The sequence below is a fragment of the Chryseobacterium sp. CP-77 genome, from assembly GCF_036362765.1.
Lineage (GTDB): Bacteria > Bacteroidota > Bacteroidia > Flavobacteriales > Weeksellaceae > Chryseobacterium > Chryseobacterium cupriresistens.
Window position 1 is genome coordinate 1,614,802 of sequence record NZ_CP143637.1, and the last position, 57,671, is coordinate 1,672,472.

The window sequence follows — 57,671 nt, forward strand, 5'->3', positions numbered from 1 at the left end:
ATATGAAAAACACTCTGATTCAGTTTCTTCAGCACCGTTCTTATTTCAAGAGGACTTAAAGGATCTTCACCAATATTAATGATCTCAAAAGGCACTCCGTTTTCGTCAAGATACTCCAGTACAGCATTTGACTTTGAACAGTTTCCGTTATGTAAAACTTTAACTACCATGATACATTATTCAAAAATTAAACTTGATCTTAACAAATTTAAAAAGATTTACCCTGAGTGTGTCTTAATGTTCTGATAAAAATATGTTAAAACAATCCGTGTAGCTCTGCTTCAATCTTCTCCAGAATAAACCCGAAATCTTCAGGTTTTTCAACGAAATCAAGATCATCCACTTCAACAATCAGAAGTTTTCCTTCTGTATAGTTGGAGATCCATTTTTCATATTTCTGATTCAGTTTGGAAAGGTATTCAATACTGATGGATGCTTCATATTCACGACCTCTTTTATAGATTTTTTTAACCAGGTTAGGAACATCAGATTTCAAATAGATTAAAAGATCCGGAGCAGATACGAAAGACTTCATCAGATCAAATACTGATGAGTAGTTATTAAAATCTCTGTCTGAAAGAAGATTCATATCATTCAGGTTTTCTGCAAAAATATGAGCATCTTCATAGATCGTACGATCCTGAATAATGTTTTTCCCGCTTTCTCTGATCTCCTTTACCTGACGGAATCGGCTCCCTAGAAAATACACCTGCAGTGCGAAACTCCACTTGCTCATGTCTGAATAAAAATCTTCCAGATAAGGATTATGATCTACATCTTCAAATTGTGCATCCCATCCGTAATGCTTGGAAAGCATCGTTGTCAAAGTTGTTTTTCCGGCTCCGATGTTTCCTGTAACTGCAATATGCATAATATTCTTTTTCCTTGTATTTACGAATTAGTTGATAAGTTTTTCGACAGCCTCAGTCTGAACCTGAGAAATATCTTCAATCAATTTCTGTAAAGTATTGTCTGAAGGTTTCTCTACTGTATTCTCATCTGGCTTTTCTTCCGTCTTTTCTACTGGTTTCTCTGTAGATGATGGAGGAGATTCCGGCTGAGCTTCGAGCTGTTTTTGCTGTTGGGCTTTCTTTACTTTTTCAAGGCTGTAAAGATAGAGTTTGTTCCCTTTGATTGCAAAATAAGAGAGGATGTTTTTATCCACAATTTGTGCATCCTGGTCTTCGAAAATAGTGATCATCCCTTTTTCAGGGACGTATTGTGAAATGAAATTACCGGCAACTACCAGGATCATATCATTCTCCCTTCGAAAACGTTTTCCGTTTTCCAAAGGAGCTTCGAAAAGCTTTTCGAATTTAAGGCTGTAAATCCTGATGTGTTTTCTCGTTAAAATATAGACCTTATTTTCATAGACCAGCATGTCCATTAAATCTTCAAAACTGATATCAAAAGGATATGAATTGATGGTTGTATCGTTCCTGAAATTATACTGTATCAAGCGTTTTGTACTGTCGTCCAAAAGCCAGAGCTGCTGCAGATCTTCGGCATAAGCCATTCTGATAAAACCAAATTTCTGTTTAAAATCCAATCGTTGAATCTCATTCATATTCTGGTCTATAAATTTCATTTCCTGGGCATTTTCAGAAAACAATGGCACATTCAGAGGATTTTGTACGGTCTGTACTTTGTACGGAACCGTGAGCATCATTTTTCCGATCTGTTTTCCAAGGGAATCATATTTGGTAAAACTAAAATCTTTGTTTTTATAGATATACAGATTTCCGTAGTCATCGGCAAGCATATCTTTTGCCTCCTTCAGTTTTAAAGTATCTAAAGGAAGTACATCCTGCGCAGAAACTGAGCAGAAAACTAAAAGTAGTATCAGATATAATAATCTCAAATTCTTTTTACTAAGATAGCGCTCCTGAGGGAACGCTACCAATTTACATACTTTATTTTATTCAGACAGAAATTGTTATTAAACTTTTCTTATTTAATGACAACTTCATAAATCTTCGACCAGTTTTTTCCTGTCACCAGCATATTATCTCCTTTGAAGGCAATTCCGTTCAGTACATCATCACTTCCTTTGGTATTCTGTTTTGCGATTTCAGTAAAGTCAAAAGTTCCCACCACTTCTCCATTGGCTGGATTGATCTTTAAAATGATCGGCTTCTGCCATACGTTGGCATAAATAAATCCGTTGTGGTATTCCAGTTCGTTCAACTGGTCGTATGCCTGAGAACTTCCTGCAACGGCAATATATTTAATCAGTTTTGAAGGATCGTTGACATCAAGGAAATATAAAAGTTTACTTCCGTCAGAAGCAATAAGGCTTTTTCCGTCATACGTTAATCCCCAACCTTCACCTAATACATTTGGATATGCAAATTCTGAAAGCAGCTTTAAAGAACTTTTATCATAAACATATCCTTTTTTACTCTGCCATGTCAACTGATAAACTTTATCACCAACAATCGTGCTTCCTTCAGAAAAATCTTCCTGAGCCTGTTTCGTAGAAGCCAGCGGAGTGGTTGTTCCCAGCGTATATTTTAAAATCTGTGAAGATCCGTTCTGCCCGTCACTTTCATAAATCGTGTTTCCTTCAATCTGGAAGCCTTGTACAAAGTTTTTAGGATCGTGAGGATATTCCGCTACAATCTGATAAGGAATATTTTTTTCAGGATTTTTTGCAAATACATTGATGGTTGCATCCTGGTTCAGAACTTCACCTCCCTTAGTTTTAATATTGAATGTAACGGCATTATCACCTAATGTGAAAAATTTAGGATCAATTGTTAAATCTGTTGTTTCTTTATCTCCAAAGCTGATTGTTACGCTTTCTGCATTTTCCGTTACCTCTTTCGGAAGCTCAAGCTTATCTCCGAAATGATATCCCTTCGCCTCCATTGAAGTATTATAAGTGTTTAATGTATTAAGAATTTCTTTATCCTTATTACAAGACGCCAATAATAAAATCGCTGCGAAACCCGCTATTATACTTTTTTTCATTGAATTTCTAAATATTTCTCCAAAAATAGCAAATTTTATTCCGTATTGCCAATATTATCTGCGGGTTCACCAAATTGTAATATGTATCCATTGTTGTCATATATTGCAAATTCTCTCATTCCCCACTCAAAAGTTTCGATTTCATAGCAGACTTTGGCTTTGGTTTTAAGGTCTTCCCAAAGATCATCCACTTTATTTACATTGAAATAAAATGACCCGGAAAAACCAATGGAAGTATTTTTTTCATGTTCGTTAGGCTGAGACAGCATGATGTATATTTCATCTTTACGAAGGGAAGCCCATTGCCATTCGTTATTCCTGTCCATAAGGCTAAACCCAAGAACGCGCATATAGAATCCTATGGTTTCATCAAGATTTTCAGTCCATAAAACAGGGCGAAGTGCGGTGAATTGTGTCATGATTCCTGTAATTCGAAAGTACTTTTATTGATTTTCATATTCAGTGAAACCCATGTTTCCTGATCAATCTTTGCTTCGCTTTTAACGTATGGGTCAAAAGCAAAACCTACTTTTCTGTAACATTCAATAGCTCCGGTATTCCAGTCGTAGACATTCAGCTCTGCTGTTTCTTTATCAAAATGACTGAAGCCATATTTCAAAAGCTCCTGCATCACCTTCTTTCCATAACCTTTTCCTCTGTTATTTTCATCCCAGATCAAAATTCTTCCCAACAGGAATGTTTTTTCTTTCAGAAATATCTGGGCATGCCCGATTGTACTTCCTGTCTCATCTGTAATTTTAAAAAGAGTTCTGTTTTCATTGAACAGATCAGTTTCCAGCTGTTCTTCTGTGAGAGGAAAACGATATGCCGGGCCGGCAAACTGAAGAAGCATTCTTTCGTCTTTTATCTTTGAAATCAGTTGTGGAGCATCTTCTATCGTAAAAGGGTGTAATGTGATCATGATTTATTTTTCTAGAAATTCTTTTAAGCTTTGTCCCAAAATCGTATTCCAGCCCTTTACAAAATTCTCTCTTGAAAAGCCTTCTCCTAAGTCTTTAAAGTTTTCAATATCTTCATGGGTCAGCTTTACTAAAGTTTGACTGTCTTCTGGCAGCAGTTCCCAGGTTACCATGGTCTTCAGGGTTGAAAAATCAGGATAAGACCATGTATGCTTTAATTTTTCATTGGGTATTATTTCTAAAATCTGTGCGTGGTGATGGTATTTATTCTCATCTCCCGGTTCATAGAAGTTGAATTCCTTACCTGTTTCCAAAACAAAATCCTGGATATCAAAATACCAGGATTTCATCTCATTTTTATCGGTTAATGCCTTCCAGACTTTTTCAGCCGGAGCAGTGATGGTGTACTGAACAGTGATGGGTGTGCTCATATGATAGGTTTAATATGTTTAAATGTACACATTTTACCTATAATCTTTAACCACAAAAGTCACAAAGTTTTATCTACTAAATTATTTAAGTTTAAATTTCTACTCATGAGAAGTATACGTAAGCCTTTAAAATTTCAGAATTTTCCTTTTGTGAACTTTTTATTCCTGCAAGTTCATTTTAACTTTTATCTTTTGTGACTTTTGTGGTGTATTTTGTAATTATCCATGTGAAAAACCTGTGATCTTGGCTTCGTCAAAATCCAGCTGCATTTCAATGGTTCTCATCACATGATCATCAAATATCTTTTCTCTTTTCATTCTGTGCAATTCGTTTCTCTGTGCCTGAATGATCTGGCGTAAGACATCTTTATTTTGATTGATAGCGGTTACATAATCTCCTGTGGAAGCCATGCACTGGGCTTTGTCTGCCATCAGCATCATTTCATTTTCCAGTTTATGCTTTTGATGACGTACGAGGCTGTTCGTTACGGCTAATTCAGAAAAATCGTTATCCAATTTGTGCAATGCTGTTTCCTTCAGTTTACGCATAAGGATTACCTCCTGTTTTTCTTCCGGCAATTCGCTTCCGGCATCCTGAATATTTAATAATTTCAAGATGGGCGCCAACAATAAACCCTGCCCTACCAGGGTGATCAATATGATCACGAATGTTACAAATAAAATAATATTTCTATGCGGAAATGCTTCTCCGTTGGGTAAAAAAGCAGGAATTGACAAGGCTGCAGCCAGTGAAACCACTCCTCTCATTGCTGCAAAACTGATGATAAAAGGCTCTCTCCAATCGGGTTTGGGAACTTTTAATCTTAGTTCTTTAGAGCAGATTCTTGGGAAATACATCAATGCGTAACTATAGAGAATTCTTGTTCCGATAATCGCTCCGCCAATCACTACACTGTAGAAAATACCTTCTGAAATGGTATATTCTTTCATCCCTTCCACTACAATAGGAAGCTCAAGACCAATCAGGATAAAGATGATGGTATTCATCAGAAATATCAGAACACTCCATACATTCCCGGACTGAATCCTTGAGGTATGGCTTAAATAGCAATGTGAATTATAAGACATCAATAAACCTCCGGCAACTACAGCCAATACTCCCGAAAAATGGAAATGTTCTGCTCCCACATACATAATATAAGGTACGATCAGGGTAATAATGGTATCGATATTGGAATTGGTCGGGATAACTTTTAATAAAGCACCAAACAGGAAGCCTACTGCTACTCCCACAGCAATTCCACCGATCGCCATTGTGAAGAAATCCTGAACGGCATCTCTCCAGATAAACTGTCCTGAAATAACGGCGGCCAGTGCAAATTTAAATACAATTAAACTGGAAGCATCATTGATCAAACTTTCTCCTTCCAGAATATTGGTAATTTTCTTAGGAATTTTCATATGCTTCAGAACCGAAGTCGCAGCTACCGCATCCGGCGGTGAATTGACGCCTCCCAACAAGAAGCCCATTGCCACTGTAAGTCCGGGAATGATAGAAGATGAAAGATAAGCAACGACTATGGAGGTTAAGAATACCAATCCAAAGGCCATTGAAAAAATCTGTTTTCTCCATTTATGAAAATCCTGCCATGAGGTAAACCAGGCTGCCTCAAACAAAATTGGCGGCAGGAAAATAAGAAAAACAAGATCGGGTTCTATTTCAATGCGTGGCATTCCCGGCACAAAGCTTATCAGTAATCCTGCAATGACAAGAAAAATCGGGTAAGCTACTTTTAATTTCTGGCCGATCATTACCAATATCATCACAGATAGCAGGACTGCAATGGATATTATAACATAGCTGTGAATCATTTTTAAATAAGTTTTTTTAAGTTTAAGTGTTATTTTTTATGGGATATCAAATATTTATTATTACCCAAACCTGATAGGTTTCTGAAACCTATCAGGTTCAGATATATTCGAAGTCTGTCATTAATCAATATCTGAGATCATAAAAAGATCAATCTAAAGCACGATATTATTCTTCGGAGTAATGGCTGGCGGAAGATCAGATTCATCCAGCATATCTCTCATATCGATTTCAATCGTACGGCTGATCTGGGTGATGGGAACGTCATTGGGACTTCCTTCAAAAGGGTTTACCGAAGCCTCTCCTACGCTGTCCAATGTATGGAAACACCAGGTTACCAATAAAGAAAACGGAATATTAAACCATAGTGTCAACCCTTCTACCGATGTTCCTTCACCTAATTTATCAAACTCCTTCAATAATCCGAAAGGCACAAAAACAATGAATAAAAGCAAAAGATACGTTGTAATTGAAGAGAAATTTCTCGGATAGGGAAAGTTTTTAATTCTTTCAGCTTTTCCCTGATTATCGGTAAACTTCACCAATTGCTGGTTGATCTGTGTCCATTGAAAATCATTGATTCCTCCTTTTTCGTAAACTTCGGATAAAGCTTTACTCTGGCTGGCGATCAGTTGAGTCGCTCTGTTTTTTTTGCTTAGAATATACTGAAGTTCAGATTCTGAAAGATATTTTTTCAATTCTTCATCCAGTTTGGACTGTCTCTCCGGAATGTCATATTTTTTAGCATATTCATCAAACTGATCTGTTCCCATGTTTTCCCATGCTCGCGGTTCACGAAGCTGAAATCTCAATGCAGTAAGCCATGCATAATGACGAAGGAACATTTCTTTTACTTTACCGGAGTCTTTGGAAAGAAGTGCATCTCTCAGGATATATCCAAAGCTGCGGCTGTCATTAATAATGGCTCCATAGATCTGTCTTGCTTCCCAGAGTCTGCTGTAGCTGGCATTGTTTTTAAATCCAACAATAAAAGCAACCGCTGTTCCCATGATCGCAATCGGCTGCCATGGAACGGAAAGAAACTTCCAGCCCAAAAAATACAGGACTGTAGGAATAGCTGATAATATAACCAAAGCGTAAATGCTCCGTCTGGTCCAGATAATGAACTCCCGGGCTCCGAATCTTTTTCCTGAATGCATAAGTGTTTATTTTATAGTGTTTATTATAATCTATTTCAAATAAGGGTTTTCCTCACAGCATTCAGAATAATTTTATTAGTTCTTAGTGAACGGGATATTATTATAAAAACCAATCTGAATTTGTCCGCGGTTTCTGTTCTCCTGAATCTGATTCATATAACCAGCTTCAATCCTCATATTTTTATTGATGACATATCCTAACGCCCCATACACTCTGTTTCTGTCGAAAACCGGATTGTCAAAATGCAGAAATATTTCGTTATATACTGATGCGTAAAGGGTTTTCGGAAGTAATTCTTTTTGAGTAATCGGAATATTGACTCCCAGCATATAACGGAATCTCATTCTGAAATCATCCTGAAGAAAACGTTCTTCCAAACGATAGCGGTGCTGAAGATAAAAACGTCCGAATTTCTGTTTGGTAATATACTGCTGGAAAATTCGGTGCTCAATATTTTCTTTTTTTTCACCGTTTACGTAAGGTTGGCTGAGAATGAAACCGTACCCCAATAAAACATTGTTATTGTTCTCTGTAAGATCATATCCGATCCCTGTACGGATCAGTAGCTGTTCCAGGTCTCCAAGCGCATCGAAATTACGGTACTGAATTTCATTATGCCAGTTCAGCTTCTTGCTGATCTTATTATTTCCAAAATACATATACCATGCTCCCAGATCGTTTTTTTGAGCAAATGTCAAAATGGATCCCAAACCTAAAACTGTGAACGCCAACTTCGTAAAAACCTTTCTCATATTTACCAATTACTATTATCTATCGTTTTAAACAAAATTAATATTTTAAATCAATAATAGCAAACAATATTTTATAAGTTAGTGTAAAGAAGTACGGATGCAATGTTCTGCATCCGTTTTTTTTGTAAAAGATTATCCCGGAACCTGTTCGGTAAGAACATCTGTTTCATTCTGGTCAAAATAAGTACAGGTCATTGCATGAAGATCCATTGTCCAGCCATTGATTCCGTTTTCTGCACAGTCTTTACAGAAAGTTATATAATCTGTTCCTCCCTGCTGGTGAAGTTTAAGCCTTATTTTAAAATTTTCAAGATTTAAAATATCGGAAATGGGAAGAGCCTCATATTTTTTTCCAGTCTGCACAGATTGGTTGTGAGTATTAAAGTACTCAGTATTTCCGTCTGAAACGTATGCTTTGTAGTGAGAGACACCTAATGCTTTTATAGCCTGAATATATTGCGGAAAATCAGCTCCGCTTTTTACTTTCTGGTGCTCTGCTTTGATGTTTTCAATTGTAAATTTCATTCTTTTGTATTTTCTGTTTTTAACTATAAATTATTGTTTCTCACAAGCAAACCATTGGACTCTGCTTTTCAAAACAAAGGCTAATTTAATCAGAAAATATAAATCTCATTTAATTTTTAATAAAAACAGTTGTAGGGATAGTTATTCGAACCTGTCTTTTAAATAGTTCATATCTGCAATTTTACTTTCTATGGCATATACCACTAAACCGGCAGTATTTTTGGCTCCGGTTTTCAATAGAAGGCTGTTACGGTGACCTTCAACGGTTCTGGAGCTTATAAAAAGCTGATCCGCAATCTCAGAAGTGTTGTATTGTTTGCAGATGAGTTCCAATACCTCTTTTTCCCTTTTGGAAATATGATTGGCATCAAAAATACTGGAAACCTTTTTCTTAGGTTCTGTAAGGTTTTGATGTAAAGCTTCCATTACCTCGTTATTATAAAAGAAACCTTTGCTGTACACTTCCCGGATTGCCGTGAGCAATTCTGCAGGGCTTGAATTTTTTTTAAGAAAGGAGCAGGCCCCGGACTGTATCATATTGACAATAAATGCTTTCGTGTTATAGCTCGTTAAGGCAATAATTTTAATCTGGGGATATTTGATATGGATCTGTTTGGTAGCTTCTACTCCGTTAATTTCCGGCATATTGAGGTCCATCAGGATTATATCAGGCAGTTTTTCCAGGGTTACAAGCTCATCCAGCAGCTCTTTACCGTTGCTGAAATCACTTACCAGTTCAATATCTTTTTCTCTCTGTATCAACAATGAAATTCCCTGACGAAAGAGTGCTTCATCGTCTACAATTATGACACGAATTATATCCTTTTCCATTTTATAATGATTTAAAATGTAAATTCTACGGTAATTCCTTTATTGTTTTCACTTTCAATTTTCAGTGTTCCATTGATCAGTTCTACCCGGCTTCTGATATTTCTTAAGCCTAATCCACCTTTCAATGTATTTTCATTAAGATCAAATCCTTTCCCATCATCTTTATAGATACAGGTATTTTTTCCGTCTTTTCCCAAAAATTCTATATCAATATGCGTGCTTTCTCCGTGTTTTATGGAATTGTTTATGAGCTCCTGTAGTATTCTAAAGATATGCAAATTTTTTTCTTCTTCCGCTTTTGCAAAGTATAAGCTGTTGGAATAAGTAACCTGCAGGGTTTTGGACAGGTTGATTTCTGAGCACAATGCATCTATGGCAGCGTGGAGCCCAAATTTTTCTAAAATCGGAGGAAGGAGATCGTGTGAAATCTGCCTTGCACTTTCTGCTGTTTTATTAACCAGATGTATGATTTTATTTTTCAGATCGTTGTATTCTTCTCTGGCCAAATTATCAAAATCCAGGAGATGGATATTTAAAGAAACCACACTGAGTTTTGAACTGATGTCATCATGCAGATCCTGGGCAATTCTCAGTCTTTCTTTTTCCTGGGCGCTGATAATGGCGTGGGTAAGCTCTTTCTCGTATCTAACCTCAAGCTCCTTTTTCTGAATAAGGTTTCTTGTTATCTTCTTATTAGAAAAATAATAAAATATAATCAGGGTAACGGCCAGTAAGGTAAATGCCAGAAAGGTATAAACGATAGTGGAAATAATTGTATTCTCATTCATTTTGTAAAATCATAACAGTGATTACACATTTTTTTTGCGGGAAGACAGATAGTCTGTCAGAATAAAAATCTGATACACAATAAACATAACAACATTGAAAACCCATATCTCTTTATGCAGTTTTCTGTTCATCACCGTATACAGGTTTCCTGACAAAAATATTACGGTACTGCTTATCAGATAAAGTAAAAGTCCCAGGCTTATATAATTGTATTTCTTTTGGGTATCCAGTATATTATATAAATGAAATAATGCCAGAATTATGATTGAATAAGACGTGACAAAAATTTCAAAAAGATTAAAAACATAATACTTTTCGGGGTATATGATATACTGTATAACAAGAACAACAGGAATGATAATTAAAAGTGTACGTGCTGTTTTTTTCTGGTATTTTTCCGTTACAATTTCATGGAAGAATAACCCCAGTAACAAAAACTGACCTATAAGATAATAATGTGAGAAAAACAGATTATTAATCTTCTGTGAGTTTAATACGTAAAAAACAATTTCACACAGTAATATCCAGGCCAGATAACCGATGAAGAATGTATAGGCTCTTCCGGAACCGTAAAAGCCTATACCGTATACTGCCAGATTAATCAGCAGAATGCCTTTTCCAATTAATGACAATATTTCAATCCAATGATCCAAGATCTCCGGTTTTCAGGTTACAGATTCCACCATTTCTCGGCAGAACATACGCTTGGACAGGGTGTGGTCATGTCATATACATAAAATCCGTCTTCATAATTGACAATATCATTCCCATAAGCATCCACACCTACCATTAAAAATTTAAACTCTCCCTGATCTGTGATCGCATTATATCCGCGATATTGCTCAAAGCCTTTATCCTTGTTGAAAATATCATTTACATCTTGTACAGGAATAATATGTGCTCTTATTGACATCCCGTCAATATCATTTCTATTCTGCCAATTGCTGATCCATTTTTTAGCATCATCTAATAAGACTGCATGTTTAGGTAATTCCATAGTTTTTCTCGTTTTAAATTATATAATAGGTTTAGAATAAGTTACTTCAGCTACACATTACAAGTTATGAAAAAAAACTAACCATACTGTGAAATACATTCATTTTAATTAACATAATATCCTTTTTTCAAAATTATAATAATAAAAACCAGCAAAATTGCGTATTTCTACCTGTTTTTCAATTCGGTTTTTAATACGCTGTTGTCCCTTGATATTTCTCGCTTGCTTTGTGGTATCCTTTTACGGGAAAAATCCGTGAACCTATAAACAGTCCCGGAAGCTTATGATCTAATGCTAACATTAAAAACCTGTATCATGAAAACAATTATCTTTTTTGTAATCTTTACTTTCTTAAGTAATATTGCATCAATCAATGCACAGACAACTACTGTAACTTTTGAAACTTCATCTGGCGGAAGCACAAGCTTTACCAGCAACGGATATACTTTCAATATCGTATCACAGGCCGGAACTTTCAGAATTCAGGGCAATTATCCAAACACCGGCTGGAACGGAACAGCTAATGATAACGTCTATATTGACAACACAGGAACAACCAATATCAGCTCTCCCTCTTTCAGTGTTAAAAGCAATTCTGCATTCACGGTGTCAAAGTTTTGGGTATTCTTAAGCAATATTGCTTTAAACCAGTCTGCTTCATCAGGAACACTTATTATTACGGGAAAATTAGGAGGAGTTACAAAGTTCACCACCACAAAAACATCCGGATTTAATACTACATTTAATGCAACTACGGGAACGACAGGTATCAACAACGGATTTACCCTGATTGATCTTGCTACTTTAAATAATCAGAATAACAGCAACACTACCATTGATGAAATCCAGCTGCAATCCACCGGAGGGTATGTTTATATGTGCCTGGATGCATTTACATGGACAAAAATTTCCACATTGGCCACCTCAGAAAATGACCTCAAAGGCAAAGTGAATATTTATCCTAATCCAACTTCCGGTATCTTCTATATGGATGACCTGAAGAAAAATGAAAATGTTTCTTTATATGATCAGTCCGGAAAACTTATGAAATCTGCAACAGCTGAAAAAGATAAAAATAAGTTTGATATAAGTGAGTTCCCTGATGGTATCTACCTCATCACAACAGCATCAGGAAGCTACAAAATCATTAAAAAGAAATAATAGCTCAGCAACTTATCAGTAAAAAAACCGACAGGCTCCTGTCGGTTTTTGGGTATTTTGAATTCAAATATATATATCTTATGAATGTTGCTGCATTTTAGCTGGATCGTCATAGTTTACCATCCAGTTGATTCCGAATTTATCGCTAAACATTCCGAAATAAGCTCCCCAGAAAGTATCAGCCATTGGCATTGTTACCTGCCCGCCTGCAGAAAGGCCACTAAATAATTTGTCTGCTTCTTCTTTAGATTCAGCGTTCACAGAAATGGAGAAGTTGTTTCCTGCTTTGAAGTTGGAAGACCACTCTCCTCCTGTATCGCTTCCCATCAAAATCGTTTCTTTAGAGATCGGAAGAGAAACGTGCATGATTTTGTTTTTGTCTTCTTCAGAGGTTTCTTTTCCTTCCATTGGAGGCATTTCGCCAAATGTTCCGATATAAGGATATTCTCCTCCGAAAACAGATTTATAAAAATCGAATGCTTCTCTGCAGTTTCCGTTGAATGTGAGGTAAACGTTTACTGTTGCCATAATTGTTTTGTTTTTTTAAGTTGAGTTCGTTTTTTTATTGAGGTTTTTCAGACAGTGCTTTTAATCGTGAAAGCCCTTTCTGATAATCTTTTCCGATAGCATTCTCCATATTCATAAACAACTTCATCAGGGTAAAAGGATAAGGAATCTCAGAAGTAAATCCCCATGTTGCCTTGCTTCCGTTCCCTTCCGGAACTACTGTTACGTAAGCATTTGCTTCACTTTCATAAGGGGTAAGAAATTTGATTGCCGTATCTATTCTTTTCCCAGCTTCATCTACTTTTTCCAATTCCTGGCAGCCTTTTCCTGCCTGTTTATTTTTACTGTCCCAGCAAACTTTTTCTCCGTGCTGCCCGGTTGTTCCCGTCCATTCTTTTTTCATACCCGGATCAAGATCATTCCATGGACTCCATTGATCCATTGCTTTGAGGGTATTGGTATTCTGCCATACTTTTTCCACAGGTGCATTAATAGAAATCGACTTTTCATATTGACAGTCACCTGGAATAAAAGCAGCCCAAATCAGCAAAATGATTAGTAATGTGGCTAATAGTAAAAAAATACGTTTAAATGTTTTCATCATCAATGTGTTTTTAATTATTATCTGTGTTGATCTATAAGAATCATATTTCCATCCGGATCTTTCAGATAGATATGTTCTGGCCCGGAGGTGGTTTCATCGGCTTCTCTACCGATTTCTACTCCGCTTTCTTTTAATTTTTTCTGAATTTCACGCACATCATCAAAAGATTCCAGATTCTGTGCATTTTCGTCCCATCCCGGATTGAAAGTAAGCATATTTCCATCAAACATCGCCTGAAAAAGGCCTATCAGCGTAGAACCGTTTTTCATGATCAGATAGTTTTGTGCTTCTGTTCCTGCCATAGTGGTGAACCCAAGCTTCTCATAAAAGTCTTTGGATTTCTGAAGATCTTTTACGCTTAAGCTGATTGAAAATGCGCCTAGTTTCATAATGTTTGTAAGTTTTTAAAGTAAGACCCGAGGTCTGGGGTATAGTTAAGTTCGATATAAGATAATGAGGTTTTTTTTACTGATTTTTAAGATGGGTCTTAAATTCAATGGTTCCGTCATAACTTTTCCAATCGCCTGTAAGTTCGATGTTCTGCTCTTCAATTTTCTCTGTCTTTCTATTCCATTTGAAATTGTAGACAAACTTCCCTTTGAAAAGTCCGGAATGTTTTCCTTTATTCTCTTCCGCCAGCTCATACTCCCCGTATACGGTTCCCTGTTTTTTGGAATCCTTATATTTTAAAATGGTAATTTTGCCTTCAAATTTCGTGTAATTGGTATCCACAAGAGAATATCCTGAAACAAAATATTCCTGATCATTTTTTTTATTCTGCTCAGAGATATTGATCTTCAGTTTCAGTTCCTGACCTTTATTTCCGATAGTTCCTGTATAAGGTTTACTGTTATTCAGCCATGTATTGGAAATATCCGGCATCTGACCCCATGCAAAATTGGCAGCCAGAATGAAAAGTAATAAAAGTTTTTTCATACAAAGTGTGTTTAAACGCCAAATTGTGCCAGGTGATGGTTCAGGTGCTTGGCAAACATGTTGTTCCATTCCTGCGAATTCAGTTTACCGAAAGAAAAAGATTCTTTACCATCGAAAGCATCTGCTCCCAGCTGTTGTGTCTTTTGAATAAACCCGATCAGCCTTGTTTTTTCTTCATGAAAATTCTTTCTGGTAGTAATCAAAAACTGTGGAGCGGTAGGTGAATCTCTTGGATATGCTTTTTCTCCCACTACTTTAGGTTTTACAAAAGTTTTTAATATAAATTTTGCAATCGCTCCCGGCTTTTTGTGTTTTTCCGGTTCATATACCATTTCATAGGTAATACAGCAGTGTGCCAGCATCTGGTCTACCGTCATTTTCCCCCACAGACCGTGTGTATCTTCCACCAACTTATTTATTCTATCAATATAGTTTTGAGCATCTTTTGCATCAAATACATTTTTCATATAATTTCTATTTTACTATGGACAAATATATCAGTTTTTTTGTTTGATTTTATCGTTGGCTGAAAAAATTGAGGGGTGCTTGTTATGGGATACGAGTTACGGGTACGGGATTCGAGTTCGAAAGTTTTTCGGCTATTTTTAGGGTTATTTTTTACGTACTTTTCCCTGCCAGCCCAAATACTATCAAAAGTAACCAGCAAACCAGCATCCTATCAACCTCTAACATAAAAACCAGCAACAAATTAACCAAAAACTACTCTATCTCTTCCCGAGAAGTGTCCTCAATTGTAATTTCCTGTGGTGCAGATTTTTTGAAAATAAACCATAGTTTGATCTTTAAAGCAATCCAGCCTATGATCGCATATATTACTAAAAGAATGCTTAAATGTTTCAGGTATGGGAAAGTAAGCTCTACCGAACCTTTTTGAATCAATAAGATTTTAAAAGCCTGTAAAAAGGGAGTTAACGGAATAATATTCGCGATAAACTGTACAAAAGCAGGCATTGCATTCAAAGGCCACGTAAAACCGCTGATAATGAAAGCCGGCGAAGCAATGACCATAAGAATCTGTGTCGCCTTCAAAGCATCCGGAATCAGAATACTGATGAATACTCCCAGAAACGAAACCGATCCTACAAAAACCGCTGTGAGGAGAATAAAATTAAAAATTCCTTCCGGCATCGGAACATGAAAAATCATATGCATAAAGTAGTAAATACCTACAATGAGAACAGAAAACACCCAGATCGGAATGACTTTTATCAACATGGTCGGGAAGGCCCATTTTTTCATTTTCAGATATTCTTTCACAAAAGATCCTCTTTCGAATTCTGCAGCAAAACTTACCGCCATTGCTAATAAAATAACCTGCTGTAACACTACTGCCAGCATTGCAGGCCACATAAAGATCAGATAATTTCCTGTAGTATTGAAAAGGGTTATATAATTGGCTTTGAAAGGCTCATATTGTGTTGCAGCCTTTGCAGCAGGCATTCCTGCTTTCTGAAGGGCTTTGATGGAAGCTCCGGCAGAAAATGTTCCTATGGTCAGCTGAAGTGCTTTGGAAGCAAAATTGGCCGTTAAAACATTTCCTGTATTGATATACACATTGAGTTCAGGATATTTTTTCTGCAGCATATCCCCTTCAAATCTTGAGGGAATAATAACGACAGCTGCTGCCTCATGCCTGATCACCTCATCTTTGATGCTTAAAGGTTCCTGCAGATATCTGATAATTTTGATGCTTTTGTTATCATCCAACATTTCCGTCAATTGATTGGATAACGGTGTATTGTCTCTATCAACAACCAAAACAGGAGTATTTTCAACTTTCCCGCTTTTGTAGACAAACCCCAGCAAGGTGGCATAGAAAACCGGTGCCAAAAAGAACACCGTCCTTAAGGTAGAATTGCCGATAAAAAGTTTGAACTCACGTTTCAAAAGACGGAAAAATTCTTTCATCTGTATATTTTTATAAGTGGAGAACGAAATGAAATTCAGGAAACTTCATCAGTTCTTTTCAATTTATTTCAGGATTACGTTGGCATTGACTAAAATATTTTTAGCCTTATTCATGTCTTTGGGTTTTACTTTGATCTCATAAATCGCGTCCTGTAACTGATAGTCCGGGTAAGCCGTGGTGATATCTGCATACTTTGTCAGCTGTTTGATATACACAATAGTTCCTGTCAGGTTTTCTTTGTTATAGACTACCTGCATGGTGACCTCCTGCCCTTTTTTGTACTTTGAAATAGCACTTTCAGGAATGGTAAATCTGAAATACGTACTCTCCGGAATATATCCGTTGAACAGAGCAAAACCAGCAGTTGCCAGTTCCCCCGTATTTAAGCTGATGGTCTCAATTTCCATATCGTTGGTGGCAATAATATACCTTTCGGAATAGGCTACATTCGCTTCCTGTAAAGCGCCTTTAGCCTGTGATGCCTGTCCGGCCGCCATTTCTACTTTTTCGAAACGGGTTCCTCTTTTCACATCATCCAGTTCCGCCACTACAGCATCATATTGTGCCTTTGCGCCCTGTAATTTTGCGTAGATTTCGTCATGGGCCTGTGGAGACATTAAACTGTCGCGGAACATATTATTGGCTCTTCTGTATGATTTCTGAGCAAATTCATATTGTTCCTTCAATCCTTTATATTTGGCCTGAAGCTGTCTCATCTGATCGGCTGTCGCTCCGTTTTTTGCCATCTGCTCCTGAGCCGTAGCCGCACTTACTGCTCCTTGCGCCTGTGCAATTTTTGCAGAAACTTCCGGTACATCAAGTTGTGCCAGCGTATCTCCTTTTTTCACAGTCTGACCTTCAGAAACATATATTTTCAGAATCCTTCCGGTAACTTTAGGGGCAAAAGAGATCACATCCTTTTTGGTTTTTCCTTCCGGATCTTTGATTTTCTCGTTTTTTTTGTCACAGCTCCCCAATAAAAACAGAGCAGCGAAGAGTATAGATATATTTTTATGCATCATTTAAATTTTTAAGGGATTAAATAAAATTTGGTGATATCCAGTTCCTGGGTAGACCTCATCAGTTCTATTCCCGCTCTTCTCTGGTTGAAAATGGCATTCTGGTATTCGAGTTCCGCAACTTCAAGATCATTTTCGGCATCAATAAGCTGCGAAGATTTGCTCATTCCGTACCTGAATTCTTTTTCTGCCTGTACGAGTGCATTTTTTGCAAGCTCTTTTTCTTTGGCTTTCAGGGTAATCTGTGCAGAAGCAATATCATAATTGGTCTGGTTATTGGCAAGATTCAATGTCAGTTTTTTCAAAGCGTCTTCTTTCTGATTCTGCAATACCTCTTTCCCGACTTTGGCAGTTTCTTCCGCATGTTTTCCTTCTTTTCCATCAAAGATTTCCCATTTAAAACCAACCCCTGCAGTAATCAATGGAAATACGTTGATGTTATTCGGTCTCCAATCCAGCTTTTTCCCTTCATATCCAAGAATTGGCACAGCAGGAATGACATTTTCGGATGACTTTATTCTGTTTCCGTACAATCCGATATAATAGGCGGAAGCCATCAGCTGTACTTTGGGAATCATCCACGTTCTTTCTGCTTTTATTTTATAATCTGCAGCGCTGATTCCATGTTCCAGAGCTCTGATTTCAGCTCTCTGCTCTATTCCCTTTTCTGCAGCCAGCAGTTCTACAGGAGATAGTACAGGATCAATCATTCTGAGCCTTTCTCTGTTGATTCCTGTTAAAATATAAAGCTGAGTTAGAAGAAGTTCTTTTTTCCCTTCATATTCTACCATTTTAGCATCCAGAGTAGCCTGGGCAAGTTCAATTTTCTTATGGTCATAAGGCGTTATCAAACCATAACCAAGTGCTTTATCTGCTGTTTTCCGGTTGATATCCAGTCTTTTTTTACTTTCATCCAGAACCTTTTTAGACTGATGAATGAGAGCAAGCTGGTCATATGCTTTAGAAATAGTAGCAATCACCTCATCTTTTGTTTTTTCCAGAAGGATATCTTCAGACTTTTTCTTTTCTTCCACCGCTTTTTTCATGTACTTCACCTTTCCTCCGGAGTACAACAGCATTTTGGCATCTGCCTTGGCAATACCTGAAAAACCTGATACGTTGAAATTATTATTGAAAGTCCCTTCAGGAATGTTGATAAAGGGAGCGAGATTGAATTCCGGTGACGTCAGTCTTGCTGTTCCGTTGAGATAGCCTGCTTTACCACTTAGTTCCAGGGTTGGAAGAAAGATATCTTTCAGTTTGTGCTCGTCAAGATCGGTAAGTTTGTTTTGGGTAATCTGCATTTTGAGGTTCGAATCGCGAACCATAGCACTATCCAGAAGTTCTTTAAAATCCGGTGCAGACTGTGCCCAGCCAAAAGCGGGGAACGCAAAAAAACTAAACGTAAAAATCAATAAATTGTTTTTCATGGTTTATGTTTATAACAAATATAATGCAAAAATTGTTAAAATCCTTAAAGATAATTCTACAAGACGGTGAATTTAAATTAAGTTTAAAATATGTTTAATTTTAAAGCCCTGCAAAATAAAGTTTTGAACAAAGCGTTTAAATGTTAATTAAAAGCTAAAAAACTTTGAAAAAATATTTAACTCTAATTTTTATCGCACAACTTTCAAAGCATTTTCATAAGGAAACAAAGGAATAACAGAGCATTCGACCTGAAAAAGCAACAGTACATTTTCTATCCTGAATAGTAAAATTTGAAATCTTCGGAATAACGAAATATGAAATAATTTTTTAAAATAAAACAGTATTTCATCTTAAATCACAATAATCTATTTAGCAAAAAAATTATATTTTGAAACAAATTCTCAGTGCATTCTTCTTTTTACTCTCCATTTTTTCCATGGCACAAGATCAGGAGATCTGCAAGTGTGACGCTTTAAAAAAGGCCAAAGATAGTTTAAATAACGCATATTCTTATAATTATAAAATAACCAGAAAACAAGCTCTTACTCCTCCTTTTAAATTCATATCTATCCAATATTTAAAAAGTTTTTCAAAATCTGAAGATATCATAGATTCTTTAGAAACGAAAATGGCTTCTGCAGAAAGTAACGCAGCCCCGGATAGCCTCTTAGGACATTATAAACTAAGAGACTCTATTAGAGATATGGAATTTGCTAAACAATATGGAAATATTCCTTGGCCTTTAATTATTAAAACGGGTCGGTTCAATAACATCATTGCTATACTTTATCAGAATGATTCTTCTTTTAACGCGAAATACTATCTGAGAATTTCAGTGGACAATGGAAAAACCTGGAAGAATTATTATACCGGAATGGAAAAGAATAATAATTATTTTTTTAAAAACAATTCTCAATTTCCATTGTGGAAAGACAGCCATCATTTACAGATTGAAGCAGACGTTATGAGAATGACAAGACCACTCACTTTTCCACATGGTGAAGCTGAATATGAGGTATTAAAAAGGAATGCACTGGTTATTATTAATATTAATGAGATCATGAAGGATTCTGATAATGATGGGCTTAATGATTTTGAAGAAGAAATGGAACTTTTTACCGATCCTTTATCAAAAGATACCGATAACGATGGAGTTCCCGACTCTGAGGACAATAATCCAAAATACCAAACGATAGACAATGATTTTACAAAAGTATTATTAGCCGCTTTATATGGAGAATACGATCTCATTGATAATCCTGATCCATTAACCATTGAGTTTATTATGAATTTAAAAACATTTAAAGAAGACTTTGCTTCACAGATGGAAAGGTATAATTCTACTTCAAATAATAATAAAAAGAGCTTCATTGATATGCTACAATATAATGTTATTGTAACAAATGACGAAAATCTAAGAAGAACAGATACTTTAGGTAAAAGAATAATTTTTCTTACTTCAAAAGAGTTTTCCAAATACATCCAACAAAGCTTTAACAATATATATGTTCATTTTTATAGCAAACTTTTCAAATGTGATGATAAAAAAGATACTTACATTTTAATCCATAATGGTGTTTCTAGAGGTGAAACTTATCTTATAACAAGAATTCATGATGGCTGGAATATTAAAGTAATTAATCATTGGATGACATGACAAATCTTTTTTATCATATTATCTCTATCCTACTTTTGGAAGCTGGATTCCTACTGAATAACAAACTGGATGGATAGGCTTGGAAAATGAATAATCTGCTCAATCAGCAAAATCTGCGAGAGATCATATTCAATAGGAACGGACTTTAGTCCGTTTGAAAAAAAATTAAATTTCAATTGGCTTTAGCCGAAACCTAAAGTATAACGCAGTGTTCGCAAAACATTGTTGATAGCTTTGAATTCGTTCGCAAGGGCGTTTCACTTAGCAAAGACATGACGAATTATTTTATCGTGAAAAAAACGAAAACGCCCCACATTGCTGTGAGGAGTTTTCTTTATAATTATAATAAGCTGATTTATTTTTGAACTGCTTTTTTCATCGCAGCATCAGGGCGCAAAATTCTGTAACGGACTTCGATATCTTTCGGTACATAGAATACCAATGGAAGTTTACTGTTGTATCTTACAATTTCAGGCTTTAGTGTCACGAATTTTTTAGTCAGTTTTTTATCCAGACAAGCCATCAATGTTCCTGCTGTTTCTCCTTTGGATTCTACTTCATAATAGTTGTATCCCCATCCCTGAAGATCCTGGGTTTTCATTTCTCCCATTAAGAAATAATTGTTACAATCTAACATTTTTTCAGCACCTACAAAAAGTTCAACTTTTAAATCGTTTTCGTTTTTTGCTACGGGAAGCTGAATATATACTTGTTTATAACCTTCTTTTGCTTTCGGGAACATTTCAATCTGTAGTTTTTCAAACTTTTCTGCTTTCTTTTGTGCAAAAGCATTTACTCCGGCCATCAATACCAATCCTGTAATTAAAGTTTTAGAAAATTTCATCTTTTAATAATTTTTTTAATTGATATTACCTTAATTCCAAAAACCATTCCAAATTAAACAATTGTTTGATTTTTCGATTTTATTCTATTTTGCTTAAAATTATAAACAAAAAACTGCAGTAATTGTTACTGCAGTTTTTTATAAATTATTCTGAAATCGCCACATCAGTTCCTTTTGTATGGGCATTCATCTGTGGTGCGTAATAATTCTGCATGGTGGTAATTCCATTGGAGAATTTACCGGATGCATTGGCTACTACATCATATTCAAATACATATTTTCCTTTCGGCATATACTGAATATAGAAATTGGTAGAAGCATCTTTGGTTGACTGATAGTAGCCCAGATTATTCTTCCACTGATATCCGGATAATACATCTACAGGTTCGAATCCTGCTGCACGCATATCTTTAATATGAATAAATTCCATGGCTCTGTCTGTATTCAGAATCATCCTTACGGTTACTTTATCTCCCACTTTCAATGGGGTTTCTGTTGAAATTTTCTGAAGCTCTTCTCCGTTTACCGTTTTCACTTTTTTATAAAGCTCTTTCGTTACAGAAATATAATTTTCAGAAGATTTAATTTTATCAAGATCTTCGTAATACTGCCAGAACAATCCTCCCTGCACAATTCCGGGACCAGGTTTTGTAACCGTTACGGTGGCTAAATTTTTATCTATAGCTTCCGGTTTAATGGTTGATTTTACATAACCAGTTGCCTGTGTCTGAGGAGTCAGTTCTTTTCCTCCCCAAATAATTGTTGCTTTATCACTTTCAGCCCCAGTCCATGATTTCCCTGAATTCAAAATGGTAAAGATCACCTCAGCTGTTCCTCTTGAGCTTCCCCACGAGTTGACTTCTTTTTGGGTTACCAGCCAGATCTTCATATCTTCAATAAAAGATTGATCATTAGCTTTCAATTTGTTGAAAGCTTCCACTGCTCCGGCATGGTTAACTACTTTTGAACCAAACCATCCCCAATCATTCAGGTTTTGTTTCCAATACACTCCTTGTGTTTTGGTATCTGTGGAAGTTTCTTTAAGGTAAGTCATTAACTTATCTGACACTTCTTTCAGACCATAATCGTTCATTAATAATGCCGCGCGGTGAAGCCCGAAGAATGTAAAGTCGGTGATTTTCGCTGTTTTTGCTTTTTGTTTCACCAATGTTTTTAAGGTAGCACCTTTTCCTTTTAAAGGATATTGCTGCTCCCAATAGTTTCTGGTATCAAGATAATCGATCGCCCAGTTGTTCCAGACATTGTCTTTTTTCACATCATAATATTTGGCAACTTCATTGTCTACATACTGAATCAATTTTGCTACAAGAACTTTCTGATCAGCACTTTGATAGTCTTTCACGTTATCTTTTAACCAGGCATTGATTTTTCCTAAGTTTTTAAGGATATACAATGACGTTCCGTAAGAACTTGGGTAGCCGGGATACCATGAGAAGCCACCATCAGGATTCTGTAGTTTTTTGAAATCATCCCAATCCTGATTGATAGAATTCTTCATTGTATTAACGTCAAATAGCAACGCTAATTTCTGCATCTGCTCACCCTCATTTTTACTTTCCAGCACCCACGGAGTTTCTTCAAGCAGCAACTGTTTCAACTCCTGATTTTTTTCCAGATTTGATTGTAATAATCCTTTGTTCTGATATTCTTCAAAAACCGTTTTCATTTTCGGATTGGCTTTGAAAATTTCTGAGGCCAGCACATCCGCAAACCATTTATTAAAGATAACATCCGCAGAATTGTTCTGATCATTTTTCAGACTTGGAAGCGCAAACATGATCTCCCAGATCGGATTCGTCGTCAGTTCCAACGTATTGGAAACATTGGAAGCCGTTGTGGACGTATTATTTTTAAGATTATCTAATACAAATGTTTTGGTTTCGCCTTCTTTCACAAAAACCGGAACAGCATCCGTCACAAGCATTCTGTTAGGCAATACAGCAATGGCTTGCTGTTCTCCGTCAGAATAGGCTCCTGCTTTAGCCACCACTTTGAAGATAATTGAGGAAACATTGTCCGGAACTTTCAATTTCCATGTTAATGCACTGCTTCCGTTTTCATTCAGACTAAAGTTTTGTACTCCTGAAGTGATTCCGAATTTCGAAGAAATATTTTCATTGGTAAAGGCATCTAAAATCTGTAATTCCGCAGAACCGTTTAGTTTTTTATCGGTAAGATTGGATAGTTTCGATTGTAAATTCAGCTCATCACCTTCTCTTAAAAATCTTGGATAATTTGGCGTTACTGAGAATTCTTTCTGCGTTACCACTTCTTTTTCCAGGGTAGCAGCTCTTGCATCTTTGGTGTGGGCAAGGAACATCAGCTTCCATTTTGTCAGTGCTTCGGGAGAAGTGAACTCGAAGTTGACATTTCCTTCGGCATCGGTTTTCAGATCCGGATAGAAGAAGGCAGTTTCATTAAGATTTTGACGAACGGCTACTTTTTCCAGCTCTTTTACAGCATCATCCTGATCTAAAACACCGTCTGCATTAGATCCCATTGCTTCTTCTTTCGCTATGGGAGAAGCCGGTAAAGCCATCTGAGCATTCATTTTTCTATAACTAGTAACTTCTCTGGCTAATACATTCTTAGGTTTAGGACAACCGGAATATTCAAACATTCCTGGAACAGTAGGACAAGCATCTTTGTTATCGCTGACGCCGTCACCATCAGTATCATTTCCCACTCCCCATTTTCCATCCAACCAATTGAACTGAGGAACTGCTATAAATCTGTCCTGCAAATATCTCAATCTCTTCTGATAGCTTCGCTGTTCCAGATAATTTCTGATTCCATAAGAAGTTACCATTACAAATGGAGTATATAATTTTCTCCAGCTGTAACTGTTTGCAGCAAACTGATCCAAAGACATATCATACATATTCGCTAATACCTCAGCATTGATCTTTTCCTTGTCATTTCCGGTAACTTTTACCGTCCATTTTTCTTTAACGTTAGGTTCAAGCTTATCTCTGAAGGTTACTGTTTCAATTTTCAAAGCTTTTTCTGTGTCTTTTATTTTTAAGGAAACAGATTGTGTATTCACATCATTAAATGCTACCAGCTGAAACTGAAGGTTAAGATCCGAAACACTTTTATCTTTAGGAATTTCAGCGGTATATTCTAATATTCCGTTTTTCAACTGATGAAATTCTGAAACCGTCTTCCCGGATCCATCCTGCACAAAAACATTCACCAGTGCATCAGGAACTGCTGAGTAAACATACACTTTTGTTTTTTCTCCTCTTGATAATTCTTCTTTGGGAGCGATAACCGTAAGGAAAGTTTTTTGATTGGGTTTTAAAACTGTTTTATCCCAGACACTGAAATACTGTGAAGTTTTGATGGTATCTTTTCCTTCAATATTGAAAAGTTCAAGTTGATAATCTCCTGCTTCCAGTTTTCCTAACTCAAGACTGGCTGCTGCCTGAGAATTATCAGCGGATGGCTGCTGCTGTCTTTCAATCAATACTTTTTCGGTTTTCCAGTTTTTGATCTCATCATTTTTATCAAAAAGATCATGTGGAAATTTGCTGATGAACTCTTCTTTTGAATATTTCGGAAGGTTCTGAACATCAGATTTGAAATTTTCTCTGAAAATCCTGTCAGGAGCGGTCAGTTTTAATAGCTTAACCTGATAGGGCTTTTTAAGATTCTGATCGTTATAATTTTTGGTTTCCACCTTTACTTTTACATTTTCGTCTGTAAAAATATTGCTGATATTTTCTGCCTGAATGTAATGAGAAACTGATGCTACTTTCAATTGGGTATCGGCCGTCTGTGTTTCTCCATTGATATCTGTAACAGATGCATTGATGGCATAATTATCAATCTGTATTCCTTCCAGTTTTTCATCTTTTTTAAGTTCTAAATGAATGATAAACTCTCCTTTTTCATTGGTTTTTGCTTCGCCTAAAATTGAATTTTCATTATCATCATTCTGTGGATACCAGCTGAAATATCTCCATCGGATATTCTGTTTTTTGATTTCATAATTCACTGTAGTATTGCTCAGCGGAACACCCGAGAACATCACAGCTTTTCCTTTCAAATCAATTGTTTGGCCATACTTATACTCTTCTTTTACAGGATCAAAGGTGACTTCAAATTTTGGTCTTTTGTATTCTTCTACCCTGAAATTTTTATATCCAGCACTTTCCCCTTCTATTCTCAAGTAAAAATTACCATTCAGTTTTCCTTTTGGAAGGATGAAGCTTCCGTGATAAGAACCGAATTCATTGGTGGTAAATTCCTGGGAAGAAACCTCTTCACTATTGGTATTCAATAAAGTGATTTTTTGTTTTAGTCCTGAAAGAACTGCTTCAACTTCCTTATTCATTCTGGTGTTGATCACCTTGAAATAAACAGTCTGTCCGGGACGATAGATCCCTCTGTCGATAAAAATCTGAGCCGTTGAACGCGTTTGTTTATTTGGATTATAATCATCAGCATATCCTCTGTTTCCGTACACCTGCATGATCTGAAAATCATTGGTTTTAGGCTGCTGGATCAGGAAAGTTCTGTAATATTCTTTGCTGTCTGTGGAAGGAAACTTAAATACCCCGTTGGCATTGGTTGTTCCTTCAATCTTATTTAATGTTTCACCGGAAACAAATTCATAAAACCGAAGACTTTCATTAGCCAAAGGCTTACCATTCCCACTATTAACCAGTTTCAATTCATCCGAAAGAGGGTTTCTGTCTGTTTTCGATTGATAAATAATTCTGTTTCCGGAAACCAGAAAATATAAATTCTGTCTGGAATCTGTATCTTTCATATCTGCTCCCGCCACCGTAAATTCTGCTACATATATTCCTGATGGAAGAGGTTTTACTTCGAGTGAAGTGGTATGATTCTGATAATCTTTAGGATCCGGAAGCTGGAATGTTTCTTTTCTTACCAGATTCTTTTTCAGATCTCCGAAAGTATTGGAATAAGAATTCTGAACGTATTGAAGGAATGATGTAAAATCATCCTTTACTTCATAAATATTCAGGGTAAATTCTGATACATTCTTATACTGCGCAACAAAATGAACAGACAGATTATTCTGGGTCTGGGATTCATATTTTAAAGTCAGATAAGGATTGACGATCTGGGCCTCTTTACTTTTAATATTCTCCAGGAAAACAGATTTCGGATATTCATTTTTAGCCTGTGCAGCTAATGCAAGAGCTTCTTTAGGCTTCTTCCCCACAAGCTCATCCATGATATCTCCCATGATAACCACTTTATAATCTCCCTCCACATGGGATTTCAAAAGATTCTGAAGCTGCTGAAGTTTATCCTTGCAATGATTGAAATTACAGTTTTCCGTAATTTTTTCTTTCATGAAATACAACTTTGGATTTCCCGTATTCTGTTCAATCAGTTCATCATACATTGCATTGATTACTGTACGGTTGGCTGTCAGCTCATTTTTGGTAAAAATGTTGTTTTCAGATAGAAACGTTATTTTTTTAACAGCATACCAATCCGCCAATGTCGGAAAATAGGCAAAGTCTCCTGTCTCTGAAAAGATATTCTTATACTTTTCCAAAGAGATCTTTTTCATTTCAGATTTTTCTTTATCAAGTTCCTGGAAGTTTTTAGTCAGGTAATTTTTAAAATCAAGTTTACTCCAGGTTTCAATCTGCGAAACATCCTGAGAGTTGATGTTGGCTCTTCCGTTTATTTTCCATGAATTCTGTTGATAATAATCCATAAAAAAGCCATTCAGCAGAACTTTATACACCAGTTTACCTTCTCCGTTTATTTTTCCTTCTGCCTCTTTAAGTTTTTTAAAAAACTGAGAAGCAGCATCATTCTGATCATCGTCAACAGTTTGGTTTACAATACTGAATTCCGCTTTCAGAGAACGGATCAGCTCGAAGGCATTATTTTCTTTCATGGCTTGTTTTTGTATGTCTAAAATAATGGGAAGATTAGATTTATAAGCTCCTTTTGAACTATTTTCAGCCACTTTTTTCCATTGGGTATCGTAATATTTCTGTGCGGATACCATTGAAAAGCTCAGCATTACAAGCAAAAGCAGAAAAATCTTGGAAAATCTTTTCATATATATTAATTTTGATAAATGAACATCTTAAAAATACTGAAAAAAACCGTTATAGACAGCCAGATTTATGTCTCTCTTATGGGAACTCTTTTTGCAGTATTTTTCATGAAAGAGCAAAACACATTCCGTTTCCCTACCTTTGCACTTATTTTTATTACTTATTTCAGTGGTTATCTGTATACTAAATACCAATATACCAGGCACTTTCTAAAAATACTTGTTCTCAATGCAGCAGCAGGAATTGTCTGTGCTTTTTTAATCATTCATAATCACAATGAAATAAGGCTTCTGAAGTGGTTTATCATTGTCATATTGGGATTGCTTTACAATAGTTTTTTTCTTGATGTTTATATCCGGAAAATCCCTTTACTGAAAGTTTTCTACGTAGGATTAGTATGGGCATTGGTTAATTGCTGGCTTACCCTTCCGGAATTTAGTATTCCTATTTTTCTGATCAGCTTTTTCTTTATCACCGCACTTGTTCTTCCTTTTGATATCCGCGATATGAACAGCGATACCGTAAAAACCTTTCCTATGCTGATTGGGGTACAAAATACCAAGTACATTGCTTATGGACTTGTTTTCATCAGCAGTATCATTTCTGTTTTTTATCTTGATTTGGAATATGCGCTTGCTTTTTTTATAACAAGTATCATAACTTATATTCTTATCTATTTCTCTGAAAATAAAAGAGATGACGCTTACTATTCGTTCGGGGTGGAAACTTGTTCGGCACTTCCCTTTTTATTTTTACTAATAATGAAGTATTTTTGACGAATGATTATCAAAAAGCTTTCCCTCTATAATTTCAAAAACCACTCTGAGAAAAAATTTGAATTCTCCCCGCAAATCAACTGTTTTGTGGGTAATAACGGCGTTGGGAAAACTAATATTCTGGATGCTTTGCATTATTTATCCGTAGGAAAAAGCTTTTTAGGAAATACAGACCTTAACAATATTAAGCAAGAGGAAGACTTTTTTACCATTGATGCGGAAATTCAGAATGAAGACAGCGAAGATATCATCAGAATCACCCAGCCTAAGGAAGCTAAAAAGGTCATCAAAAAAAATGATAAAAGCTACGACCGGCTTGCTGATCATATCGGCTATCTTCCAAGTGTAATGATCTCGCCTTATGATTCTAATCTCATTTCCGATTCCGGGGAAAGCAGACGCAAGTTTCTGGATGCGATGATCTCTCAGACGGATTCAGAATATCTTTTTGATCTTATTCAGTATCAGAAGACCATTCAGCAGCGAAATGCGTTACTGAAATATTTTGCCAAAAACAGAACCTGGGACAAAGATTCTCTGGAAATCTATGATGATCCAATCACCAGATCCGGAACAAAAATTTTTAGGAAAAGAAAAGAATTTGTAGAACAGCTCAATCCAATTGTTCAGAATTTCTATCAGATCATTTCAGGTGGAAAGGAAACAGTATCAGTAATTTATGAATCTCATTTGCTGGAAGATTCTTTTGAAAATCTTTTAAAAGAAAGCCTTGAGAGAGACCGAATGCTTACTTACACGTCAAAAGGAATTCATAAAGATGATCTTCTTTTTGAAATGGATGATGTATTAATCAAGAAAATCGGATCTCAGGGACAGCAGAAATCGTTCCTGATCTCTTTAAAGCTGGCCCAGATGAGTCTTGTAAAGGAACTCACCAAAAAGACTCCTATCCTGTTGCTTGATGATATTTTCGATAAGCTTGATGATATTAGAGTTTCGCAATTGATTGAACTTGTCAACAAGGAAAGTTTCGGACAGATTTTCATTACAGATACTCACAGAGAGCGTACGGAAAGTGTGGTAAAGAAAATTAACGAGGAAAGTATCATTTTTGAGGTTTAGTAAGAGGTTCGGGATGCGAGTTACGAGGTATTAAATGCAGGTAAATATGTGTGGACGTAGATATGAAGTAAAAGACTAATATTCTTTATCATCAAACCGTTTTTTGTCTTAACTTAAGATCCTAAAACACAAATGATATGAGTTATAGAAATCTGGATATTTATAAAATAGCTTTCGACTTATTTTTAAAAACCCATAAAGCCTCCCTGCTTCTGCCTAAATATGAACTGTTTGAATTAGGCAGCCAATTAAGAAGATCTTCAGATTCAGTCATTACTAATATTGTTGAAGGCTATGGTAGATCAACTTATAGGAATGACTATATTCGCTTCCTGATTTACAGCCATGCGAGTAATGATGAAACAATTAACCATCTGGAAAAAATCATGATATTATATCCTAATTTTTCCTTAGAATTTGAGACATTGAGAAATGAATACAACACATTAGGCGGAAAAATCAACATTTATAAAAAATGGGTCATAGAAAATTGGAATAAAAATAATCTACAGTAAAAAATAAACCCCGCAACCCAAAACCCCGAATCACCCCATCCCGAACCCCGAACCCCAACTATGAAGAAGAAAAAACGTGAATATCAATCCTCTGAACTGGTAAAATCTTTTGCCAGGATTTATGGTTTTGAACATAAACTAGTTGCTTTTGACATTAAAGATTTCCTTGAAGAGTATCTTGATGAAAGTCTTTTCAATGAAATCAGAAGTGTGAATATTGAAAATGAATGTATTATTATTAAAATTGATTCTCCCTTACTGAAACACGATTTTAAAATGCGTAAAAGCTTTTATCTTAAAAAGTTCCAGGACAAATTTGGGACAGACAAGTTCAATGACCTTCAGATAATGTAAAATTAAATTTATGATTATAAAAAAATGCTACTGTCGGGTAGCATTTTTTGTGTGTATTAATGTTCTTCTGATTTATTAGAAATGGTACTGCTCATCAGATCATCTGCTTTTTTATCCAGTCCGGATCGTAATGGCAGGAAGAATTTCAGCGGATGTTTTGTAAAATATCTGAAAATCTCTTTATAGATTTCACTTACCTGTCCAAAGTTCATCTTTCTTGATCTGAAGGCCAGAAACATGGACAAACTAAAACTTACCAGGAAGTTGAAAAATCCGATTAAAAAGACGGTAAAAAAGGATATCCAGAATGTATAGGAATCTACTGAAAAATCTTTTCCATACAGTCCTAATGCAAAGTTTCCTGCGGCAAAGGTAATGTGCCTGATATCGAGATCCAGCCCGAAAAACATTCCGACAGGCGCAGTCGCTCCAAGGAAAACTCCAAACCAGAAATTGGAAATAATTCCCGGCCAGTTTTTAGCATAATATTTTGAAAGTCCTTTGGCGAATTTCTTTCCGAAAAAGCTTCTGATTGAAAGGTTTTTGGCAATTCTTTCCGGGATCTGATAAAATACCGAGTTGTTCCCGATATTTCCCGAAATAATTCCGGAAATAAAGAGATAAAATCCGGCAATACTTGCGTGCAGGATGGCTTTTGATTTAAAAGGATCGAGGTCTTTTAACAATTTATCAGAACGTTCAACGGCAAGATTTTGTGAGAAAAACACATCCAATCCGTAAATAATGGCAAGCGCTACCGGAAAAGCAAGCAACACATTCCCTACAAAGGCAATGAACTGACTTCTGAATAATTTAGATACCAAATGGGCAAATTCTGTATTATTTCTTTGGGCATTTCCTTCTTCAGATAATACTTTTGTCATCGTTGCGGCAGTCATGGCCGGCTGTTTTGTAGCAAGTGTAAAACCCATCAGATAGATCATCACGAATCCCATTGCATAGTTCATGGAGTACAGGAAAGCGTGTGAAAAATCACTTCCGGGAATATATCCATACAGCATTTTCAGAACACAGAGCGCTCCTACAATTATTCCACCGCCGCTTGCCTTGTAGAACATGGTCATATACTCTTTCCGGTTAGAAGTTATATAGTGAGTTCCGGCTTCTGCAGTATGGTTGGTAATAAGATGGGAGATCAGCCTTGTACTGTCGTTGATAAGATCTGAAATGTTATTTTTATGGGATTTATAGCTCAGGATATTAAAGATCAGCTGTTTTGATTTGATCTGAACATCTTCTTCGGAATCAATAATCAGTAATTGTACAATCTCATAAATTCTTTCTGTCTGCTGGCGGATTTTTAACAGGGACTGATTAATCTTTCCTGAAATACCATATTTGGCGGAATTTTTAAAAGCAATATTCACAAACTCCTGGCATTGTTCTGCATAGATTTTAATCTGCTTATATCTGCTGTCTTTTGAATGCAGCTGTACTTCCGGGTCTTTCACGAGATCGTCCGCCAATGCCTCCAGCTCATTTTGCAGAGCCAGAAACGGATTGTCTAAATTTCTGTATTGAGGTGCCATTCTCACCACTTCCACTTCCATTGCCATTCCGGTTACCCTCCAGGAAAGGATGTTCATAGAGAAGATAAGTTCTTTTTTCACATTAGGACGGATAATAAAATCCGATGCTCCTAATAAATGTAAAAATTCATTGATCTCATTTTCAGGAAGATTATGGAGATATTTCAAATCCTTTTTCGGCCACATACTGACATTATCGATCATATACCAAACCGTATTTTCGTTTTCAACGGGTGGCAGAACCTTGTTCAGTATTCTTTTTTTAAGCTCCGGGAAAAAGGCATTTTCCGAAAGAATATTCGCTTCTGTCAGAGAAAGGTTGAAAGGTCTTCCTCTAAAAATATTATGAATGTAATATTTAAAGTTTTGAGCAAAATCAGGATTGCTTCTGAAGAAATTAAGCACATCTGTGAAGTCCGCCTCTTTTATGGTCTCCAGAAACTCCGCAAAAGGTTCTAAAGAAAGGGTTTCGTTCTTAAAAGAAAAATATTTTTTAAGAACGGCCTCAAAATTTGTGCTGGAATTAAAGAATTTCATTAGTACAAAGATACTATTTCAAACTCACATTCCTCATCTGTCTCATAATCCAATTATGTTTCTTTCTCAGATACGGGGACGGATTTTTAGGATCATACTTCTTTGGATTAGGCAGTACAGCAGCAATCCAGGCTGCATCTGAGACACTTAAATCTTTGGATGATTTGCCAAAATAATATTGTGCTGCAGCTTCCACTCCAAATACTCCCTGTCCCATTTCTATGGAATTCAGGTATCTTTCAAGGATAATATCTTTAGTCCATACTTTTTCGATAATGAAAGTATAAACGGCTTCCAGTCCTTTTCTAAACCAGCTTCTGCCCTGCCAGAGAAATACATTCTTTGCTGTCTGCTGGGAAATGGTGCTTCCTCCTCTTATTTTTTTGCCTTTCTCATTATACTTCATAGCCTTTTCAATAGCTGTATAATCGAAACCGTCATGAACAAAAAATTTCTGGTCTTCTGAGGCAATTACGGCTTTTTTCACATTGTTTCCCATTTCGTCATAGGAAATATAATCCCTGTGCAGTTTTCCATATTCAAAAAGTCCTCCTATCTGGGTAAGAGTGATGGGAGGATTAAAAAATCTACCCCAGATGATAAAAACTACATTCAGAACAAGAATGATGAAGATAAGCTGTTTAATTTTTTTCCACATAACTTGATAAAAAGGAAAGGCAAAAATAAGCAAATAGTACGAGTTACTGCAATTCTTTCATATAAGTAAGCTGATAATCCGGTAAAAGTTCCGGATGGAAGATCTTAATATAGTCTTTGAGGATCAGATCTGCCCTTACCACACCGCTTTCAAAGAAATCATTGGCTTTCAGTTTTTCCTTTCCCGCAATGGTATATATTTTCCCTTTATTGAATACATCCAGTTTCCCATAGAAAGGATTCATGCCAAGCATTTCTTTTTTCGAAGCATGGCTTCCTGCATTTACCCAGTACTGAACACCATGGGCTTTGGCATATACTTCCTCAAAACTCATTGTCAATGCTTTTTCGTCTTTATTATCCTTCATGATATAATTCGCATGGGCATCTGAAATATAATGAGCCACGGAAGTATTTCCTCCCGGAAGATACCAGACATCTCCATACATCTCATTGGCAAGTACAACAGGTTTTTCTTTTGCTTTTGACGCAAGCTGCTTCAGATCGCTGTAGTTTTTCTCCACTTCCTGATATTTGATTGCTGCTTCTTTCTCTTTTCCTAAAAACTCTCCGAAAATCTTAATATAAGCCGTTTTTTCCAAAGGTTTCTGTTCCATATATTCATCCAGAAATATGACCTGGATACCGTTATTCTTTAAAAGTTCATAGGTATTATCAAAACTTGCAATATGATTGGTAAAAATAGCATCCGGTTTCATAGAGATGATCTTTTCCACATCATACTTTTGTTCGCTTCCTACATTCTGAATTTTTCCTTCTTTAATCAGATTCTGAATTTTTTCTGAATAAATATACTCCGGACTGGAAACTCCTATGATTAAATTTTCCGCTCCAAGCTCCGAAATATATCCGGCCATACTTGCATTCAGCAGGATTATTTTTTTGAATGGAGTTTGATTTTGCTTAAAATTATAAGCGAAATTTCCCGATTTTAGCTCAAGGATACCATTATGTTCCTTAAATTGGGTGCGGTTTGAGATATTTGTCCAATCTGAGGACGAAATTTTTGATTCTCTTTTACAGGCAATTAGCGAGAAGACCGTAAATAAAAGTAAAATTTTCTGTTTCATGTTTCAAAGAACGGAAAAAAGTGGTATATTTGCAACCGTTAAACAACAAGATAACAAAAGGCCTCGTGGCGCAACTGAATAGCGCATCTGATTACGGCTCAGAAGGTTACAGGTTTGAATCCTGTCGAGGTCACTAGACCGACATTTGTAGATTTTTTTCTCTTATGTCGGTTTTTTTTATTCCCTAATCCGTTGTTATACTGATAGATACATTGAGCGACAATATTCATTTTAGGTGTTTGAAAACTTTTTCCGTCAAATTCGATTTTTTGAGGAAATATCAAACACCCTATCGTTCTTTTTGTCTGTAAATCGCCCTGCTGGTAAAGGTTTGCAAGGTTTTCCATCGAATCGAGAGCATTTTCTATTTTTGTTTTTATATCAAGTTCTTTACTCTCTGAAACAATATGCTGGATCTCTTGTTCCAACTGTTCAATTTGTTCTTTTGTTATTTTTTTTACCTCTTTGTAATCTTCTTCATCTAACTTATCAGCAAGATATTTATCTCTTGCATTAGCTACTTTTTCATTAAGGTCATTGATCTCTTTTGATATGGACTTTCTTTTTGCATCTATATCAAAGGTGAATTGTTTGTAGTTATCTAAAAGTATATCTTTCATCAAATCTTTAATGATAGGATTGTATTCCAATTTCGAAATTTCCAATTCGAATAGTTCATTTAATCTATCTGAATCAAAACGAAATCCGCATTTATAATGGCAATGATAATAGTAATACGTTTTAGACTTTCCTTTAGCCCCACTTGCTGTGAGATTTTTACCACACCTTGGACAACGTAAAAGTCCACGTAATGGAAATCGCTCGTTACCTAACACTCTTCCGCCAGGCCCTTCTACCTTCCTTTTTTTGTCCATAATCTGCTGCACCTGATTAAACAGTCTTTCGCTAATCAGGGGCTCATGTTTTCCATCACTGTAATATGCCTCTTCCTGTTTATAATCCTCAATATATATTTTACCACAGTAAACCGGGTTTCTCATAGCTTTTGCAAACGCACTTCTTGACATTGAAGCACCCTCCCTTTTATTCATCTGCAGTCTAACATGATCCGCCGGAATATGTCCTTTTGCAACCTCGCTAAATGCCCAGGCTATATTAGATCCTTCCGGCTCTTTGATGGCAATATACTTTTTACCATCTTCATGGCTTCTGTTGATATATCCATACGGAGCAATTCCCATCAGCCTGCCTTCTTTTTTTGCTCTCCGCATACCGTGAAACGTGTTGAGTGCCCTTCTGTCATTTTCTACCTCCGGAGTGGAAAGATAGATCGCAAGCATGAGCTTGTTTTCAGGAACAGACATATCCAATGGCTGTTCAATAGATTGAGGGATAATGTGATTTTTATGCAGTAAACTTATCATTTGATAAGCATCTGCTGTATTACGACTGAATCTGTCCCACTTGGTAAATAGGACTAAGTTGCTTTTATGGCTTTTCTTTCTTATTTCAAGAAGATATTTTTTCCACTCAGGGCGATTAAAACTTTTTGCTGAATGATCTTCAAAAATCACTCTATTGATAGCTATATTGTTATTAGCACAATATTTTCTTAATCTTTCATTCTGATCTCTTTGTGAATAACCTTTTTCAGCCTGTTCATCGGTAGATACTCTTATATACAAATCTGCAATAACCATAGTTGTAGTATTTCGTTAAAATTTAGTTTTAAATTCACATCAAAGAAACTGATGCAGTAGAAATTCATCTTTCCGATATACTGCTAAGGTACAAATTATCAATCAGATGTAAAAAATTCTTTTAAAGTAAGTTTTACTATAAAATATATAAATTCCATTATCTCTTCTGACTGTTCTTCGTTTACATCATGACCTGCTTTCCTTAATATCTGTAGCGCCTTTTCGGGAGGAATTTTTTTTAAAGGTATTGAAGGAATATATTTATTAATTTCAGGTTGCTGGGATTCATTTTTTGATTTAGCTTTCTTCATAACAATGTGATTGAAGATTTGTTCTCAAACATTGTAATTTAATTAGGTAGCATATTATTGATCAAGCTATTGTCGTAAAAGTCCTTTTTTGGCTGTTGATTACAACGCTATTTTAAATTAAAAAATTTCTTACCTTGTCATTAAAATTACAACTAATGACCGAAGCTATTTTTGGATTGGTAGGCGTTCTTGTTGGATCTGGAATTTCCTGGTTTCAATCTTATTGGACTAGTCAAAGTGAAGCACAGAAAAACGCTCGCTATTTGGCTATCAGGATTGTTTGTATTTTAGACAAATATATAGAAGATTGTGCTGAAGTAGTTAAAGACGACGGTCTATTTGAAGGACAGAGATCAGCTCAAAACTGCCTCGTTCCTCAAATTAAAATTCCTAGTGTTCCAAATTATCCTGATGATATTGATTGGAAAAGCATTGATCCTGATCTGATGTTTGAACTTCTTTCTTTTCCGTCAGAAATTGAAGACGGAAACAGGATTATCAATGCTGCTAATCTTATCGCATACCCTCCGGATTATCAGGATTGGTTTGATGAAAGAAAATTCTATTATTGTCAATTTGGATTAACAGCCAACAAACTTTCAAATGACTTATCGAAGAAATATGGTATTAAGAAGAAAAATTATAATGAATGGAATCCTTTCGAATACTTTTCGTCTGAATTAAGAGCTGTTGCTCAACAACGTAATCACCGGACTGAAGAACACGAGGCATTTGTTAAAAAAGTATTGGGGTAATTAATAATTTTATTTCAATTTATTAAAAATCTTTTTTTAATCAAACCATGCCCTTGGAATAAGTGCATTGTAGTTACTATCAGGATCATCAAAAGAACCTCTCCATTCCTCGACCAAATGAATATTCAAATCCTTTCCCCAAGTTGACTTGGAAGCATGCTCAAGGACAATAATTTGAGTCTCGAAATTATTACTATCCATAAACTTACTACAAGCTTGAAAAATCAAAGCCGTATTCTCTATATCTTCTGATATTTTTGCTTTTTTTTCTTTATCAATATTATCGTTCTCGAAATCTTTAAAATCTTCTGGAAAATAGACTTGACTAGGTTGATCTAGCACCAATAATGATGGAATATAGTTTCTTTTACCTGATTCAGGAAGGCTAAGAAAATATTCATGCAGACCAAGCATAGTAGCTAAATGAAAACACATATGGTTTGCACCACTACCTAGTTTATATAAAAAATTTATATTTTTTGTTTTTGTATCTTCAATACGAATTCCAATGCTGATTTCAGGATCCAATAGCACCCTCCTTTGACTTTTATTTTCGATTGGAAGAATTCTAACATAATTGGCTATCGCATCTGAAACTTTTTTTAAACAGTACTCTTTATCAAATTTTTCTTTTAAACCTCTCAATTTACCTCTCTTCGTAAATAATTCAGCAGCTAAAGCTTCTATTTCTTTCGCTAAATCAGCTGAAGGAGAAATTTTTTCCAAGTTTTCAAGGACATGCTCAATTTTTCCACTAAATTCAAATATGTCTTGAAATTTTTGATAATTTTTTCGATCTTCACTTCTAAGAATTTGGATGTTAGTATCAACCTTTACAATATCTCGCTCTTTCGCCTTTATTTTTTCCTTGTAATCTCCTTTTTCTTTTTCAAAACTAAAGCTTTCAGATTTTGCTGCTTCTAATACCTTAAGATTTTTTTGTCTTTCATTTTGAAGATTTATCAAAGTATCAATTGCTTTTTCAGAGACAGAATCACAAAATGGACAAATATTGGTACCCTTTTGTTGCAGAAGCCAATCGACTGGTTTTAGTCTCTTATCAAGTTCAACCGAAACATTTTCAACATATTCGGTTTTAGAACGGTCAAACTGTTGAATTTTTTGTAACCCCACTCTCAAATCATCCAACTCCCTTGTTAAACGTATTCTATCTTTATCCAGTTGTTCCAGCTTCTGAGAATACCTTAAAGCTGATCCTTCTTTGAGAAATCTATTATTTTTCACATCAGAAACAATCTTTTTCAATTCTGCTCTTATTAGGTTAACACTTGCAGACTCAAAACTAATATCAGCATTTGTAAGGCCCAAATTTATTGCCTTAGTATAATATTCATAGACATCAGATTGCCAATTCTCGTACTGTAAACGAAGATCATCGAGCTTTCTTGATTTTTCTTTTTCGTCACGCTCCAAAGCTTCAATTTCGCTTTCTAGATTTAAAATTTCATATGATTTATATCCTAATACTAAAGGAAACAATGTTCGCAAACGACGTAAATGTTCGAAAGTATCAGTTTTATAAAATATTGTTGTCGGATTAGCGATGATGTTTTGTGGCTGAAACATAAATGCAGCTGTATCTCTAAAACTGGCAGGAGCTTCCTCTTTCTGATATTCATTATTAATGGAAATATTCTCAAAACCGGCTTTAACACTTAAGAAATTTTTAACCTTATCTCTATTTGTTTTATATTTCCCCGAATCTTTGATCCAATTATTAGAATTCAGAGAAGGATTATCGCCTTTTCCTTGAACATCATACATGTACATTACATCGGAAACTTTACCATCATTCCCTGGACAATCTCTAGCTAAAAAAATAGATTGATCTCCCAGAGTTATATAAATCGCGAATTTGTCAACTTTTTCTCTGATCGTCCCAACCGGTATATCACATTCACTACTACCTAAACAGTAATCAATAATAGAAATGATGGCAGATTTACCTCGCTGACTGTATCCCGTAATAACATTGACCTTGTTTTCTTCAAACTTAATAATTTTTGGATCGAGGGTATCATCCAAGGGATATAATAAAATATTTTTAATCTTTAGTTTCATTAAAATCTAATATTTAGATCGTTCTGTATGTTTTTATCATGTTTTTTTGCAAAAATACTTCCCAGTTTATAGGCACTGTCTTGAATTTGTTTAACACTATCACATGAAATATTCGAAGACATTGTTAACGCTAACTTTTTTACTGTGTGTGGCCGTAATAAAATTATTGTTCCGTTTTGCTTATTAATACTGAGAACTTTTTTACTAAAAGCAACGTTTAATCCATTGAAAGTTTGTTTCGTCATCTTATAAGCTCTGTCTTGCAGACCAAGGAGTATAGAGTGCTCCTTCATTAGAGCAGTATATAATTCATTAGAGTTTAAGAAACTCAGCATTGCTGAATAGTTGTAAACAATAGGAAGTACAAAAAAGAGATACTCAAGTTTAGGAAATGTTACATCATTTTTTCTATTTTTTGCGATAGTGTGATACCCTAAAGTAAAACTATGCAGAGCTATAACACCAAGAGCATCATTCTGCATTAACTCAAACAAATTGTAATTGTCTATAACTAAAGAACTATTATTTACTTTTTTCATCATTTCTTGTATTTTGATTCCCATTCTGGATGCCATCCAATTTTTGGAATGTTAGATAATTTAAGAAATGTTCCGTTACGGATATAACTATTTGAAGAATTAAAAGCAAAACCTTCTTGAAAATTGATTTCTATATTATTCATTATTGTGTCGAAAATCTTCACAGCCATATCATTCTTTTCCAATTCACTGTAATCATCTAATTCATTTATGATCACAGTGTCCACGAAGCTTTGCCATCTTTCTAAACACAAATCCTGAAATTTTCTAAAATCTGGTTCCGTAAAATTACCTCCACGAACAATATGTGCCATCTCAATATCATGATATATAAAGTCAAGAATTGCACTTTCAATCAGCCTTTCTTTTGCAGACTTTTTACGATTTATATCTGAAATTTGCCTTACAAACAATTCCTTTCTTACTTCAGACAATTTATTGGAATCAATTGTTCCTAAATCATCCTTTTTCCTAAAAACCGCATTAACAATGGCTGGGTTAGAATTTACAAACGAAAATTTTAAGTCAAAATCTTTTTTTGTAAAAGTAGCTCCAATGCCTACACCTTGCAACCACTTTGCCTTACTAGCATTTACGATCCAACCATACATTGTATCATAGATAACATCTTTCCTAGATTGTGAATAATTATCAGTTGTGAGATGCGCTGCTACAAAAAACCTTTCTTTTAATGATTCCTGATCCTCAATCTCAAGATTATTCTTTATTATTTTTAGATTTTCTTCCTTAGAAAGTGCAAATTCTATAAGTTTTACAATTTGTTTAATTGACTGCCCAGATCCTTTATCTGGAAGATTCTTTATTTTTTCCTTTTGCTTATCCAGCACCTTTCGGATCTCCACTAAAGCTTGATCAAAATCTAAATATTTTATTTTATGAAGTAATGAATGACTTTCTATTTTTTTATTTGTAGAGCAAACAAATTTTGTAGAACTAGTAAAAATACCCTTTTCAAGTTTTTCAATCCATATTTGTATAGTTCTCCACAATGATTTACTTGTATCCTGAAAAGTCGTACCGTTTGGACAAATACTATGTTTTGACTGAATAGTAACCAAAACAATATCCTCTTCATTTTGTATAGCAACATCGTCGACTTGCTCTAGAGAAACTACATCTGTAGTATTGTCAAGTGTAGCTAACAAGATTAGAGCCTTCTCAAACTGGAATAGAAAACCAGCAATAGAACCAGCAGCGGAGTCAGACATAGATTAAATACGGTTGTTAATTTTTACTAAAATAAAAAAAAATAGCAAATTGAACAAAATCAGCATAATATAACTAACCACTTATTTTTGATCAAATGTTTTACATTTGCAGTTTATTTTTCGCTTTTAGTGAATTAGCTATAAAATTAGAGTTTAGTAGTAAAACAAAAATACGTAATCAGGCATCTGAAATCCTCCTTTCGCAGAAAGATGCATTTTTCCACGACTAACATCTATAATATTTTCTAGATTCTTCCAGCCTCTTGTTCTTATAGCACAGAAAATTTTAATTTCTTTGTCAGGATAAATCTTTTGAAGCTCAAGAGCAACCGCCATAGATGTTCGACCTAATGTCAGAATATCATCAACCACAATAATCGTTGGTTCGGTGATAATTACAGGTCTTATGGTTAAGCTATCTTGATGAGTCTGAACTGTATTTCTTGTATCAGCATGAAACTGCCCGCTTGATTTCGGAATGGCATATGCACGATCAACACAAACAGTAACACTTCACCTAATCGATTTTTGACCAGTGTTTCACAAATTACTCGTGCTGGAAAAACAGCTCCGTCAACAAGAGGAGTACTTCTTGGAACAGGAATTAAGGATGAGTTCGCAAAATATTCTGATAAATCTGCTTCTTCTATCCTTTGGCTTAATCTTGTACTGAAGGTAACATCTCCATTTTTGCAAGAACCGGCAACCGTCCGTGAATTAATTTCAATATCAGACTTACCTCTCGGAGAATAGGCCAGAAAGGTAAGAAACTCAAAAGACATACTCCTTTTTTGTGGTTAAAAAAGGAATGCTTTCAATTAGAAATTCAAAGTTGTCGTTGGTCAATACCTGTGCACCATAACTTAGCATTTCTTCTGCCCATGAAACTTTTTGATTGAGAACATTTTCCATAATAAGAAGCTGCCTTCCCAATCTTAGAGCTTCCCATCCCTGATGTTTTGTACCGCTTTTTTCACTGGTCTCAACAATGATTGTTGCATCACTTATCAATGCCATAGTTCTATTTCTGATCGGAAAGCTTTTCGGAGTTACTGGATAATTTTCAGGAAACTGAGAAATCAGCAAATGATTTTCAGCAATAAAATCCTGCAATTGCTTATTCTCAGCCGGAAAATATTTATCAATAGGAGTTCCTATAACGCCAATCGTATGACCTTGGGATTCAATTGCCGTTCTATGAGCTATTGTATCAATACCTTCAGCTAAACCGCTTACTACAGTTATATCATTTTGCACTAATAATTTAGCAATCTTTCTAGCTCTTCTTACTCCAAGATCTGAAACCTTACGAGAACCAACAACTGCTACTCTCCTACCGTTTTCCAACAAAGAAAAGTCCCCCTTATAAAATATTTCTTTGGGACTGTTTTTTTTCCCAATAGTGGTCAGCTTATCATAGTAATCGTTAAAAGAACCGATCTGCATAAGTATTAAGGTTTAAATGAACATTGTAATATAGTGCATTTACAATGTATTTTCAAAGTAATAGTAGTAAAAAAATACAGATTAATTAACGGCTGTTTTATTAAAAATTTCCCATAATAAACCGGTAAAAAGGCAGCTAAGGTACTGTTGCCAGCCGTCAGCTTTTCCCACCAAAAGACTACGGCATAAACGGTTTCCTCCCTAAAGGTACCCTCCAATTATTCCGTTTCCTTTTGGCTTTTTTTCTTTGTCAACACTTCATATCTGCTTTCTTTTTTCCGGTTTTTCTTTTGAAAAATATTTAGCGAAGCCTGAAAGGCTTTTAAGAAATAGGACGGAGAAGAGATTGAAAAGGCTTTTGATCTAAAAAGACCCGTAACAGTTCAAAGATGTTTTTAAATAAATGCTGTTTTAACTTAAGTACGGGAAACAAAAGGCTCTGCCGTACTCAGAGCAATAACAATGAAATATAATATCGTAAATGAGATCAAATTGATTTATACAAGAAAAGGAAATACTGAAAAAAAGGTACTTAACTCCCAGGATGCTACAGATATTTTCCGGGAACATTTTGATTCGGATCAGATCGACTACAGAGAGTCATTTTACTCAATGTATATGAATCAGGCTAACAAGGTCTTAGGGATACAAAAAATATCAGAATCTGGAATTACCTCTTCTCTTGTTGACATCAGAATCATCATGCAGGGAGCTTTATTATGTAATGCCGTATCATTGATTATAGCCCATAACCATCCTTCCGGCAACCTGACACCTTCACGTGAAGACATAAGCATCACACAAAAAATAAAGGAGGCTGGACAATTATTAAATATTAAACTGCTTGATCATTGTATAATAACTTCAACCGACTCCTTCTCTTTCTCCGATGAAGGTATTTTATAAGAAATTTAAATTTTTGAAAAATAAGAATCCAGAGCCGATTCCCGGTCTGGATTCTTGTGGCGTCGCGGAAAGATGGTTGCCCTTTAGGGATCAACCATCTTTCCGCAAATACTAAACAATGCTTCTCAAATTAGATGGTTTCATTTATATGGAAATATATATTTGTAAGCTAAAGAAATAGTATTTATCCGTTTAGCTTTTTGTTGTTGAATTGAAATTCAATTTTATTCTCATTTCCAAAACTGTCTGAGAGCCATACCGTAAATGATTGTGAAGCTTCAGAGGTTGAAGTATAATACAATCTGAACTCTTTCTCATACAGAGGATAAATATCATTGGGAAAATAGGGTTGAGTGTTATAATATTGTAGCTTTCCTGTTCCCTCAAACTGAAAATATCGCAGATAATATTTGGTGTCAGCAAAATTACCTTCAGGAAGAATGTTGATACGGATCTCCACATATTCATCTTTAGCGATATCCTTAGGAACAGGCATAACCGACACCTTAAAAGGATAATTCTGCTGAATTTCCAAATCTTCTTTCTCACATGATTGTACAAATAGTCCGATTACAAATAATAGCAAGAAACACTTGAATTGTATTTTAACTATATTAATTACATTTTTCATTTTTTATTATTTTTAGAAGTTATATCTTATTCCAACACCGAATAATGAGCTCAACTGAGCCATTTGGCTATTTTTCAAAAAGCGAAGTTGCCCATTGACCAGGAAAACTAAATGCTCAGTCAGATAGCTTTCAATAGACAGCTTACCATTCGTCCCATAAATAAAATTATCAGTTGCTGTTAACATTGAACCGTCATATAGCAATTCATTGCCCCTGTTAACTTGTTCATAACCAACAAAACCTCCGATCCCCAGATTAAGATTGACATTTCGCATGAAGTCTCCCCAAATATAAAAACTGTACCCACCACTCAGCAGGAAACTATCTATCGGGATATCGCAGCCTGTGTATTTATAATATTTTCTACCATATTCTGCCAGTCCAAAAAAATAATTACCATTCTTCGAGTAAGAAACAAGCCCCGTACTTAACATATAATTTTGCTTTTCAGGAGATTTTGGAAATACTGAATAAGAAAATTCAATACCTGTTTGCCCAGGAATCATTTGTTGAGCAAATGTTTTACTGTTCAATGCAATCGTTAAGATGATTGCTAAAAATATTTTGTTCATCTTACTTCGTTTTTATGTTTAACTATGTATCAATCTTGCACGAATCAGATCTGAATTTTCAAGCTGTACCTTCTGATGCCTTCCCCCATTCTTCTCCAGAATTTCAATTTCCAGCACCTGATCTTTTAAGAGCGTAAACTGATCCACCAGATAAACCCCTTTTATGTTTGAATGATCAGCTGCTGTCATTTGCGGGAAGTAGTTACGAACCTTTTCTAATATCTTATCCTGAACTACCGTTCGTTTTAAATTCTTCTTGTCAACAATTTTAAAATTGACCCATTCAATACTATACGCCACATTACTTTTATTCTCAATTTGCAATGTGAAATAAAATTTGCTTTCATTAACGTGGAGTGCCCTGACTGAAAACTCAATTCCATAACTTTTTGAAACAATATGTTTAATAGTTCTCTTGCTTTTCATGTACAGATTTTCCATAATAAGCTCTGTCAGAGTAGTGGAGCTTCCTTTAAGGTCCTCAAACAATACATCAGTAGTATATTGCCGTTCAATACCCCTTTGAAGTTTTACTAAATCATAGCTGAGTATTTCTGGATAAGAACTGTAAGACACATCAAAATTGTAAAATTTTCCATCTTCAGTAATGACCGAAAAATTGGTTTCCTCTTCAAAATCTCTCACAGCCGATTTAATCCGGAGAACATTTCCGATAGGCTCTGCCTTATTGGCAACTAACAGTTCACTCCCTAGATCAACATATCGTATCGGTGATGGAAAAATCACGTGGCTTGTTTTACTGTAGGTGACCTGCATTTTGAAAGATTCCAATTTTCCCTGTTCCAAGGAAATATAAGTTGTCACAGAATCCTGACCAAATAACTTGCTTGCCAACAGAAGTAATAGCATAATGAGAATATAATGGCTCTTTTGTGTATTCATTTTTTAATTTTTTGATTAGTTATTTTTGGGTAAGAGTAATACCTGATGGCCCGCTTTTACAGTTACTTTCAATTGTCTGACTCTTTTTTGAAAATAGCCCGACAATCCCTGTAGTATTCCCCTGCTCAGATCAGCTGCAATCTGTTGTCCTGCTGATTGGGTCATCATAATATTGGTACCGGAAGTCTGGCTCATGTTAGCTACAATATCGCTTACCGCATCTTGTTCCGGTGAATACGGAACGTATAAACCCAATTGTCCGTCATTGTCATAAACATTGATTTCTACAGGATAGACATTAGCCTTATATTGAATGGAAGATATTTTTAACTGAAGCCGCCCGCCTTGAAATTTACTTGTGGCAATCAGCAAACTCCCCGATGGAATTTCAGTTCGCCCGAGTTGCATCGCTTCAGAAAGCCTTATGGATAATGTACTTTCGTTGACCAAAGCCTTAGTTTCATAGACCACACCCCTTATTGCGTTTTTTGCCTGAACTAAGTTCTCTGAATCATTTTGACCATCATAAAATCTATTCTGATTCAGACCCGCAATAAAAGCACTGTCCGATTGCTGTCTATATAATGAAGAAACAATAGTCGAATGTGATGGTCTTGCCAGTGTCAGCTTTATCTTATTTTCAGTTGGCTTTTCCTCCTGTTGTTTTGGTACTGCTTCTTCCTGTTTTGAAGTCGTTGGAAGATACTTGGCTGCCATCTGATATGATTTTTCCATCAGTTCTAATTGATCATTTATTCCAAGCCCTACAGGAGCAGCATTGTTCTGCATGGCTTCATTCTTTAATCTTGAAATTTCTTTCCTCAAATTATTGACTTCCTGATCATCCCGACCATAAAATGAACTCAAGGTTTGCTGTGCATTTCGATAACTGTTCACTGCATTCTGATCAGATTCCTGAAGAATACTCCTTCCAGTCGTTACAGTTGATGGATTGTTATTAGAATTTGAATCGCTTTGGTCATTCCAATAATCGGATAAGGTGGTTACAGCATTTCTTTTCTCTTCGTTCTTTTGCTCTAACAACTGCTGCTCATAAGCCTTTTGCTTATCAGACTGTAATTGACCGTCTTTTGCCTGTGGAATAGCTGCATTAAAGCCAGCCTCTTCAATAATGGTATGATCGGTTTTGGGCTTAAAGATGAGATAAAAGCAAGATGCACATACAGCAGCCATCAAAAAGTAGATGAAAGGTTTCTTTAATCTTTCCCATTGAGCCTTGGGATGATCATTCACTCCGTTAGAATTTTGGGAGAGATCATGTTCTGTCACTCTAATTTTCTCTGAATCTTTCATATTCTATTTTTTAGTGGATGAGTTTACTATTTCATTATGCGTCGATCCTTTTTCGATAGGTTTCTTAGAAATGCCGTCAATATGATTGATAGAAATGGTATTACTTCTTTGACCTGTACAAATACAGATATTGACAATGACGATGACGGTTATCAAAGCATAACCACTAAAGAAAACCTTGGTCAGGAATTTTTGTCGCTCTACCGGAAGAGATTTCCAGTGTTTATCAATCTTTACAACATAATTTTCGAGTGTATCTCTTAGTTTTTTCATCGGTCTTATTAGCGTTCAACAGTTTCGACATCTCTATTTTCAAGCACGTTGAATTTTTCAATGATAAATCCCTGAGGATTGCTGTCAGACCGTACAGAATTAACCAGTGAACAATTAGTCACTAAATTTCTGATGGTAAGATTACTGGACCTGATTATAAACTGTCTTGCGTATGTTTTAACATCATAAGGGTAAGTGTCAAAGTTGGCAACGACACTATCTACCTCAACTCTCTGCTGGATATTACCGGAAATGATTCTGTTATAGTAGCCTTTTTCCTGAAGGTCTTTATAGTAATTGAATGCAGATTGATCAGCCAAATTGAAAGCCCTTTTTACATTACTTTCAATAGCATTCTTATCAGGTGCTATGGTGAAGAACAATTCATGAAATCGTCTCACATGCTCTCTTGCTTCCACAGGTCTGTTGATCGACATATCCTGAGATAGCGCTAACATTAATGATTTACCATTGTCCAGCACATAGATCTTCTGACGCTGCTGTTCGGCAAACTGGTAGGATTTAAAGACAACTACTCCTACCACTCCAAAACACAACATTGCAAAAACAAACGTAAACAAACGGATCTGCTTGAAGCTGCTCTCAATATTTCTTAAAGTTTTAAATTCCATATAACTCTATTTTTTATTTTAATAATCTTCCTGAAATATTACCTGTAGCCGAACCTAATGCTGCTCCCGCAACATTGCCCGACTTCGTGGCAGTCTGATTAACATTGCGCATGAAATTACCTGCTCCTCCTGCTTGAATCACCCAGCCTGTAACCGTTGGTACGGTAAAATAGCCTATGATGCCAATCACCATGTAGACGATATAAACTGTATTGGAGGTATCAGGAATAAAGGTTGGATCTGCGAGCATTTCAATATCCCGTTCCAAGATCAAGGTTTGTATCTTTGCAAGAATGGCACTGAAAATATCGGCAACAGGTAACCATAGGTAAACACTTACATATCTTGTCAGCCATTGACTTAAAGTGGTCTGAAATCCATCCCATGCGGAAATGGCAAATGCGATAGGTCCTAATATTGAAAGGACAATTAGAAAGAATGTTCTGATGGTATCAATAACTAAGGCTGCCGATTGAAATAATATTTCAAGAAACTCCCGGAAACCATCTCTGATATCCTTCTTGATGGCAAACATTTCTCTTTCAATATACATTCCGGACATCGTGACCAAATCCGATGGTGACCATCCGAGCTCTTCCAGCTTTTTATCAAATTCTTCATTTGAAATAAGGTAAGCCATCTCCGGATTCCTGAGCATCGCCTCACGCTCCAAAAGATCCTTTTTCTGCTGCAGTTCATTCATATCCAACACTTGATTTTCCAGCATCGAATGGCTCCCCTGAACAATCGGACTCATTATCCCATTAAGACTTCCTAAAACCAATGTGGTAAAAAACATAATGCAGATGCCTATGGCAAAAGGTCTCAGCATGGGAAACAAATCAATAGGTTCTGCACGGCTCAATGACTGCCAGACTTTTAGTGCTACACAGAATAAAGCACCTAATCCTGCGACTCCTTTTGCCACAGCAGCCATATCGGCGCACATCGGCATCATTTCCTCATAAACGGAACGAAGTACTTCGTGTAAGTTGTTGGGTTCCATCTTACCAGTATTTTTGATTGGAGGTTCCGTAAAGATTCAATACTCTTTGGGTGTTGTTCTGTTTTTTTGCTCTCAGATAGCTGACAGAAATATTCTTATTGGTGTAGTATCTTACCAGATTATGATACGCTTTGACCTCTTTAAACACCCGGTCAACAACATCCATCCTTTCTTTATCATTCAGAGAAAGACCGTTAGAAGTGATGATCTCTTTGAGTTCTTTCAATAGCTCCGTACTCTCGGTAAGAAGTGCAGAATAACCATTGGCAATAGAAGCTAATTCCTGAGCATTAAAGTTGGGGTCATTCAGCATTTTACCGAAATTATTCACATACATCTCAGAAACATCACCTACCAAAAGAACCGTCTGCTGAACCTTTCTGGCATCTTTGACCAGATTATTGATGGCTTTGAGCTGGTCATAATACTCCTTACCCTGTTCATACACTTTCTTAACTTCATTGAAGTTTTTTACGACATTGGATACTGTCGATGAAGTCTGTACAATTTCATTGGCTGAGTTCAAAATTCCCGAAGCCAGGTTTGCGGGGTCTGTTACGACAAATTGTGCTTTTGTATAGGTTACGGCAGCAAAAAATGCTACCATTAAGGTTTTAATGATTAAATTTTTCATTGTTGTACATTTTTAAATGATTTAATTTTCTTTTGTTTTCGATTTTATCCTCTTAAGAGAAATTCTCTTGATGGCCTGTTCTACATTGCCGTCAAGTTTCGATGCAAGATTCATGACCTCCATCTTTTCCGTTTCTTCAGTGGTATAAGCTAGATACTCTTCTGTTGAAACTTCAGTGGCATAGACTGCAGAGTGCGTTCCACCCAGTCCAATCCAGACCTCCTTGTACAGCCTTCTCGGATCGTTGTTCATATTGATCGACATCACCTGGGACTTTTCTTTATCAGTCAATCCCAGCATCGCCTGAATATCATCAAACTTGTTCATGTACTTTCTTTGGTCAAGAAGAATCTTACAATCCGAATTATTAATGATACTTTCTTTCACAATCGGTGACTGAATGATATCATCGACTTCCTGAGTTACTACAATGGCTTCTCCGAAAAATTTCCTGACGGTCTTGAACAGGTACTTGATATACTCAGCCATCCCCTCCTTGGCAATGGCTTTCCAGGCTTCTTCGATGAGGATGAGTTTTCTGATTCCTTTGAGTCTTCGCATCTTATTGATAAAGACCTCCATTATGATAATGGTTACAATAGGAAATAGAATTTTATGATCTTTAATAGCATCGATTTCAAAGACAATAAAACGCTTGGATAATAAGTCCAGCTGCTTCTCTGAATTGAGCAGATAGTCATACTCTCCTCCTCTATAGTAAGGTTCCAGCACATTGAGAAAGTTGGCAATATCAAAGTCTTTTTCCCTGACTTTCTTTTGCTCCAATATTTTCTGATAATCATCTTTGACATACGCATAGAATCCATCGAAAGAAGGATGCTGGTCATCGGTTTTAATTCTTTCGATATATCCGCTGACTGCATTGGAGAGTGCCACTTCCTCTGAACGGGTTGGTGGTTCATCGTCTCTTTTCCAAAGAGTCAGAATCAAGGTTTTTATACTCTCCCTTTTTTCAATGTCAAAAACGCCGTCATCAGTATAGAATGGATTGAAAGCGATAGGATTGTCCTCGGTATAAGTAAAATAAACCCCGTCCTCTCCTTTGGTCTTTCCTTTAATGAGTTCACATAATCCCTGATAGGAATTTCCGGTATCTACAAGAAGGACATGCGCTCCCTGCTCATAATACTGTCGCACCATATGGTTGGTGAAGAATGATTTACCACTGCCCGATGGACCAAGGATAAACTTATTTCTATTGGTAATAATCCCCTGTTTCATCGGCAGATCCGAAATATCCAAATGAATAGGCTTTCCCGTCAGGCGGTCAGCCATTTTGATCCCAAAAGGTGATGGTGAATCCTGGTAGTTGGTCTCTTCCGTGAAAAAACACAAAGCAGGTTCAATAAATGTGTAAAAGCTTTCTTCACTAGGAAAATCTCCTGCATTACCGGGAATTCCAGCCCAATATAATGTTGCTGTATCTGTCGTATTATGACGGGGCCTACATTCCATTAAGGCTAGCGCGCTACCCGTATCATTTTTTAATTGTTTGAGCTCAGCAGAATTATCAGACCATGACATCACATTAAAATGAGCACGAACAGATTGCAGACCATATGAATGTGCTTCATTTAAATACTTTTCAATCCATTCCTTATTGATCTGATTGGCTCTACTATATCTGGCTAAAGAGTGCATATTCCTTGCAGATTTTTCAAACTGGCGAAGATTCTCATCACTGTTGTCGATGAACAGATATTGGTTATAAATGTGATTGCAACTGAGCAGAAGTCCAACGGGAGAAGCAAATGAAAGAAGACAATCACTGCGGTCGGTGCTTAACTTCTCATACCGACTATGTGATGAGACTGTGCCTGGTAAATCCTCAGTATCCGATAAGGTGTGCATACTAATCCGGTTATTACCAATCCGCATTTCTTCCGACCCTAACTTAATGTCCTGCAATGACGGATGGGTTTCACGGGATAGAGTCAGATACTGTTCCAGTAGTCCTGACCTCTCAGAAGTTCCTGCTATCTCATCTTCTGTCATCCTTTCCAGATGGATATAACCACTATCATTCATTATCCGCTCCAGCTGATCAACACCTTCAAGAAAGCGATTGATGACTTCTTTGTCCTTAATCTCTTTTGGAATCAGCTTGCCTTTACAGAGAGAAGAAAAATTGCTCTGCATCCTCATTCTCTCCTTACTGGTTTTCGTTATAAAGAGATAGCAGTAATGATTTAAAAAGGGTCTCTCATTGAAATGTCTTTCAAATGATTTGGAAAGAAAACTCTGGTCGTCTTTTGACAAATCAGGATTGTAGTTTTCTTTGATAAACCAGTCCTGTTTGTGAACGATGGTGAAATCCGGTAATGTTTTAATCGCTTTAAACCAAACGGAATGCATGGCTTCATACTCAGCGGAAGCAACGGTAAACAGTTCAGGGAGTCTGACCTTAAAGCAAACCGTAACATCAGCGTCTTTTGAAATGATACAATTATTTTCAATCGCTAACAATGGAAATTTGCTTTCCAAGGTTGCTGCTTTGGAAGAATTTCTCATATGTCTGTTCTTTTATGGTTAGATTTCAAATACCGATAAATACTCTTTCGACTGATGATGTATTTTGGATGCTTTTTTTGAGCACCCATTTTCATCAGACCATGTTGCCCGTATTTTCCATTCAGTGCAAAAGTCTGCCCGGTAAGAAGTCCACCACTAATTCCTCCGAGAATTAAACACAAATAGGTATTGACGCCTGCCATATACATAACCATGACGCAGATCAATATTGCTAAGAGCCCTCCACTGAAGATAAAGAGGTATTGCGCTTTAAGTCCCTTGAACTCTACCGTCCGTCCTATTCCTTTATTGATATGATAGATATTCATAACCGTCATTTAAAGGAAGAATGAGCGAAGAATTGTCGCTGCAACAATTAAGAAAATACACGCACCGAACCAGCTGGCAGCAGTTTTACTGGTATCAGGATCTCCGCTGCTGAACTTGTTATAGACTTTTACGCCTCCGATGAGTCCGACGACTGCACCGATGGCGTAAATTAATTGCGTAGCGGGTTCAAAATAAGAAGTGACCATCTGTGTGGCCTCATTGATTCCAGCTGAACCATTGCCTTGGCCGAATACCAAATTAATTGTTACGAATGTTAAAACAGCATACAGCAATTTTTTTCTTTGTTTTTTCATAATGAACAGATTTTTTGATTATGAAACCCGCACTTTACGGGCTTGATGACAAAGATGTCCGAGTCTAGGTACTCAGTAACAGGAATGGCATTGGATGGAATCTTTTGGCTGTTAAAGAACCGTGCGCCAGTCAGAATTCCTGTATAATTAATTGTAAATTTGTAAGTAATTTCAAAAAAGAGAAATCATGGATAAAAGGTTCACAGATATTATTGAGCTCATCAAACAGTCTCGTAACAATGCGATAAGAAAAGTCAATGAGGAACTCATCGATCTATACTGGAATATTGGTGAGTATATCAGCAAAAAGGTAGAGCTGAGTGAATGGGGACAATCTGTGGTTAAAGAACTTTCTCAGTTTATCCAGACTCATGAACCTGAACTAAAAGGTTTTTCGGATAAGAATCTTTGGAGAATGAAGCAGTTTTATGAGTCTTACAAGGAATTTCCAAAAATCTCAACACTGTTGAGAGAAATCAGCTGGTCTCATAATCTGTCCATATTCTCCAGATGTAAATCAATCGAGGAAAGGGAATTTTATATCAAGTTGACCAAACAGGAAAATTATAGCTTCCGGGAATTGGAGAGACAGATATCAAGCAGCCTTTTTGAAAGAACGATGATCGGAAATTCAAAACTCTCAACAGTGTTGAAAGAAACTAACGCTGATATAGTCAATACATTTAAAGACAGCTACGTATTTGACTTTTTAAATCTTCCTGAAACATTCAATGAAAATGATCTCCAAAAAGGTCTAATTGAGCAGATGAAAAATTTTATCCTGGAGTTAGGACGTGATTTTCTTTTTATCAGCGAAGAATATAAAGTACAGGTCGGCAATTCTGATTTTTATATCGATCTTTTATTCTTCCACAGAGGGCTGCAATGCCTTGTCGCTTTCGAACTGAAAGCAGATAAATTCAAACCCGAACATCTGGGTCAGCTTAACTTTTATCTGGAAGCGCTGGACAGGGATGTTAAACGTCAGAACGAAAATCCAAGCATCGGCGTACTGCTTTGTAAAGACAAAGACAGCGAAGTAGTAGAATATGCTCTGAGTAGAAGCCTTTCTCCGACAATGGTCTCTGAATACAAAACGCAGCTTCCAGACAAAAAGGTTCTGCAGAAAAAACTGCATGAATTGTTTGATAGCAGATCTTAGTTGAAATTTATTAATAGCAAAAGGGGAATTTGCCTAAACAAACTCCCCAATATCGAAACCTTCAACACCATCTTTGTAACTGGAAGATATGCCTTCAACATCATTCGAAATGCTCTGACTTAACAAATTTGAAACACGCTTCGAAGCCTCCCCCAACGAATTCTCCAAAAGATCAAAAAGCTCGGTTCCCTGAATTTTTTGAATTATAGCAACTGCTTGCTGCTCTAAATCAGGTTCCAGCATTTTCCGCTGTAACAGCTGACCCGCAGTACTCAATTCCTGAAAGGTAACCCCTGTAGCAAACCCGCTTTCGATATTAGAGTCCTCATATTTCCAATCTTCATTCTCCTGCTCCAACTCATCGTTTCTGACTAAAATATCATCGAGATTTTTAGCCCAGGCAACATTGTCATATTCGTCTTCGGTTTCTGATTCAAAATTATCCTGTGCTGTTAAATTAGATTCATCTTGTCTCGCATTGGATTCGATTGGCGATGCTTGTCTTTCTCTTTGTTTTGTATCACCCATAATAGATGGTAAATTCTTAGTTTTAGTAACATTATCTTTTCCACGGATATTGATTGAATTTTTTTTGTCTACAAGAACTAAAACAAGAATGACTAATAAGCCGATGATGATCATTTGTTCCATAAGATGATAGATTAAAAGATGGGACGGTATTTTTTATTGAAATCATCAGTAATTTCCTTTTCAAACATTTCGAAATGATACGCCAGTATATTATCCAGATAAGCATACAGAGAAATCTGATCATCTGCGATGATTTGAATAATGCGTGAGAGGCGTTCGTGATATTCAGGACGGATATAGATACTTTTATCACCTCGCTTAGTCATTGTATGATGAGTAAGAAACTGCTCCATATAGCTTATATCTGAAAATTTCTTAGTCTTCAACTTATTTTTCGTTACAGCTTTCTCCTTTTGGGGATCTGCATTTTGTACAGCAACTTCTTTCTTCGGACTTCCTGCCATAATGGACATCAGATATTGTTCATCGATACCGCTCTCTTTATTGTTATTATCCTGTTCCATACTTTTACAGTTTTACAATTCTTAAAAATTCTTCTACAAATTGATCCAGCCTGCATTGAGCTAACAATTTAGGATCTGCAGGCAGTAAAGTCGATCGGAAAACAGTCTTTGTAATAGCCTCCCCTTCCTTTCTAAATCTTTTACTGTCTGTAATGCTTGTTTCCATAAGTGGCAATCCTAAATCTGAAATCACTTTACTGTAGTTCTTGTAGAGCAACGTCCGTTCTCTTCCATCCACCTGATTCCAGAAAAGATTTACAGCCCGGATTCCAGTTTGAGTTTCTTTCATCAACACATTGGTTAGAACATCGGTGAAACTTAACGTACTTTCAAGCACAACACGATCCGCAGTAATAGGAGAAAAAATATAATGGACTTTTGTCAAAGTTTTTAAAATACCGGCGGTATTCACAGTTCCCGGTAGATCTAAAAATATAATATCAGGAATTGTTTCAGATCCATTAACATAAGCATCTATATCCTCTAAAACTTGGTCGGCTTTACTCTGAAAAATGGGATACGCTTTTTTATTAATACTCGTAAATTGTTTGTGAGCCATCTTTTTTAAAATCTCATTCTGCATCACCGTTTTTAAATCCCGCTGTCTCATCTGGAGTAAACTGTATTGCGGAAAGTCACAATCAAAGACAGCAACCTGATAACCCATCCGATAATGAAGAATACTTGCGATAAGTGTTGTAAATGTGCTTTTTCCCACTCCCCCTTTTTGAGTGGAAAATGCAATAATGTTAGGTTGTTTTTTTGTTTTCATTTTGCTTAATTTTGGTTATACATAATTGTGAAGAAAGACTGATCGACAGCCCCTGGGCAATACATATATCAGGTTCCCCGTACTCCTTTCAGTACTATCGGCCGGAATTACTGAAAGCTTTATTGATTTCAATCAGTTCTCATTGAATGCCATTCATCCTGCAATACTGAAAAATTGCTTTCCGGAAGACTATCTTTCACAGAGACTATCTTGACGGCTGGAATTCCGGAAGGCTGGCATGCTGGATTTCCACTATTCAGGATTTCTATCAGATCTGCAGTCAGGAAATCCCGCCCTCAATCTGATACAAATAAATAGTATTTCTTTTTTAAAACATTTCTAATGGTCGTTTTTGGCTTTAAGTGACTGTATTTGACTTTCTTTCTAATGTTGTCCCTACAAATGATTGTGGTTTACTTTGTTTCAGAAGACTAAGGAGGTCCTGGGAAATTGAACTTTATGAACGCGATCAGTATAACATCGCCTTTATTACTGGAATTTCCTTTCACCCGAAAGGAGCAAGTTATGTTTTGAGTGCCTCATAACTTTTTTCGTGCCTCAAAACAACTTGCCCTGGCTGGGGCTTTAAAAACCACTCCAAAGTCGTGATTTTACTAATATTAAATTAAATGCTATGGATGCAAATAAAAAAAGCAAAGGCGGGCGTAAGCCCAAGATGAATCCAAGTAAAAACAGGTATGTATTTAGACTTACGGATGAGGAAAATATAAAGTTTTTAAATTTATATGAGGACTCAGGAATGAACAGCAAAGCGAAATTTATTACAACAATTTTGTTTCAGAAAGAATTAAAAATTGTAAAAGTGGATATTTCAACAATAGATTATCATAGTCAACTCTCTAAATTCTTCTACCAATTCCAGTCGATTGGAAACAATTATAATCAGATAGTAAAAATTTTATACCAAAACTTTACTGAGAAAAAAGCTTCTTTCTATCTCTTTAAACTGGAAAATCATACCAGAGAACTAGCTTTAATTTGTAAGCAGGTTATAGAACTCACCAAAGAATTTGAACAAAACCATATTCAAAAAATTTCCGAAAAATGATCGCTAAAATTGGAAAAGGTGAAAACCTATGGGGTGCTCTTACCTACAATCAACAGAAGGTGGACAACGAAAAAGGAACGGTTTTATTTACTAATAAGATTCCTGATTTGTGGGATCGACCTTATTCAGTTAAATTTTTTCATCAGTACTTTGAACCCTACTTGATTGCCAATAACAAAACTGAAAAACCGGTAAGACATTTCTCACTTAATCCTGATCCTGAAGATAAGGTTAATGACGAAGATTATCGGGAAATGGCTCAGCAATATATGCAGGAAATGGGTTATGGCAACCAACCCTATGTCGTTTTTAAACATACGGATATTGACAGGACTCACATTCATATTGTGACCACCTGTGTCCAGATCGATGGGAAGAAAATATCAGATCGATATGATCACCCGCGATCAATGGAAGCCTGCAGGAAATTGGAAAAAAAATACAACCTGAAAGTTGCTGGTGAGAATAGAAATTTAAATCAAAACTCTATTTTTAAACCTGTAGATTATACTAAAGGAAATATCAAAACACAATTATCCTCGATACTACGACATATAGCTCAAACCTACAACTTTCCAAGCATAGGTGCTTATAATGCTTTACTCTCTCAATTCAATATCTCCGTTGAAGAAATCAGCGGAGAGCTTCATGGTAAAATGAGAAAAGGAATGGTCTATTTTGCTACAGATAAAAATGGGAAAAAAGTAAGCAGCCCTTTTAAATCATCCCTTTTTGGTAGGCATGCAGGAGTAGAAAATATTCAGGTGCTTATTGAGAAGTCAAAAGTGAAAATGAAAAATGATCCTTCAAAATTCATTCTTAAAACAACTATTGAAACAGCAATGAGTACCAGCAGAACTGAAACTGCGTTTAAAAAGCAACTGCTTGAACAGGGGATCGCTACGGTCATACGAAAGAATGATGATGAAAGAATCTACGGAATTACATTCATAGACCATAACTCCAGATCTGTTTGGAATGGTTCACAGCTAAGTAGAGAGCTTTCAGCTAACGCATTCCAAAAACTATGGAATGAGGTAGAAACAAAGCCTGAAACCAGTTCATATTATAGTTCTAATAATGATATATCGCTTGAAAAATCTTCAGAACATTTCTTTAGCAATAACAGCTACGCACTATTTGACGGATTTTTTAGCGGTTTATTGTCTTCAGGTCCTCATGAGGATCAGGAGGAACAAATTTTTGAATCACAAATGAAAAAGAGACCAAGAAAAAGAAGAAAAAAATAATATTCTTTTGATAAACTATCTATATAATTATACTCCCAGAGCCATAGTCAGCCAATTGATGCTAGAAACGCCATATTCATTTTTGAGAATGCATAATCAGTTATTTATGCTTCTAAAATTGATATGCAGGGTGAAGACGATTTAAGAGGACTTGCCAAAATCATGGCATTTATGCGAGCGGTCAGTATTATGATGGTACTAATGCATCTGTACTGGTTTTGTTATGGATTTTTTGCACAGCAGCAATGGACACTGGAACTTATCAATAAGGTTCTTTATAATTTTAATAAGACCGCAAGCCTTTTTTCTCAGCCTATTTATTCTAAGCTGTTCGCAATAGTTTTACTGACTTT

The 57,671-nt window shown here is 36.0% G+C and carries 61 protein-coding genes and 1 tRNA gene (2 of these 62 only partly in view); 13 read left to right on the forward strand and 49 right to left on the reverse strand.

The window, feature by feature from the left end:
- The 15 genes from V0410_RS07250 to V0410_RS07320 all read right to left on the reverse strand — a co-directional run.
- Positions 1-170 carry the 5' end (the start) of an arsenate reductase family protein gene (locus V0410_RS07250; protein WP_330746913.1) on the reverse strand. 181 nt of this gene lie to the left of the window's left edge, so only the first 170 of its 351 coding nucleotides appear in the window; it begins with the start codon at positions 168-170; the stop codon falls past the left edge of the window.
- Positions 171-256: 86 nt separating this feature from the next.
- Positions 257-871: a deoxynucleoside kinase gene (locus tag V0410_RS07255; RefSeq protein WP_002977952.1), complete on the reverse strand. Its 615-nt coding sequence runs from the start codon at positions 869-871 to the stop codon at positions 257-259.
- Between the two features lie 27 nt (positions 872-898).
- Positions 899-1,861 (reverse strand): hypothetical protein, encoded by a 963-nt coding sequence (locus tag V0410_RS07260; protein ID WP_330746914.1) that lies wholly within the window; start codon positions 1,859-1,861, stop codon positions 899-901.
- Positions 1,862-1,950: 89 nt separating this feature from the next.
- Complete coding sequence (locus tag V0410_RS07265; protein ID WP_330746915.1) at positions 1,951-2,973, reverse strand: glutaminyl-peptide cyclotransferase; 1,023 nt, start codon at positions 2,971-2,973, stop codon at positions 1,951-1,953.
- A gap of 35 nt (positions 2,974-3,008) precedes the next feature.
- Complete coding sequence (locus V0410_RS07270) at positions 3,009-3,392, reverse strand: VOC family protein (protein ID WP_227943679.1); 384 nt, start codon at positions 3,390-3,392, stop codon at positions 3,009-3,011.
- On the reverse strand, positions 3,389-3,895 hold the full coding sequence (locus tag V0410_RS07275) for a GNAT family N-acetyltransferase (protein ID WP_330746916.1): 507 nt from the start codon (positions 3,893-3,895) through the stop codon (positions 3,389-3,391). Before V0410_RS07275 ends, V0410_RS07270 begins: the two co-directional genes overlap by 4 nt.
- 3 nt (positions 3,896-3,898) lie before the next feature.
- On the reverse strand, positions 3,899-4,324 hold the full coding sequence (locus V0410_RS07280) for an SRPBCC family protein (RefSeq protein ID WP_330746917.1): 426 nt from the start codon (positions 4,322-4,324) through the stop codon (positions 3,899-3,901).
- A 219-nt stretch (positions 4,325-4,543) separates the two neighbouring features.
- Positions 4,544-6,157, reverse strand: coding sequence for a Na+/H+ antiporter (locus V0410_RS07285; RefSeq protein WP_330746918.1), 1,614 nt, complete (start codon positions 6,155-6,157; stop codon positions 4,544-4,546).
- 153 nt (positions 6,158-6,310) lie between these two features.
- Entirely contained in the window at positions 6,311-7,315 is a 1,005-nt protein-coding gene (locus tag V0410_RS07290; RefSeq protein WP_110011026.1) for a bestrophin family protein, read from the reverse strand.
- Positions 7,316-7,390: 75 nt separating this feature from the next.
- Positions 7,391-8,068: a DUF2490 domain-containing protein gene (locus tag V0410_RS07295; protein WP_330746919.1), complete on the reverse strand. Its 678-nt coding sequence runs from the start codon at positions 8,066-8,068 to the stop codon at positions 7,391-7,393.
- Between the two features lie 132 nt (positions 8,069-8,200).
- The gene (locus tag V0410_RS07300) at positions 8,201-8,593 is read right to left on the reverse strand and encodes a DUF1398 domain-containing protein (protein WP_330746920.1); all 393 of its coding nucleotides are present in this window, start codon (positions 8,591-8,593) and stop codon (positions 8,201-8,203) included.
- A gap of 141 nt (positions 8,594-8,734) precedes the next feature.
- A complete protein-coding gene (locus V0410_RS07305; protein ID WP_110011023.1) occupies positions 8,735-9,424 on the reverse strand; it encodes a response regulator transcription factor in 690 nt (229 codons plus the stop codon).
- An 11-nt stretch (positions 9,425-9,435) separates the two neighbouring features.
- Complete coding sequence (locus V0410_RS07310; protein WP_330746921.1) at positions 9,436-10,212, reverse strand: sensor histidine kinase; 777 nt, start codon at positions 10,210-10,212, stop codon at positions 9,436-9,438.
- Between the two features lie 21 nt (positions 10,213-10,233).
- Complete coding sequence (locus V0410_RS07315; protein WP_330746922.1) at positions 10,234-10,866, reverse strand: hypothetical protein; 633 nt, start codon at positions 10,864-10,866, stop codon at positions 10,234-10,236.
- 17 nt (positions 10,867-10,883) lie between these two features.
- On the reverse strand, positions 10,884-11,210 hold the full coding sequence (locus V0410_RS07320; protein WP_330746923.1) for a hypothetical protein: 327 nt from the start codon (positions 11,208-11,210) through the stop codon (positions 10,884-10,886).
- Between the two features lie 315 nt (positions 11,211-11,525).
- Here V0410_RS07320 and V0410_RS07325 point away from each other — a divergent pair, with 315 nt between their 5' ends.
- Positions 11,526-12,371 carry a T9SS type A sorting domain-containing protein gene (locus V0410_RS07325; protein WP_330746924.1) on the forward strand — a complete coding sequence of 282 codons (846 nt, stop codon included), beginning with the start codon at positions 11,526-11,528 and terminating at the stop codon, positions 12,369-12,371.
- Positions 12,372-12,449: 78 nt separating this feature from the next.
- Here V0410_RS07325 and V0410_RS07330 read toward each other — a convergent pair whose 3' ends face one another.
- From V0410_RS07330 to V0410_RS07365, 8 genes are all read right to left on the reverse strand, one after another.
- Entirely contained in the window at positions 12,450-12,899 is a 450-nt protein-coding gene (locus V0410_RS07330) for a VOC family protein (RefSeq protein ID WP_330746925.1), read from the reverse strand.
- Positions 12,900-12,933: 34 nt separating this feature from the next.
- The gene (locus tag V0410_RS07335; RefSeq protein WP_330746926.1) at positions 12,934-13,482 is read right to left on the reverse strand and encodes an SRPBCC family protein; all 549 of its coding nucleotides are present in this window, start codon (positions 13,480-13,482) and stop codon (positions 12,934-12,936) included.
- Between the two features lie 17 nt (positions 13,483-13,499).
- Positions 13,500-13,871, reverse strand: coding sequence for a VOC family protein (locus V0410_RS07340; protein WP_227943690.1), 372 nt, complete (start codon positions 13,869-13,871; stop codon positions 13,500-13,502).
- Between the two features lie 76 nt (positions 13,872-13,947).
- Positions 13,948-14,418 carry a hypothetical protein gene (locus V0410_RS07345; protein WP_330746927.1) on the reverse strand — a complete coding sequence of 157 codons (471 nt, stop codon included), beginning with the start codon at positions 14,416-14,418 and terminating at the stop codon, positions 13,948-13,950.
- An 11-nt stretch (positions 14,419-14,429) separates the two neighbouring features.
- Complete coding sequence (locus tag V0410_RS07350) at positions 14,430-14,885, reverse strand: DUF1569 domain-containing protein (RefSeq protein ID WP_330746928.1); 456 nt, start codon at positions 14,883-14,885, stop codon at positions 14,430-14,432.
- Between the two features lie 253 nt (positions 14,886-15,138).
- Positions 15,139-16,347 carry an ABC transporter permease gene (locus V0410_RS07355; RefSeq protein WP_330746929.1) on the reverse strand — a complete coding sequence of 403 codons (1,209 nt, stop codon included), beginning with the start codon at positions 16,345-16,347 and terminating at the stop codon, positions 15,139-15,141.
- A gap of 63 nt (positions 16,348-16,410) precedes the next feature.
- On the reverse strand, positions 16,411-17,367 hold the full coding sequence (locus V0410_RS07360) for an HlyD family secretion protein (RefSeq protein WP_062671750.1): 957 nt from the start codon (positions 17,365-17,367) through the stop codon (positions 16,411-16,413).
- Positions 17,368-17,378: 11 nt separating this feature from the next.
- The gene (locus V0410_RS07365; RefSeq protein ID WP_047433630.1) at positions 17,379-18,797 is read right to left on the reverse strand and encodes a TolC family protein; all 1,419 of its coding nucleotides are present in this window, start codon (positions 18,795-18,797) and stop codon (positions 17,379-17,381) included.
- A gap of 389 nt (positions 18,798-19,186) precedes the next feature.
- On the opposite strand from V0410_RS07365, the gene V0410_RS07370 reads away from it, so the two are divergent.
- Positions 19,187-20,455, forward strand: a complete 1,269-nt coding sequence (locus tag V0410_RS07370) for a thrombospondin type 3 repeat-containing protein (protein ID WP_330746930.1) — start codon at positions 19,187-19,189, stop codon at positions 20,453-20,455.
- A 355-nt stretch (positions 20,456-20,810) separates the two neighbouring features.
- Here the strand turns inward: V0410_RS07370 and eco are convergent, their stop codons facing one another.
- Both eco and V0410_RS07380 read right to left on the reverse strand, forming a co-directional pair.
- Positions 20,811-21,299, reverse strand: a complete 489-nt coding sequence (eco, locus tag V0410_RS07375; RefSeq protein ID WP_110010523.1) for a serine protease inhibitor ecotin — start codon at positions 21,297-21,299, stop codon at positions 20,811-20,813.
- Positions 21,300-21,444: 145 nt separating this feature from the next.
- Entirely contained in the window at positions 21,445-27,378 is a 5,934-nt protein-coding gene (locus V0410_RS07380) for an alpha-2-macroglobulin family protein (RefSeq protein ID WP_330746931.1), read from the reverse strand.
- Positions 27,379-27,396: 18 nt separating this feature from the next.
- Here V0410_RS07380 and V0410_RS07385 point away from each other — a divergent pair, with 18 nt between their 5' ends.
- The 4 genes from V0410_RS07385 to V0410_RS07400 all read left to right on the forward strand — a co-directional run bounded on the left by V0410_RS07385 (position 27,397) and on the right by V0410_RS07400 (position 30,104).
- The gene (locus V0410_RS07385) at positions 27,397-28,152 is read left to right on the forward strand and encodes a hypothetical protein (protein WP_330746932.1); all 756 of its coding nucleotides are present in this window, start codon (positions 27,397-27,399) and stop codon (positions 28,150-28,152) included.
- Between the two features lie 3 nt (positions 28,153-28,155).
- On the forward strand, positions 28,156-29,235 hold the full coding sequence (gene recF, locus V0410_RS07390) for a DNA replication/repair protein RecF (RefSeq protein ID WP_330746933.1): 1,080 nt from the start codon (positions 28,156-28,158) through the stop codon (positions 29,233-29,235).
- Positions 29,236-29,372: 137 nt separating this feature from the next.
- Positions 29,373-29,750: a four helix bundle protein gene (locus tag V0410_RS07395; protein ID WP_202839366.1), complete on the forward strand. Its 378-nt coding sequence runs from the start codon at positions 29,373-29,375 to the stop codon at positions 29,748-29,750.
- Positions 29,751-29,810: 60 nt separating this feature from the next.
- Positions 29,811-30,104, forward strand: a complete 294-nt coding sequence (locus tag V0410_RS07400) for a hypothetical protein (protein ID WP_330746934.1) — start codon at positions 29,811-29,813, stop codon at positions 30,102-30,104.
- 56 nt (positions 30,105-30,160) lie between these two features.
- Here V0410_RS07400 and V0410_RS07405 read toward each other — a convergent pair whose 3' ends face one another.
- The 3 genes from V0410_RS07405 to V0410_RS07415 are packed head-to-tail and all read right to left on the reverse strand — an operon-like array spanning position 30,161 to position 33,939.
- Positions 30,161-32,191 (reverse strand): recombinase, encoded by a 2,031-nt coding sequence (locus tag V0410_RS07405; protein ID WP_330746935.1) that lies wholly within the window; start codon positions 32,189-32,191, stop codon positions 30,161-30,163.
- A gap of 13 nt (positions 32,192-32,204) precedes the next feature.
- Complete coding sequence (gene mtgA / locus V0410_RS07410) at positions 32,205-32,849, reverse strand: monofunctional biosynthetic peptidoglycan transglycosylase (protein WP_330746936.1); 645 nt, start codon at positions 32,847-32,849, stop codon at positions 32,205-32,207.
- A 43-nt stretch (positions 32,850-32,892) separates the two neighbouring features.
- Positions 32,893-33,939 (reverse strand): ABC transporter substrate-binding protein, encoded by a 1,047-nt coding sequence (locus V0410_RS07415; protein WP_330746937.1) that lies wholly within the window; start codon positions 33,937-33,939, stop codon positions 32,893-32,895.
- A gap of 59 nt (positions 33,940-33,998) precedes the next feature.
- Here V0410_RS07415 and V0410_RS07420 point away from each other — a divergent pair.
- Positions 33,999-34,072 (forward strand) — tRNA-Arg (locus tag V0410_RS07420).
- On the opposite strand, the gene V0410_RS07425 is transcribed toward V0410_RS07420, so the two are convergent.
- Both V0410_RS07425 and V0410_RS07430 read right to left on the reverse strand, forming a co-directional pair.
- Positions 34,038-35,600, reverse strand: coding sequence for a recombinase family protein (locus V0410_RS07425; RefSeq protein WP_330746938.1), 1,563 nt, complete (start codon positions 35,598-35,600; stop codon positions 34,038-34,040). The genes V0410_RS07420 and V0410_RS07425 overlap by 35 nt on opposite strands.
- 98 nt (positions 35,601-35,698) lie before the next feature.
- Positions 35,699-35,911 (reverse strand): hypothetical protein, encoded by a 213-nt coding sequence (locus V0410_RS07430; RefSeq protein ID WP_330746939.1) that lies wholly within the window; start codon positions 35,909-35,911, stop codon positions 35,699-35,701.
- A 155-nt stretch (positions 35,912-36,066) separates the two neighbouring features.
- Between V0410_RS07430 and V0410_RS07435 the strand changes: the two genes are divergently transcribed.
- On the forward strand, positions 36,067-36,666 hold the full coding sequence (locus V0410_RS07435; protein ID WP_330746940.1) for a hypothetical protein: 600 nt from the start codon (positions 36,067-36,069) through the stop codon (positions 36,664-36,666).
- 36 nt (positions 36,667-36,702) lie between these two features.
- On the opposite strand, the gene V0410_RS07440 is transcribed toward V0410_RS07435, so the two are convergent.
- The 5 genes from V0410_RS07440 to V0410_RS07460 all read right to left on the reverse strand — a co-directional run bounded on the left by V0410_RS07440 (position 36,703) and on the right by V0410_RS07460 (position 41,962).
- On the reverse strand, positions 36,703-38,748 hold the full coding sequence (locus tag V0410_RS07440) for a DUF3732 domain-containing protein (RefSeq protein ID WP_330746941.1): 2,046 nt from the start codon (positions 38,746-38,748) through the stop codon (positions 36,703-36,705).
- Positions 38,748-39,290, reverse strand: a complete 543-nt coding sequence (locus V0410_RS07445; RefSeq protein ID WP_330746942.1) for a three component ABC system middle component — start codon at positions 39,288-39,290, stop codon at positions 38,748-38,750. The genes V0410_RS07440 and V0410_RS07445 overlap by 1 nt, the downstream gene beginning before the upstream one ends.
- Entirely contained in the window at positions 39,287-40,516 is a 1,230-nt protein-coding gene (locus V0410_RS07450; RefSeq protein ID WP_330746943.1) for an ABC-three component system protein, read from the reverse strand. The genes V0410_RS07445 and V0410_RS07450 overlap by 4 nt, the downstream gene beginning before the upstream one ends.
- Before the next feature lie 410 nt (positions 40,517-40,926).
- On the reverse strand, positions 40,927-41,298 hold the full coding sequence (locus V0410_RS07455) for a hypothetical protein (protein WP_330746944.1): 372 nt from the start codon (positions 41,296-41,298) through the stop codon (positions 40,927-40,929).
- Positions 41,288-41,962, reverse strand: a complete 675-nt coding sequence (locus tag V0410_RS07460; RefSeq protein WP_330746945.1) for a DNA-processing protein DprA — start codon at positions 41,960-41,962, stop codon at positions 41,288-41,290. The genes V0410_RS07455 and V0410_RS07460 overlap by 11 nt, the downstream gene beginning before the upstream one ends.
- 462 nt (positions 41,963-42,424) lie before the next feature.
- Here V0410_RS07460 and V0410_RS07465 point away from each other — a divergent pair, with 462 nt between their 5' ends.
- Entirely contained in the window at positions 42,425-42,868 is a 444-nt protein-coding gene (locus V0410_RS07465; protein WP_330746946.1) for a JAB domain-containing protein, read from the forward strand.
- 184 nt (positions 42,869-43,052) lie between these two features.
- On the opposite strand, the gene V0410_RS07470 is transcribed toward V0410_RS07465, so the two are convergent.
- The 11 genes from V0410_RS07470 to V0410_RS07520 are packed head-to-tail and all read right to left on the reverse strand — an operon-like array spanning position 43,053 to position 52,010.
- A complete protein-coding gene (locus tag V0410_RS07470; RefSeq protein ID WP_330746947.1) occupies positions 43,053-43,499 on the reverse strand; it encodes a DUF3872 domain-containing protein in 447 nt (148 codons plus the stop codon).
- 12 nt (positions 43,500-43,511) lie between these two features.
- The gene (locus tag V0410_RS07475) at positions 43,512-44,072 is read right to left on the reverse strand and encodes a conjugal transfer protein TraO (protein WP_330746948.1); all 561 of its coding nucleotides are present in this window, start codon (positions 44,070-44,072) and stop codon (positions 43,512-43,514) included.
- 18 nt (positions 44,073-44,090) lie between these two features.
- Positions 44,091-44,975: a conjugative transposon protein TraN gene (traN, locus tag V0410_RS07480; protein WP_330746949.1), complete on the reverse strand. Its 885-nt coding sequence runs from the start codon at positions 44,973-44,975 to the stop codon at positions 44,091-44,093.
- A gap of 15 nt (positions 44,976-44,990) precedes the next feature.
- On the reverse strand, positions 44,991-46,289 hold the full coding sequence (gene traM, locus V0410_RS07485) for a conjugative transposon protein TraM (protein WP_330746950.1): 1,299 nt from the start codon (positions 46,287-46,289) through the stop codon (positions 44,991-44,993).
- A gap of 3 nt (positions 46,290-46,292) precedes the next feature.
- A complete protein-coding gene (locus tag V0410_RS07490) occupies positions 46,293-46,562 on the reverse strand; it encodes a hypothetical protein (protein ID WP_330746951.1) in 270 nt (89 codons plus the stop codon).
- 8 nt (positions 46,563-46,570) lie between these two features.
- The gene (gene traK, locus V0410_RS07495) at positions 46,571-47,194 is read right to left on the reverse strand and encodes a conjugative transposon protein TraK (protein ID WP_330746952.1); all 624 of its coding nucleotides are present in this window, start codon (positions 47,192-47,194) and stop codon (positions 46,571-46,573) included.
- A gap of 13 nt (positions 47,195-47,207) precedes the next feature.
- A complete protein-coding gene (gene traJ / locus V0410_RS07500; protein ID WP_330746953.1) occupies positions 47,208-48,200 on the reverse strand; it encodes a conjugative transposon protein TraJ in 993 nt (330 codons plus the stop codon).
- 1 nt (position 48,201) lies between these two features.
- Positions 48,202-48,807: a DUF4141 domain-containing protein gene (locus tag V0410_RS07505; RefSeq protein WP_330747673.1), complete on the reverse strand. Its 606-nt coding sequence runs from the start codon at positions 48,805-48,807 to the stop codon at positions 48,202-48,204.
- A gap of 48 nt (positions 48,808-48,855) precedes the next feature.
- Positions 48,856-51,366 (reverse strand): TraG family conjugative transposon ATPase, encoded by a 2,511-nt coding sequence (locus V0410_RS07510; RefSeq protein WP_330746954.1) that lies wholly within the window; start codon positions 51,364-51,366, stop codon positions 48,856-48,858.
- Positions 51,363-51,695: a DUF4133 domain-containing protein gene (locus tag V0410_RS07515; RefSeq protein WP_330746955.1), complete on the reverse strand. Its 333-nt coding sequence runs from the start codon at positions 51,693-51,695 to the stop codon at positions 51,363-51,365. Before V0410_RS07515 ends, V0410_RS07510 begins: the two co-directional genes overlap by 4 nt.
- Before the next feature lie 9 nt (positions 51,696-51,704).
- On the reverse strand, positions 51,705-52,010 hold the full coding sequence (locus tag V0410_RS07520) for a DUF4134 domain-containing protein (RefSeq protein WP_330746956.1): 306 nt from the start codon (positions 52,008-52,010) through the stop codon (positions 51,705-51,707).
- Positions 52,011-52,197: 187 nt separating this feature from the next.
- On the opposite strand from V0410_RS07520, the gene V0410_RS07525 reads away from it, so the two are divergent.
- Entirely contained in the window at positions 52,198-53,172 is a 975-nt protein-coding gene (locus tag V0410_RS07525; protein ID WP_330746957.1) for a PDDEXK nuclease domain-containing protein, read from the forward strand.
- Between the two features lie 33 nt (positions 53,173-53,205).
- On the opposite strand, the gene V0410_RS07530 is transcribed toward V0410_RS07525, so the two are convergent.
- From V0410_RS07530 to V0410_RS07540, 3 genes are read right to left on the reverse strand one after another with little or no spacing between them, the layout of a single operon-like run.
- Positions 53,206-53,823, reverse strand: a complete 618-nt coding sequence (locus tag V0410_RS07530) for a hypothetical protein (protein WP_330746958.1) — start codon at positions 53,821-53,823, stop codon at positions 53,206-53,208.
- A gap of 11 nt (positions 53,824-53,834) precedes the next feature.
- Positions 53,835-54,227, reverse strand: a complete 393-nt coding sequence (locus tag V0410_RS07535; protein WP_330746959.1) for a DUF3408 domain-containing protein — start codon at positions 54,225-54,227, stop codon at positions 53,835-53,837.
- 4 nt (positions 54,228-54,231) lie between these two features.
- Positions 54,232-54,999, reverse strand: coding sequence for a ParA family protein (locus tag V0410_RS07540; protein ID WP_330746960.1), 768 nt, complete (start codon positions 54,997-54,999; stop codon positions 54,232-54,234).
- Positions 55,000-55,633: 634 nt separating this feature from the next.
- On the opposite strand from V0410_RS07540, the gene mobA reads away from it, so the two are divergent.
- The 3 genes from mobA to mobC form a co-directional block, all read left to right on the forward strand.
- On the forward strand, positions 55,634-56,068 hold the full coding sequence (gene mobA, locus V0410_RS07545) for a conjugal transfer protein MobA (protein WP_330746961.1): 435 nt from the start codon (positions 55,634-55,636) through the stop codon (positions 56,066-56,068).
- A complete protein-coding gene (gene mobB, locus V0410_RS07550; protein ID WP_330746962.1) occupies positions 56,065-57,318 on the forward strand; it encodes a conjugal transfer protein MobB in 1,254 nt (417 codons plus the stop codon). The genes mobA and mobB overlap by 4 nt, the downstream gene beginning before the upstream one ends.
- Before the next feature lie 123 nt (positions 57,319-57,441).
- Positions 57,442-57,671 carry the 5' end (the start) of a conjugal transfer protein MobC gene (gene mobC / locus V0410_RS07555; RefSeq protein WP_330746963.1) on the forward strand. Its footprint extends 1,771 nt past the window's final position, so only the first 230 of its 2,001 coding nucleotides appear in the window; it begins with the start codon at positions 57,442-57,444; its stop codon lies off the right edge, out of view.

Bases quoted from the DNA above. Each gene is read 5' to 3' on its own strand.
- V0410_RS07510 (WP_330746954.1), bottom strand. From the start codon at position 51,366: ATGAGAAATTCTTCCAAAGCAGCAACCTTGGAAAGCAAATTTCCATTG.
- V0410_RS07455 (WP_330746944.1), bottom strand. From the start codon at position 41,298: ATGTCTTTTGAGTTTCTTACCTTTCTGGCCTATTCTCCGAGAGGTAAG.
- V0410_RS07440 (WP_330746941.1), bottom strand. From the start codon at position 38,748: ATGAAACTAAAGATTAAAAATATTTTATTATATCCCTTGGATGATACC.
- V0410_RS07520 (WP_330746956.1), bottom strand. From the start codon at position 52,010: ATGAAAAAACAAAGAAAAAAATTGCTGTATGCTGTTTTAACATTCGTA.
- V0410_RS07465 (WP_330746946.1), top strand. From the start codon at position 42,425: ATGAAATATAATATCGTAAATGAGATCAAATTGATTTATACAAGAAAA.
- V0410_RS07275 (WP_330746916.1), bottom strand. From the start codon at position 3,895: ATGATCACATTACACCCTTTTACGATAGAAGATGCTCCACAACTGATT.
- V0410_RS07515 (WP_330746955.1), bottom strand. From the start codon at position 51,695: ATGAATATCTATCATATCAATAAAGGAATAGGACGGACGGTAGAGTTC.
- V0410_RS07425 (WP_330746938.1), bottom strand. From the start codon at position 35,600: ATGGTTATTGCAGATTTGTATATAAGAGTATCTACCGATGAACAGGCT.
- V0410_RS07285 (WP_330746918.1), bottom strand. From the start codon at position 6,157: ATGATTCACAGCTATGTTATAATATCCATTGCAGTCCTGCTATCTGTG.
- traJ (WP_330746953.1), bottom strand. From the start codon at position 48,200: ATGGAACCCAACAACTTACACGAAGTACTTCGTTCCGTTTATGAGGAA.
- traK (WP_330746952.1), bottom strand. From the start codon at position 47,194: ATGGAATTTAAAACTTTAAGAAATATTGAGAGCAGCTTCAAGCAGATC.
- mobA (WP_330746961.1), top strand. From the start codon at position 55,634: ATGGATGCAAATAAAAAAAGCAAAGGCGGGCGTAAGCCCAAGATGAAT.
- mobB (WP_330746962.1), top strand. From the start codon at position 56,065: ATGATCGCTAAAATTGGAAAAGGTGAAAACCTATGGGGTGCTCTTACC.
- V0410_RS07475 (WP_330746948.1), bottom strand. From the start codon at position 44,072: ATGAACAAAATATTTTTAGCAATCATCTTAACGATTGCATTGAACAGT.
- V0410_RS07290 (WP_110011026.1), bottom strand. From the start codon at position 7,315: ATGCATTCAGGAAAAAGATTCGGAGCCCGGGAGTTCATTATCTGGACC.
- V0410_RS07535 (WP_330746959.1), bottom strand. From the start codon at position 54,227: ATGGAACAGGATAATAACAATAAAGAGAGCGGTATCGATGAACAATAT.
- V0410_RS07380 (WP_330746931.1), bottom strand. From the start codon at position 27,378: ATGAAAAGATTTTCCAAGATTTTTCTGCTTTTGCTTGTAATGCTGAGC.
- V0410_RS07490 (WP_330746951.1), bottom strand. From the start codon at position 46,562: ATGAAAAAACTAAGAGATACACTCGAAAATTATGTTGTAAAGATTGAT.
- V0410_RS07450 (WP_330746943.1), bottom strand. From the start codon at position 40,516: ATGTCTGACTCCGCTGCTGGTTCTATTGCTGGTTTTCTATTCCAGTTT.
- V0410_RS07415 (WP_330746937.1), bottom strand. From the start codon at position 33,939: ATGAAACAGAAAATTTTACTTTTATTTACGGTCTTCTCGCTAATTGCC.
- V0410_RS07505 (WP_330747673.1), bottom strand. From the start codon at position 48,807: ATGGTAGCATTTTTTGCTGCCGTAACCTATACAAAAGCACAATTTGTC.
- V0410_RS07305 (WP_110011023.1), bottom strand. From the start codon at position 9,424: ATGGAAAAGGATATAATTCGTGTCATAATTGTAGACGATGAAGCACTC.
- V0410_RS07435 (WP_330746940.1), top strand. From the start codon at position 36,067: ATGACCGAAGCTATTTTTGGATTGGTAGGCGTTCTTGTTGGATCTGGA.
- V0410_RS07530 (WP_330746958.1), bottom strand. From the start codon at position 53,823: ATGGAACAAATGATCATCATCGGCTTATTAGTCATTCTTGTTTTAGTT.
- V0410_RS07320 (WP_330746923.1), bottom strand. From the start codon at position 11,210: ATGGAATTACCTAAACATGCAGTCTTATTAGATGATGCTAAAAAATGG.
- V0410_RS07470 (WP_330746947.1), bottom strand. From the start codon at position 43,499: ATGAAAAATGTAATTAATATAGTTAAAATACAATTCAAGTGTTTCTTG.
- V0410_RS07405 (WP_330746935.1), bottom strand. From the start codon at position 32,191: ATGAAATTCTTTAATTCCAGCACAAATTTTGAGGCCGTTCTTAAAAAA.
- mtgA (WP_330746936.1), bottom strand. From the start codon at position 32,849: ATGTGGAAAAAAATTAAACAGCTTATCTTCATCATTCTTGTTCTGAAT.
- V0410_RS07395 (WP_202839366.1), top strand. From the start codon at position 29,373: ATGAGTTATAGAAATCTGGATATTTATAAAATAGCTTTCGACTTATTT.
- V0410_RS07460 (WP_330746945.1), bottom strand. From the start codon at position 41,962: ATGCAGATCGGTTCTTTTAACGATTACTATGATAAGCTGACCACTATT.
- V0410_RS07265 (WP_330746915.1), bottom strand. From the start codon at position 2,973: ATGAAAAAAAGTATAATAGCGGGTTTCGCAGCGATTTTATTATTGGCG.
- traM (WP_330746950.1), bottom strand. From the start codon at position 46,289: ATGAAAGATTCAGAGAAAATTAGAGTGACAGAACATGATCTCTCCCAA.
- V0410_RS07385 (WP_330746932.1), top strand. From the start codon at position 27,397: ATGAACATCTTAAAAATACTGAAAAAAACCGTTATAGACAGCCAGATT.
- V0410_RS07445 (WP_330746942.1), bottom strand. From the start codon at position 39,290: ATGATGAAAAAAGTAAATAATAGTTCTTTAGTTATAGACAATTACAAT.
- traN (WP_330746949.1), bottom strand. From the start codon at position 44,975: ATGAATACACAAAAGAGCCATTATATTCTCATTATGCTATTACTTCTG.
- V0410_RS07360 (WP_062671750.1), bottom strand. From the start codon at position 17,367: ATGCATAAAAATATATCTATACTCTTCGCTGCTCTGTTTTTATTGGGG.
- V0410_RS07255 (WP_002977952.1), bottom strand. From the start codon at position 871: ATGCATATTGCAGTTACAGGAAACATCGGAGCCGGAAAAACAACTTTG.
- V0410_RS07280 (WP_330746917.1), bottom strand. From the start codon at position 4,324: ATGAGCACACCCATCACTGTTCAGTACACCATCACTGCTCCGGCTGAA.
- V0410_RS07355 (WP_330746929.1), bottom strand. From the start codon at position 16,347: ATGAAAGAATTTTTCCGTCTTTTGAAACGTGAGTTCAAACTTTTTATC.
- V0410_RS07365 (WP_047433630.1), bottom strand. From the start codon at position 18,797: ATGAAAAACAATTTATTGATTTTTACGTTTAGTTTTTTTGCGTTCCCC.
- V0410_RS07525 (WP_330746957.1), top strand. From the start codon at position 52,198: ATGGATAAAAGGTTCACAGATATTATTGAGCTCATCAAACAGTCTCGT.
- V0410_RS07295 (WP_330746919.1), bottom strand. From the start codon at position 8,068: ATGAGAAAGGTTTTTACGAAGTTGGCGTTCACAGTTTTAGGTTTGGGA.
- V0410_RS07325 (WP_330746924.1), top strand. From the start codon at position 11,526: ATGAAAACAATTATCTTTTTTGTAATCTTTACTTTCTTAAGTAATATT.
- V0410_RS07340 (WP_227943690.1), bottom strand. From the start codon at position 13,871: ATGAAACTAGGCGCATTTTCAATCAGCTTAAGCGTAAAAGATCTTCAG.
- V0410_RS07335 (WP_330746926.1), bottom strand. From the start codon at position 13,482: ATGATGAAAACATTTAAACGTATTTTTTTACTATTAGCCACATTACTA.
- V0410_RS07300 (WP_330746920.1), bottom strand. From the start codon at position 8,593: ATGAAATTTACAATTGAAAACATCAAAGCAGAGCACCAGAAAGTAAAA.
- V0410_RS07270 (WP_227943679.1), bottom strand. From the start codon at position 3,392: ATGACACAATTCACCGCACTTCGCCCTGTTTTATGGACTGAAAATCTT.
- V0410_RS07430 (WP_330746939.1), bottom strand. From the start codon at position 35,911: ATGAAGAAAGCTAAATCAAAAAATGAATCCCAGCAACCTGAAATTAAT.
- recF (WP_330746933.1), top strand. From the start codon at position 28,156: ATGATTATCAAAAAGCTTTCCCTCTATAATTTCAAAAACCACTCTGAG.
- V0410_RS07400 (WP_330746934.1), top strand. From the start codon at position 29,811: ATGAAGAAGAAAAAACGTGAATATCAATCCTCTGAACTGGTAAAATCT.
- V0410_RS07345 (WP_330746927.1), bottom strand. From the start codon at position 14,418: ATGAAAAAACTTTTATTACTTTTCATTCTGGCTGCCAATTTTGCATGG.
- V0410_RS07330 (WP_330746925.1), bottom strand. From the start codon at position 12,899: ATGGCAACAGTAAACGTTTACCTCACATTCAACGGAAACTGCAGAGAA.
- V0410_RS07540 (WP_330746960.1), bottom strand. From the start codon at position 54,999: ATGAAAACAAAAAAACAACCTAACATTATTGCATTTTCCACTCAAAAA.
- eco (WP_110010523.1), bottom strand. From the start codon at position 21,299: ATGAAATTTTCTAAAACTTTAATTACAGGATTGGTATTGATGGCCGGA.
- V0410_RS07310 (WP_330746921.1), bottom strand. From the start codon at position 10,212: ATGAATGAGAATACAATTATTTCCACTATCGTTTATACCTTTCTGGCA.
- V0410_RS07350 (WP_330746928.1), bottom strand. From the start codon at position 14,885: ATGAAAAATGTATTTGATGCAAAAGATGCTCAAAACTATATTGATAGA.